General features: G+C 65.4%; 66 protein-coding genes (1 of these 66 cut by a window edge). 53 read left to right on the forward strand and 13 right to left on the reverse strand.

The genetic code is table 11. The annotated features are described in order from the left end of the window. Positions 1-46: 46 nt before the first annotated feature. Positions 47-274: a circumsporozoite protein gene (locus tag G570_RS04930; protein ID WP_342665221.1), complete on the reverse strand. Its 228-nt coding sequence runs from the start codon at positions 272-274 to the stop codon at positions 47-49. Between the two features lie 215 nt (positions 275-489). Between G570_RS04930 and G570_RS04935 the strand changes: the two genes are divergently transcribed. The 8 genes from G570_RS04935 to G570_RS04970 all read left to right on the forward strand — a co-directional run bounded on the left by G570_RS04935 (position 490) and on the right by G570_RS04970 (position 10,802). Beyond that, positions 490-1,446: an ArsR/SmtB family transcription factor gene (locus G570_RS04935; protein ID WP_037503833.1), complete on the forward strand. Its 957-nt coding sequence runs from the start codon at positions 490-492 to the stop codon at positions 1,444-1,446. After that, positions 1,443-2,345 carry a methylenetetrahydrofolate reductase [NAD(P)H] gene (gene metF / locus G570_RS04940; RefSeq protein ID WP_156930326.1) on the forward strand — a complete coding sequence of 301 codons (903 nt, stop codon included), beginning with the start codon at positions 1,443-1,445 and terminating at the stop codon, positions 2,343-2,345. The genes G570_RS04935 and metF overlap by 4 nt, the downstream gene beginning before the upstream one ends. Next, positions 2,342-3,376 carry a homocysteine S-methyltransferase family protein gene (locus tag G570_RS04945; protein WP_037499741.1) on the forward strand — a complete coding sequence of 345 codons (1,035 nt, stop codon included), beginning with the start codon at positions 2,342-2,344 and terminating at the stop codon, positions 3,374-3,376. The genes metF and G570_RS04945 overlap by 4 nt, the downstream gene beginning before the upstream one ends. Next, the gene (locus tag G570_RS04950) at positions 3,376-3,642 is read left to right on the forward strand and encodes an immunity protein Tsi6 family protein (protein ID WP_037499743.1); all 267 of its coding nucleotides are present in this window, start codon (positions 3,376-3,378) and stop codon (positions 3,640-3,642) included. The genes G570_RS04945 and G570_RS04950 overlap by 1 nt, the downstream gene beginning before the upstream one ends. Beyond that, on the forward strand, positions 3,639-6,239 hold the full coding sequence (gene metH / locus G570_RS04955) for a methionine synthase (protein ID WP_037499745.1): 2,601 nt from the start codon (positions 3,639-3,641) through the stop codon (positions 6,237-6,239). The genes G570_RS04950 and metH overlap by 4 nt, the downstream gene beginning before the upstream one ends. Positions 6,240-6,483: 244 nt before the next feature. Then, positions 6,484-8,226, forward strand: a complete 1,743-nt coding sequence (locus G570_RS04960; RefSeq protein ID WP_084607532.1) for a 3-deoxy-7-phosphoheptulonate synthase — start codon at positions 6,484-6,486, stop codon at positions 8,224-8,226. Then, on the forward strand, positions 8,190-8,759 hold the full coding sequence (locus G570_RS04965) for a prephenate dehydratase domain-containing protein (RefSeq protein WP_051504049.1): 570 nt from the start codon (positions 8,190-8,192) through the stop codon (positions 8,757-8,759). The genes G570_RS04960 and G570_RS04965 overlap by 37 nt, the downstream gene beginning before the upstream one ends. Before the next feature lie 51 nt (positions 8,760-8,810). Further along, positions 8,811-10,802, forward strand: coding sequence for a protein-disulfide reductase DsbD family protein (locus G570_RS04970; RefSeq protein ID WP_037503843.1), 1,992 nt, complete (start codon positions 8,811-8,813; stop codon positions 10,800-10,802). 3 nt (positions 10,803-10,805) lie between these two features. Here the strand turns inward: G570_RS04970 and G570_RS04975 are convergent, their stop codons facing one another. Then, positions 10,806-12,437, reverse strand: coding sequence for an amidohydrolase (locus G570_RS04975; protein WP_084607737.1), 1,632 nt, complete (start codon positions 12,435-12,437; stop codon positions 10,806-10,808). A gap of 54 nt (positions 12,438-12,491) precedes the next feature. Between G570_RS04975 and G570_RS04980 the strand changes: the two genes are divergently transcribed. The 3 genes from G570_RS04980 to G570_RS04990 all read left to right on the forward strand — a co-directional run bounded on the left by G570_RS04980 (position 12,492) and on the right by G570_RS04990 (position 15,561). Then, positions 12,492-13,712 (forward strand): threonine ammonia-lyase, encoded by a 1,221-nt coding sequence (locus G570_RS04980; RefSeq protein WP_037499749.1) that lies wholly within the window; start codon positions 12,492-12,494, stop codon positions 13,710-13,712. 131 nt (positions 13,713-13,843) lie between these two features. Next, complete coding sequence (locus G570_RS04985) at positions 13,844-14,644, forward strand: arginyltransferase (protein WP_051504050.1); 801 nt, start codon at positions 13,844-13,846, stop codon at positions 14,642-14,644. A gap of 56 nt (positions 14,645-14,700) precedes the next feature. Further along, positions 14,701-15,561, forward strand: a complete 861-nt coding sequence (locus G570_RS04990) for a sulfotransferase domain-containing protein (RefSeq protein WP_037499752.1) — start codon at positions 14,701-14,703, stop codon at positions 15,559-15,561. A 57-nt stretch (positions 15,562-15,618) separates the two neighbouring features. On the opposite strand, the gene ctrA is transcribed toward G570_RS04990, so the two are convergent. Next, a complete protein-coding gene (gene ctrA, locus G570_RS04995; RefSeq protein ID WP_037503850.1) occupies positions 15,619-16,326 on the reverse strand; it encodes a response regulator transcription factor CtrA in 708 nt (235 codons plus the stop codon). Positions 16,327-16,526: 200 nt separating this feature from the next. Between ctrA and G570_RS05000 the strand changes: the two genes are divergently transcribed. From G570_RS05000 to G570_RS05010, 3 genes are read left to right on the forward strand one after another with little or no spacing between them, the layout of a single operon-like run. Continuing rightward, positions 16,527-17,177: an RluA family pseudouridine synthase gene (locus G570_RS05000; RefSeq protein WP_037503853.1), complete on the forward strand. Its 651-nt coding sequence runs from the start codon at positions 16,527-16,529 to the stop codon at positions 17,175-17,177. Continuing rightward, entirely contained in the window at positions 17,167-17,568 is a 402-nt protein-coding gene (gene arfB / locus G570_RS05005; RefSeq protein WP_037499754.1) for an alternative ribosome rescue aminoacyl-tRNA hydrolase ArfB, read from the forward strand. The genes G570_RS05000 and arfB overlap by 11 nt, the downstream gene beginning before the upstream one ends. After that, positions 17,569-18,048 (forward strand): GAF domain-containing protein, encoded by a 480-nt coding sequence (locus G570_RS05010; RefSeq protein ID WP_037499756.1) that lies wholly within the window; start codon positions 17,569-17,571, stop codon positions 18,046-18,048. It abuts the gene before it with no gap. Here G570_RS05010 and G570_RS05015 read toward each other — a convergent pair. Together G570_RS05015 and G570_RS05020 are read right to left on the reverse strand one after the other, a co-directional pair. Continuing rightward, the gene (locus G570_RS05015; RefSeq protein ID WP_037499757.1) at positions 18,045-18,308 is read right to left on the reverse strand and encodes a hypothetical protein; all 264 of its coding nucleotides are present in this window, start codon (positions 18,306-18,308) and stop codon (positions 18,045-18,047) included. The two genes, G570_RS05010 and G570_RS05015, sit on opposite strands and share 4 nt — an antisense overlap. A gap of 19 nt (positions 18,309-18,327) precedes the next feature. Then, positions 18,328-18,786, reverse strand: a complete 459-nt coding sequence (locus tag G570_RS05020; RefSeq protein ID WP_037503854.1) for a universal stress protein — start codon at positions 18,784-18,786, stop codon at positions 18,328-18,330. A 130-nt stretch (positions 18,787-18,916) separates the two neighbouring features. On the opposite strand from G570_RS05020, the gene G570_RS05025 reads away from it, so the two are divergent. The 9 genes from G570_RS05025 to G570_RS05065 all read left to right on the forward strand — a co-directional run bounded on the left by G570_RS05025 (position 18,917) and on the right by G570_RS05065 (position 27,248). Further along, complete coding sequence (locus G570_RS05025; RefSeq protein WP_037499759.1) at positions 18,917-20,221, forward strand: pyruvate dehydrogenase complex dihydrolipoamide acetyltransferase; 1,305 nt, start codon at positions 18,917-18,919, stop codon at positions 20,219-20,221. Beyond that, entirely contained in the window at positions 20,191-20,673 is a 483-nt protein-coding gene (locus G570_RS05030) for a hypothetical protein (RefSeq protein WP_156930327.1), read from the forward strand. Before G570_RS05025 ends, G570_RS05030 begins: the two co-directional genes overlap by 31 nt. Next, positions 20,673-21,059 carry an acyl-CoA thioesterase gene (locus G570_RS05035; protein WP_037499763.1) on the forward strand — a complete coding sequence of 129 codons (387 nt, stop codon included), beginning with the start codon at positions 20,673-20,675 and terminating at the stop codon, positions 21,057-21,059. The genes G570_RS05030 and G570_RS05035 overlap by 1 nt, the downstream gene beginning before the upstream one ends. Continuing rightward, on the forward strand, positions 21,052-22,467 hold the full coding sequence (gene lpdA / locus G570_RS05040; RefSeq protein ID WP_037499765.1) for a dihydrolipoyl dehydrogenase: 1,416 nt from the start codon (positions 21,052-21,054) through the stop codon (positions 22,465-22,467). The genes G570_RS05035 and lpdA overlap by 8 nt, the downstream gene beginning before the upstream one ends. A gap of 94 nt (positions 22,468-22,561) precedes the next feature. Continuing rightward, positions 22,562-23,299 carry a hypothetical protein gene (locus G570_RS13135; RefSeq protein WP_156930328.1) on the forward strand — a complete coding sequence of 246 codons (738 nt, stop codon included), beginning with the start codon at positions 22,562-22,564 and terminating at the stop codon, positions 23,297-23,299. Between the two features lie 40 nt (positions 23,300-23,339). Next, positions 23,340-24,266, forward strand: a complete 927-nt coding sequence (locus G570_RS05050; RefSeq protein ID WP_037499767.1) for a cation diffusion facilitator family transporter — start codon at positions 23,340-23,342, stop codon at positions 24,264-24,266. Between the two features lie 35 nt (positions 24,267-24,301). Beyond that, entirely contained in the window at positions 24,302-25,234 is a 933-nt protein-coding gene (locus tag G570_RS05055; RefSeq protein WP_037499769.1) for an aminotransferase class IV, read from the forward strand. Beyond that, entirely contained in the window at positions 25,231-25,965 is a 735-nt protein-coding gene (locus G570_RS05060; RefSeq protein ID WP_037499770.1) for a sulfotransferase-like domain-containing protein, read from the forward strand. The genes G570_RS05055 and G570_RS05060 overlap by 4 nt, the downstream gene beginning before the upstream one ends. After that, positions 25,962-27,248 carry a Xaa-Pro dipeptidase gene (locus G570_RS05065; RefSeq protein ID WP_037499771.1) on the forward strand — a complete coding sequence of 429 codons (1,287 nt, stop codon included), beginning with the start codon at positions 25,962-25,964 and terminating at the stop codon, positions 27,246-27,248. Before G570_RS05060 ends, G570_RS05065 begins: the two co-directional genes overlap by 4 nt. 12 nt (positions 27,249-27,260) lie before the next feature. Here the strand turns inward: G570_RS05065 and G570_RS05070 are convergent, their stop codons facing one another. After that, positions 27,261-27,509 carry a hypothetical protein gene (locus G570_RS05070; protein WP_037499773.1) on the reverse strand — a complete coding sequence of 83 codons (249 nt, stop codon included), beginning with the start codon at positions 27,507-27,509 and terminating at the stop codon, positions 27,261-27,263. Between the two features lie 109 nt (positions 27,510-27,618). Here G570_RS05070 and G570_RS05075 point away from each other — a divergent pair, with 109 nt between their 5' ends. The 29 genes from G570_RS05075 (at position 27,619) to G570_RS05215 (ending at position 45,938) form a co-directional block, all read left to right on the forward strand. Continuing rightward, positions 27,619-28,554, forward strand: coding sequence for a hypothetical protein (locus G570_RS05075; RefSeq protein ID WP_037499775.1), 936 nt, complete (start codon positions 27,619-27,621; stop codon positions 28,552-28,554). 242 nt (positions 28,555-28,796) lie between these two features. Next, entirely contained in the window at positions 28,797-29,168 is a 372-nt protein-coding gene (gene rpsL / locus G570_RS05080) for a 30S ribosomal protein S12 (RefSeq protein ID WP_037499777.1), read from the forward strand. A gap of 62 nt (positions 29,169-29,230) precedes the next feature. Then, complete coding sequence (rpsG, locus tag G570_RS05085) at positions 29,231-29,701, forward strand: 30S ribosomal protein S7 (RefSeq protein WP_037499779.1); 471 nt, start codon at positions 29,231-29,233, stop codon at positions 29,699-29,701. A 69-nt stretch (positions 29,702-29,770) separates the two neighbouring features. After that, complete coding sequence (gene fusA, locus G570_RS05090; RefSeq protein ID WP_037499781.1) at positions 29,771-31,864, forward strand: elongation factor G; 2,094 nt, start codon at positions 29,771-29,773, stop codon at positions 31,862-31,864. Positions 31,865-31,939: 75 nt separating this feature from the next. Then, positions 31,940-33,130 carry an elongation factor Tu gene (tuf, locus tag G570_RS05095; RefSeq protein WP_037499783.1) on the forward strand — a complete coding sequence of 397 codons (1,191 nt, stop codon included), beginning with the start codon at positions 31,940-31,942 and terminating at the stop codon, positions 33,128-33,130. Positions 33,131-33,304: 174 nt separating this feature from the next. After that, positions 33,305-33,616: a 30S ribosomal protein S10 gene (gene rpsJ, locus G570_RS05100; RefSeq protein WP_028969184.1), complete on the forward strand. Its 312-nt coding sequence runs from the start codon at positions 33,305-33,307 to the stop codon at positions 33,614-33,616. A 288-nt stretch (positions 33,617-33,904) separates the two neighbouring features. After that, on the forward strand, positions 33,905-34,654 hold the full coding sequence (gene rplC, locus G570_RS05105; RefSeq protein ID WP_037499786.1) for a 50S ribosomal protein L3: 750 nt from the start codon (positions 33,905-33,907) through the stop codon (positions 34,652-34,654). Positions 34,655-34,657: 3 nt separating this feature from the next. Then, a complete protein-coding gene (rplD, locus tag G570_RS05110; RefSeq protein WP_037499788.1) occupies positions 34,658-35,287 on the forward strand; it encodes a 50S ribosomal protein L4 in 630 nt (209 codons plus the stop codon). Then, positions 35,280-35,597 carry a 50S ribosomal protein L23 gene (locus G570_RS05115; RefSeq protein WP_037499791.1) on the forward strand — a complete coding sequence of 106 codons (318 nt, stop codon included), beginning with the start codon at positions 35,280-35,282 and terminating at the stop codon, positions 35,595-35,597. Before rplD ends, G570_RS05115 begins: the two co-directional genes overlap by 8 nt. 3 nt (positions 35,598-35,600) lie before the next feature. Further along, the gene (rplB, locus tag G570_RS05120) at positions 35,601-36,437 is read left to right on the forward strand and encodes a 50S ribosomal protein L2 (RefSeq protein ID WP_037499793.1); all 837 of its coding nucleotides are present in this window, start codon (positions 35,601-35,603) and stop codon (positions 36,435-36,437) included. Between the two features lie 5 nt (positions 36,438-36,442). Continuing rightward, positions 36,443-36,718, forward strand: coding sequence for a 30S ribosomal protein S19 (gene rpsS, locus G570_RS05125; RefSeq protein ID WP_037499796.1), 276 nt, complete (start codon positions 36,443-36,445; stop codon positions 36,716-36,718). Next, positions 36,718-37,095: a 50S ribosomal protein L22 gene (rplV, locus tag G570_RS05130; RefSeq protein WP_037499798.1), complete on the forward strand. Its 378-nt coding sequence runs from the start codon at positions 36,718-36,720 to the stop codon at positions 37,093-37,095. The genes rpsS and rplV overlap by 1 nt, the downstream gene beginning before the upstream one ends. After that, positions 37,095-37,802 (forward strand): 30S ribosomal protein S3, encoded by a 708-nt coding sequence (gene rpsC / locus G570_RS05135; RefSeq protein ID WP_037499801.1) that lies wholly within the window; start codon positions 37,095-37,097, stop codon positions 37,800-37,802. Before rplV ends, rpsC begins: the two co-directional genes overlap by 1 nt. Before the next feature lie 12 nt (positions 37,803-37,814). Beyond that, positions 37,815-38,246: a 50S ribosomal protein L16 gene (rplP, locus tag G570_RS05140; RefSeq protein WP_037499803.1), complete on the forward strand. Its 432-nt coding sequence runs from the start codon at positions 37,815-37,817 to the stop codon at positions 38,244-38,246. 3 nt (positions 38,247-38,249) lie between these two features. Beyond that, positions 38,250-38,456 (forward strand): 50S ribosomal protein L29, encoded by a 207-nt coding sequence (gene rpmC, locus G570_RS05145; RefSeq protein WP_037499806.1) that lies wholly within the window; start codon positions 38,250-38,252, stop codon positions 38,454-38,456. Between the two features lie 12 nt (positions 38,457-38,468). After that, positions 38,469-38,738 carry a 30S ribosomal protein S17 gene (rpsQ, locus tag G570_RS05150; RefSeq protein WP_037499808.1) on the forward strand — a complete coding sequence of 90 codons (270 nt, stop codon included), beginning with the start codon at positions 38,469-38,471 and terminating at the stop codon, positions 38,736-38,738. Positions 38,739-38,769: 31 nt separating this feature from the next. Further along, positions 38,770-39,138 (forward strand): 50S ribosomal protein L14, encoded by a 369-nt coding sequence (gene rplN, locus G570_RS05155; RefSeq protein WP_037499811.1) that lies wholly within the window; start codon positions 38,770-38,772, stop codon positions 39,136-39,138. Continuing rightward, a complete protein-coding gene (rplX, locus tag G570_RS05160; RefSeq protein WP_037499814.1) occupies positions 39,138-39,458 on the forward strand; it encodes a 50S ribosomal protein L24 in 321 nt (106 codons plus the stop codon). Before rplN ends, rplX begins: the two co-directional genes overlap by 1 nt. Further along, positions 39,451-40,032: a 50S ribosomal protein L5 gene (rplE, locus tag G570_RS05165; protein ID WP_037499817.1), complete on the forward strand. Its 582-nt coding sequence runs from the start codon at positions 39,451-39,453 to the stop codon at positions 40,030-40,032. The genes rplX and rplE overlap by 8 nt, the downstream gene beginning before the upstream one ends. Positions 40,033-40,054: 22 nt before the next feature. Then, positions 40,055-40,360 carry a 30S ribosomal protein S14 gene (gene rpsN / locus G570_RS05170; RefSeq protein ID WP_037499820.1) on the forward strand — a complete coding sequence of 102 codons (306 nt, stop codon included), beginning with the start codon at positions 40,055-40,057 and terminating at the stop codon, positions 40,358-40,360. Positions 40,361-40,370: 10 nt separating this feature from the next. Then, the gene (rpsH, locus tag G570_RS05175) at positions 40,371-40,766 is read left to right on the forward strand and encodes a 30S ribosomal protein S8 (protein ID WP_037499823.1); all 396 of its coding nucleotides are present in this window, start codon (positions 40,371-40,373) and stop codon (positions 40,764-40,766) included. Beyond that, positions 40,766-41,302 carry a 50S ribosomal protein L6 gene (rplF, locus tag G570_RS05180; protein WP_037499827.1) on the forward strand — a complete coding sequence of 179 codons (537 nt, stop codon included), beginning with the start codon at positions 40,766-40,768 and terminating at the stop codon, positions 41,300-41,302. The genes rpsH and rplF overlap by 1 nt, the downstream gene beginning before the upstream one ends. A 3-nt stretch (positions 41,303-41,305) precedes the next feature. Further along, on the forward strand, positions 41,306-41,659 hold the full coding sequence (gene rplR / locus G570_RS05185; protein ID WP_037499830.1) for a 50S ribosomal protein L18: 354 nt from the start codon (positions 41,306-41,308) through the stop codon (positions 41,657-41,659). Next, positions 41,660-42,394, forward strand: coding sequence for a 30S ribosomal protein S5 (rpsE, locus tag G570_RS05190; RefSeq protein WP_037499832.1), 735 nt, complete (start codon positions 41,660-41,662; stop codon positions 42,392-42,394). Between the two features lie 5 nt (positions 42,395-42,399). Further along, entirely contained in the window at positions 42,400-42,576 is a 177-nt protein-coding gene (rpmD, locus tag G570_RS05195) for a 50S ribosomal protein L30 (protein ID WP_037499835.1), read from the forward strand. An 81-nt stretch (positions 42,577-42,657) separates the two neighbouring features. After that, positions 42,658-43,194 (forward strand): 50S ribosomal protein L15, encoded by a 537-nt coding sequence (gene rplO / locus G570_RS05200; RefSeq protein WP_051504521.1) that lies wholly within the window; start codon positions 42,658-42,660, stop codon positions 43,192-43,194. A 109-nt stretch (positions 43,195-43,303) separates the two neighbouring features. Further along, positions 43,304-44,674: a preprotein translocase subunit SecY gene (gene secY / locus G570_RS05205; protein ID WP_037499840.1), complete on the forward strand. Its 1,371-nt coding sequence runs from the start codon at positions 43,304-43,306 to the stop codon at positions 44,672-44,674. A 30-nt stretch (positions 44,675-44,704) separates the two neighbouring features. Next, positions 44,705-45,349, forward strand: a complete 645-nt coding sequence (locus G570_RS05210) for an adenylate kinase (protein WP_037499843.1) — start codon at positions 44,705-44,707, stop codon at positions 45,347-45,349. 46 nt (positions 45,350-45,395) lie between these two features. Then, positions 45,396-45,938, forward strand: coding sequence for an SRPBCC family protein (locus G570_RS05215; RefSeq protein ID WP_037499844.1), 543 nt, complete (start codon positions 45,396-45,398; stop codon positions 45,936-45,938). Here G570_RS05215 and G570_RS05220 read toward each other — a convergent pair. After that, positions 45,928-46,419 carry a dihydrofolate reductase gene (locus G570_RS05220; protein WP_037499845.1) on the reverse strand — a complete coding sequence of 164 codons (492 nt, stop codon included), beginning with the start codon at positions 46,417-46,419 and terminating at the stop codon, positions 45,928-45,930. The genes G570_RS05215 and G570_RS05220 overlap by 11 nt on opposite strands. A gap of 51 nt (positions 46,420-46,470) precedes the next feature. On the opposite strand from G570_RS05220, the gene G570_RS05225 reads away from it, so the two are divergent. Continuing rightward, positions 46,471-47,889, forward strand: a complete 1,419-nt coding sequence (locus G570_RS05225; RefSeq protein WP_051504053.1) for an FAD-binding oxidoreductase — start codon at positions 46,471-46,473, stop codon at positions 47,887-47,889. On the opposite strand, the gene G570_RS05230 is transcribed toward G570_RS05225, so the two are convergent. The 6 genes from G570_RS05230 to G570_RS05255 form a co-directional block, all read right to left on the reverse strand. Beyond that, positions 47,890-49,176 carry a nucleotide sugar dehydrogenase gene (locus tag G570_RS05230; protein ID WP_037499848.1) on the reverse strand — a complete coding sequence of 429 codons (1,287 nt, stop codon included), beginning with the start codon at positions 49,174-49,176 and terminating at the stop codon, positions 47,890-47,892. Between the two features lie 78 nt (positions 49,177-49,254). Beyond that, a complete protein-coding gene (gene trpA / locus G570_RS05235; RefSeq protein ID WP_037499851.1) occupies positions 49,255-50,055 on the reverse strand; it encodes a tryptophan synthase subunit alpha in 801 nt (266 codons plus the stop codon). Beyond that, positions 50,052-51,239, reverse strand: a complete 1,188-nt coding sequence (gene trpB / locus G570_RS05240; RefSeq protein ID WP_037499854.1) for a tryptophan synthase subunit beta — start codon at positions 51,237-51,239, stop codon at positions 50,052-50,054. Before trpB ends, trpA begins: the two co-directional genes overlap by 4 nt. Further along, positions 51,236-52,606: a bifunctional indole-3-glycerol-phosphate synthase TrpC/phosphoribosylanthranilate isomerase TrpF gene (gene trpCF, locus G570_RS05245; protein ID WP_037499857.1), complete on the reverse strand. Its 1,371-nt coding sequence runs from the start codon at positions 52,604-52,606 to the stop codon at positions 51,236-51,238. Before trpCF ends, trpB begins: the two co-directional genes overlap by 4 nt. After that, positions 52,599-53,663, reverse strand: coding sequence for an anthranilate phosphoribosyltransferase (gene trpD / locus G570_RS05250; RefSeq protein ID WP_218915873.1), 1,065 nt, complete (start codon positions 53,661-53,663; stop codon positions 52,599-52,601). The genes trpCF and trpD overlap by 8 nt, the downstream gene beginning before the upstream one ends. Positions 53,664-53,677: 14 nt before the next feature. Next, positions 53,678-54,087: the 3' portion of an anthranilate synthase component II gene (locus tag G570_RS05255; RefSeq protein WP_037499859.1), read on the reverse strand. The gene runs 205 nt beyond the window's last position; 410 of the gene's 615 nt are visible here — the last part of the coding sequence; its start codon lies off the right edge, out of view; the stop codon is at positions 53,678-53,680.

Here is a 54,087-nt window from a genome sequence, read left to right on the forward strand (position 1 = left end):
CGGACGGCCCTCTTTTTCCGCATCCCCGAAGGGAGCGGAAAGCGAATTACATCGCGTTGTCGGCAGCGTCAGCCGCGTTGTCGACCGCTTCAGCAGCGTTGTCGACCGCATTGCCGGCGGCGTCGAGCGCGTTGTCGACGCTTTCGCCCATGGCGTTGGCGTCGGCTTCGACGGCGTTTTCCACGCCGGCGTTTTCAACGGCGTTTTCAGTCTTCGATTCGCACGCGGCAAGGCCGAGCGCGAGGACCGCAACGGTCAGTGCAACCTTCTTCATGATCGTTCCATTCCTAGCTATTGGGCCCGACCCCCCTTGCGAGGGCCCGAGCCGGCTCGGCCTGCCACAAGGGTCAGGCCAGTGCGCGGGGATATAGAGCAAAAATCGGTCACGCAATCGTCATTTGTGTCAGTCGCCATTTTTTTGCCACGAAGTCGTCGCGCAGATTGACCGATATAAAGAGTTCTTTATATCGTTAAGCCGTGGTCGCAAATGTGCCTCTTTCGGGATTTTTCCACGCGCTTGCCGATCCCACGCGTCTGCGGATCATGGCGCTGTTGCGGGGAATGGAGCTTTCGGTGGGCGAATTGGCGCAGGTTCTGGGCCAAAGCCAGCCGCGCGTGTCGCGCCACGTCCGCATCCTGTCCGATTCGGGCCTGGTGGGGCGACGGAAGGAAGGCAGCTGGGTCTATCTGCAGCTGGCATCCGAAGAACGATCGCGGCCGGTGTTCGACCTGATCGATAAATGGTCCGCTGATCGCGAACGGGCGTTGTTCGAGGCCGATGCTTCGCGCCTCCACGCCGTTCGTGCAGAGCGCGCGGAGGCGGCACGCCGCTATTTCGAAGCCCATGCCGCGACCTGGGAGAGCATCCGCTCGCTTCATGTCGCCGATGTCGAGGTGGAGCAGGCGATCGAGCGACTGCTGGCGGACGAACCGATCGGCGCGCTGCTCGATATCGGCACCGGGACCGGGCGCATGCTGGAACTGTTCGCCCCGCGCGCCGATACGGCGATCGGAATCGATCGTTCTTCCGAGATGTTGCGGCTGGCCCGCGTCAAGCTGCAGGAAGCCGGCATCGATGGCGCAAGCCTTCGCCAGGGCGACATGTACGCGCTGCCGCTTGGCGACCGTAGCGTCGACAGCATCATCCTGCACCAGGTCCTGCATTATGCGCAGCAGCCGGGCGCGGCGATCGCCGAGGCGTCGCGCGTGCTGCGCGGCGGCGGCCGGCTGTTGGTCATCGATTTTGCGGCGCACGACCGTGAAGAACTGCGCGAACAGGATGCACACCTGCGGCTTGGCTTTGCCGACGAGGCGATGCGCGGCTGGTTCCAGGCTGCGGGCGTGACGCTGGACCGGACCGAACGTCTCGAGGGCGGCGAGCTGACCGTCATCATCTGGCGCGGCCGAAAGGCCGGAATGACCGAAACCGAAAGGAAGGCCGCGTGAACCGCGAGGCGCAACAGGCGCTGGCCGATCATTGTCCGCTGTTCGCCGAAGCGCGCGGCGACATTGCGGTGAGCTTCGAATTCTTCCCGCCCAAGAGCGAGGCGATGAATGAGACGCTGTGGCGCTCGATCGAAACGCTTGCGCCGCTGAAGCCGCGCTTCGTCAGCGTGACCTACGGCGCGGGCGGATCGACGCGCGAGCGTACCCACGCGACCGTCGCGCGGCTGGTCAAGGAGACCGATCTGACCCCCGCCGCGCATCTGACCTGCGTCGGGGCCAGCAAGGCCGAGGTGGATGAAATCGCGCAGGCCTATTGGGACGCGGGCGTGCGGCACATCGTCGCGCTGCGCGGCGACCCAAGCGAGCCGGGCGAGCCCTACGCCGCACATCCTGAGGGCTATGGCAACGCGGCAGAACTGGTTGCCGGGCTGAAGGCGCTCCACGATTTCGATATTTCGGTCGCTGCCTATCCCGAAGTCCATCCCGACGCCGACTGTCCGGACAGCGACATCGACAACCTCATCCGCAAGATCGATGCCGGCGCCAACCGGGCGATCACCCAATTCTTCTTTTCCGCCGACAGCTTTTTCCGCTTCCGCGACAAGGTCGCCGCGCGGGGCGTCGATATCGAGATCGTGCCGGGCATCCTGCCGGTCACCAACGTCGCACAGGTCCGCCGCTTCGCTGGCCAGTGCGGCGCGGCGATCCCGGGCTGGATGGACCATCTGTTCGAAGGGCTCGACGAACTGCCCGACGCGCGCAAGCTCGTCGCGGCGACCATCGCCGGTGAACTGTGCGGTCAGCTATACGCGGGCGGGGTACGCGAATTCCATTTCTACACGCTCAACCGGGCCGAACTGGCCTACGCCATTTGTCACATGCTGGGGGTGCGAGCATGAGCGCCGCCGACACGCTTCGCGCCGAGGCGGCGACCCGGATCCTGGTCAAGGATGGCGCCTATGGCACGCAGATCCAGTCGTTCGGCTTGGCCGAGGCCGACTATCGCGGCACCGCTGCGCTAAACCGCGACCAGAAGGGCAATAACGACCTACTCAACCTCACCAAGCCCGAGGTCGTTCGCGCGATATGCCAGCGGTTCGCGGACGCAGGTGCCGACATTCTTGCCACCAACACGTTCAACGCCAATCGCATCAGCATGGCCGATTATGGCGCGGAGCATCTGGTGCGCGATATCAACGTCGCCGCCGCCAAACTGACCCGCGCGGTCGCCGATGCCGACGGCAAGCGCCGCTGGGTGGCGGGCGCGATGGGGCCGACCAACAAGACGCTATCGCTGTCGCCCGACGTCAATGATCCCGGCTATCGCGAGGTCGATTTCGACGGCGTGAAGTCGGTCTATCGCGAACAGGTGGACGCGCTGGTCGAGGGCGGGGTCGATTTCATCCTGATCGAAACCGTGTTCGATACGCTCAATTGCAAGGCGGCGATCATGGCGGCGCTGGAAGCCGAGGGCGATCTGGGCCGCCCGATCCCGATCATGATCTCGATGACGCTGACCGACCTTTCGGGCCGCAACCTGTCGGGTCACACCGTCGAGGCCTTCTGGGCCAGCGTGCGTCATGCCCGTCCGCTCACCATCGGCCTCAACTGCAGCTTCGGTGCGGAACAGTTGCGGCCGCACCTCGCGGCGCTCAGCCGCCAGGCGGATACGCTGGTCATGGCCTATCCCAATGCCGGCCTGCCCAATGAGCTCGGCCAGTACGACGAGGCGGCCGAGGAAACCGCCGCGCAGGTGCGGGAATGGCTGGAGGAAGGGCTGGTCAACATCGTCGGCGGCTGCTGCGGCACGACGCCCGACCATATCGCCGCGATCGCCCGCGCCGTCGGCAACCGCGAACCGCGCGCCATTCCCGCGCCCCTTGGCAAGACGTTGCTCGCGGGCCTCGAACCGATGGTTGTTGCTGCCTGATGACCGATCGCGAAATTCTGCAACGGGCGTTGGATTACGTCGACGCGCGCCTCACGCACGAAGCACCTGCGGTGCGTGAATCCTTACGCGCACAACTTCAATATTTGTCGGATCGCTTAAGCGGGGCGAATGATGGCTCCAGGCTCGGCGAGATCATTTTGGGTGTTCAGGCAGCCAAGCAATTCGATGGGGATGTTGAGACGCAGGATATCCTGTTCGCCGCCGTGGAAGTCGCGAGCCGGTTGGCAAGGCAATTCGGTTCATGACCGGCGCTACCGGCGCCCGCTTCGTCAACATCGGCGAGCGGACCAATGTCACCGGGTCGGCCAAGTTCAAGAAGCTGATCCTCGCCGGCGATTATGACGCCGCGGTCGCGGTCGCGCTCGACCAGGTCGAGGCGGGCGCGCAGATCATTGACGTCAACATGGACGAGGCGCTGCTCGACGGCGAACTGGCCATGGCGACCTTCCTGAAACGCATTGCGGCCGAGCCGGACATCGCCCGCGTGCCGGTGATGATCGACAGCTCCAAGTGGAGCGTGATCGAGGCGGGGCTGAAGTGCGTTTCGGGCAAGCCGATCGTCAATTCGATCAGCCTGAAGGAAGGCGAGGAACCCTTCCTCGAGGCTGCGCGCAAGGTCCGCAGCTATGGCGCGGCGGTGGTCGTGATGGCGTTCGACGAGACGGGTCAGGCCGACACGGCGGCGCGCAAGGTCGAGATTTGCGAGCGGGCCTACAAGCTGCTCACCGCCAACGGCTTCCCGGCCGAAGACATCATCTTCGACCCCAACATCTTCGCGGTCGCGACGGGCATCGACGAGCATCGTCGCTACGCCATCGACTTCATCGAAGCGGTGACGGAAATCCGCAGGCGCTGCCCCGGCGTCCATATCTCTGGCGGCTTGTCGAACCTTTCCTTCAGCTTCCGCGGCAATGAGCCGGTGCGCCGGGCGATGCACAGCGTCTTCCTCTACCATGCGGTGCCGGCGGGCATGGACATGGGCATCGTCAACGCCGGCCAGCTCGACGTTTATGACGAGATCGACAAGGAGCTGCGCGAGGCCTGCGAGGACGTCATCCTCGACCGCCGCGACGATGCGACCGAGCGGCTGATCGCGCTCGCCGAACGCTTCCGCGGCACCGATGCGGCGGCCGAAAGGGCGGCGGCGGAATGGCGCGGCTGGCCGGTGCGCGAGCGCCTCAGCCATGCGCTGGTCAAGGGCATCGACGCCCATATCGTCGAGGATACCGAAGAAGCGCGCACGCTCCACGCCCGCCCGATCGAGGTCATCGAAGGGCCGCTGATGGCGGGGATGAACCTGGTCGGCGACCTGTTCGGGTCGGGCAAGATGTTCCTGCCGCAGGTGGTGAAGTCGGCGCGGGTGATGAAGAAGGCGGTCGCCCACCTGCTCCCCTATATCGAGGCGGAGAAGAAGGAGGGCGAGGATACGTCCAAGGGCCGGATCGTGATGGCCACGGTCAAGGGCGACGTCCATGACATCGGCAAGAACATCGTCGGCGTGGTCCTGCAATGCAACGGCTTCGAGGTGATCGACCTCGGCGTGATGGTGCCCTGGCCCAAGATCCTCGAGGCCGCCAACGAGAATGACGCGGCGATGATCGGCCTGTCGGGCCTTATCACGCCGTCGCTCGACGAGATGGTGACGGTCGCCGAGGAAATGGAGCGGTCGGGGATGCAGCGCCCACTGCTGATCGGCGGCGCGACCACCAGCCGCGCGCACACTGCGCTGCGCATCGCGCCGGTCTATTCGGGGCCGGTGCTGCACGTGCTCGACGCCAGCCGCGCCGTGGGCGTCGCAACCGCGCTGGTCAGCGATGGCGACAGCAAGCAGGACCTGATCGCCCGCACCGCCAACGATTATCGCGCCCTGCGCGAAAGTCGCGAGGGGCGGGGCAACAACGAACTGGCACCGCTGATCGAAGCCCGCGCCAACAGCTTTGTGCCAGAAGACCGCAGCCCTAGCCCGCGTCCGGCCAAGCCGGGCCTGCACGAATTCACGGACTGGCCGCTCGACGATCTGGTTGAGGCGATCGACTGGACGCCCTTCTTCCGCGCGTGGGAACTGGCGGGCAATTTCCCTGCCATTCTCGACGATGAGATCGTCGGCGAAAGCGCCCGTTCGCTCTACGCTGACGCGAAGTTGATGCTAGAAAAGATTGTCAGCGAGAAATGGTTGTCGGCGCGTGGAACGGTCGGCCTGTGGCCGGTCCGGCGCGAGGGCGACGACGCGGTCGTCCTCGACGAGAAGCGCACGCGGCTGCCCTTCCTGCGCCAGCAGGTGCGCAAGCGGGCGGGGCGGCCCAACATGTGCCTCGCCGATTTCATCGCGCCGCAGGAAGAGGATTGGCTGGGCGGCTTCGCCGTCGCGATCCATGGCATCGACCCACACCTCGAACAGTTCAAGGCGGCGCACGACGATTACAACGATATCTTGCTCAAGGCGCTCGCTGATCGTCTGGCCGAAGCCTTCGCCGAGCGGCTGCACCAGCATGTCCGCACCACGCTGTGGGGCTATGCGCACGACGAGGCTTTGACCAACGAGCAGCTGATCCGCGAAGAATATCGCGGCATCCGCCCGGCGCCGGGCTATCCGGCATGCCCGGACCATAGCCTGAAGCCGATCCTGTTCTCTCTACTGGGTGGCCAGCCGAGCGGGATCAGCCTGACGGAGAATTTCGCCATGTGGCCGACCTCGGCCGTTTCGGGCTTTTATTTCGCGCACCCCGAATCCAGCTATTTCGGGGTGGCGCGTGTCGGGCAGGACCAGCTGGAAGACTATGCCGAACGGCGCGGGGCGGACATCGACACTGTGGCGCGTTGGCTACGCCCCAACCTCGATTGATGCACTGCAACAAAGCGGGGTTGACCTTGTCGCAGATCGTGTCACCTTAACCCTCGGTCGCTGTTGACCGAGGAGCCTTGTCTCATGAGCGAAGCATTGCTGCATCACTGCCGCTTCACTCCGGCTGCCTCGTTCGCGCCGTTTATGGGCCGGTGCGCCTGAGGGCGTACCGGGTTTTCACTCCCTGATCCGACATTGTTAAGCGAAGCCGGCCCGTGTCCGCGCTCCGCGCCACAGGTGACCCATGCGACCCAATGCGATGCTTGCGCAGTTGCGCGATACGATCGACCAGATCGACAACCAGATTCTCGACCTTGTCGAGCAGCGTCTGACCCTTTGCCGTGAAATCGCCGCTGCGAAAGACGGCGGCAACGGCCTCAAACTTTGCCCTGACCGCCAGCGACAGGTGGTCGACCGGCTGACCGACCGGGCCAATGACGAAACCGCGCCCGCCGTGCCCCATATCTGGCGCGAAATCATGGCCCAGGCCGTGCAGGTGCAAACGCCGACGCGGATCCTGATCGTCGGCAAGGCGGACCGCGATCGGCGGCTGAACCTAGTGCGGCAGGCCTATGGGTCGGCTGCCCCGGTCGAATGGATCGATGACGAAGCCGATGCGCTGGCCATCGCTGCGGCGGACGATGCGATCGTGGTGCTGCCCGGCGCGATCGGCGCCGCGCTGCCCGCGGGGCTGAGCAGCTTCGACCAGCTGCGCGACGAACAAGGCGTCATCGTCGGCCGCCTGGTCGGGCGGATCGCCCAGCCGGCCGCGCCAAGTGTCGGCCGAACCCGGTCGTGGCGTCCGCACAGCTGGCGCAGCCGCCCCGCCGCCCAGCAGCCCTGTTACCCCAATATGCGAGAGCTCCACCGGGTCGAACGGCGGCTGGCGGCGCGCGCTCCGCTCGTCGAACTCAACGACATCGATGCGCTGCGATCGTCGCTGGCAGCAGTGGCGCGGGGCGAGGCGGTGCTCGTCCAGGGCGGCGACTGCGTGGAGACGCTGCGCGAATATTCGCCCGGGAAAATCCGGCTGACGGCTGACCTGCTGTTGCAGCTTGGCGCGCAGATTGGCGGTGCGGCGGACGTGCCGGCGGTCCATGTCGCGCGGCTGGCGGGCCAATATGCCAAGCCGCGCTCCAGCCAGACCGAAATCGTAGGGGGCATGGAAATCCCCGTTTATCGCGGCGACGGCATCAACGGCGAAGATGCGGACGCGGCCGCCCGCCTGCCCGATCCGCAACGGCTGCTGGCGGTTCATGACCAGGCGATCAATACCGTCCATCACCTGTGGGATGGAAGCGCGGCGGGCAGTGACCCCGTCTACATCAGCCACGAAGCCTTGCTGCTGAACGTCGAACAGGCCCTGACCCAATATGACGAGCGAAGCGGCCGTTGGTGGGCGGGAAGCGGCCACATGCTGTGGGTCGGCGAACGCACCCGTCAGCTCGATGGCGCGCATGTCGAATATGCGCGCGGAATCGCCAATCCGATCGGCCTCAAATGCGGTCCCAGCATGAGCGAGGACGAGCTGCTGCGGCTGGTCGAGGTGCTCGATCCGGCGAACGAGGCGGGCAGGCTGGTGCTTATCCCGCGCCACGGCCGCGATCGCATCGCCGACGGACTGCCGCGCCTGATGCGGGCCATGAAGCGTGAAGGGCGCAGCGCCGTCTGGTGTATCGACCCGATGCACGGCAACGGCCGCATCGCCGACGGCCGCAAGGTCCGGCTGGTCGAGGATATCGTCGCGGAAACGCTGGCCTTCCACGACATCGCCGCGGCCGAGGGCATCTGGGCGGGCGGGGTTCATCTCGAACTTACCGGGACCGACGTGATGGAATGCAGCGGCGGCGGTCGGCGCCGCTGGCTGGGTAGCCGCGCGCCCTACCTGTCCGGCTGCGACCCGCGGCTCAATCGCCAGCAGACCCTCGAATTGGGCGCGGCCATCGCCAATTGGCACGCACCGTCGGCCCGGCGACGGGCGGGATGATCGTCGCCTATCAGGGGGCGCCCGGCGCCTTCGGTCACCAGGCCGCCGGCAGCGTCGCCAATTTCGCGTCGCTGAAGGCGTTCCCAAGCTTCGCCGACGTCCTGGCGGCCGTCAAAAGAGGCGAGGCGCAGGCGGGCGTGCTGCCGGTCGTCAACAGCCGGGCCGGTCCGGTCGACGGGGTTGGCGAGCTGATCGACGACAGCGGCCTGCTCGTCCGGCAAACCATCGACCTGCCCATTCGCCTGCACCTCCTTGCGCGGCCGGGTGCGCGACTGGACGAGGTCGATACGGTGGTCAGCCACCCGATGGCGCTGCGGCAATGTGCGCGGCGGCTGGGCGAGCTGGGCGTCGCGCAGCGCGAGGCGTCGAATACCGCCGTGGCGGCACAGACGCTGGCGGACGAACGGACCGCGGTCCTTGCCTCCTCGCTGGCCGCGGAGCTTTACGGGCTCGCCATCCTCGAGGCCGACGTACAGGACGATCCCGACAATATGACGCGGTTCGCGGTCATGGTCGCGCCGACCCTCGATTAGCGCTGGCAGGCGCGCGGGTAACGCAATAGAGCAGCGCATCGAATGACGACGATGCGTTTCCTCCGGCAATTGCTGCTGATGCTGGCGATGTTCGCGCCATCGATCGCGCTCGCCCAGCTCCCCCGCCAGAATGCGATTCAGCCCGAACTGGTGCTGGAGGCCCGCGGCGTCCCGGGCGGCGAGGCCGAACTGGCGATCCTGATGCATACCACGCCGGGCTGGCACGGCTATTGGCTGAACCCCGGCGATGCCGGCCTGCCGATGAGTGTCGAGTGGACGCTGCCCAAGGGCTGGAGCGTCGGCGAGCTGCGCTATCCCGTGCCAGGGCGGCTGCTGGTCGCGGGCATCGAAAATTATGTCTACGAAAAGGACTATGCGGTCCTGACGCGCCTCAACATCCCGGCTGGCACGACGGGTAGCCAGATGGTTTCGGCCAAGCTGCGTTACCTGGCCTGCACCGACCGCGTCTGCGTGCCGGAGCAGGCCGATGTGTCGCTGAGCGTGCCGACCGGCGGGATGGTCACCCCGGACAGTCGCTTCAACGAATGGCGGCGGGCCCTGCCGCGGCCGTTGGCAAGCGAAGCGCATTTCCGGAAGAAGGGCGACCGCATCGAGATTGCGGTGCCGCTGCCGGCCAGCGTCACCATCGGCCAGCCCTATTTCTTCCCGTCGACCGACGGTCCGATCGATTATGGTGCCGAGCAGCAATATCGCCGCGACGGCGACCTGCTGATCGCCAGCCTGAAACAGCGCAAGGGCGATCCGGCCGAGCTGAAGGGCGTGCTGGCGCTGGGCGATGGCCGCGGCCTCGACATCCACGCCGTGCCCGGGCCGGTGCCGGACGGCGGCAGCGCGGTCGGGGCGATCGACGGAAATGCCATTTTCTACGCCATTCTCGGCGCGCTGGTCGGCGGGATGCTGCTCAACCTGATGCCGTGCGTCTTCCCGATCCTTGCCCTGAAGGCGTTGCACCTGGCGCGCTCTGGCGGTGACGAGGCCGCGGCGCGCAAGGATGCGCTGGCCTATGCGGCGGGTGCGGTGGTCGGGACCGGCCTGCTCGGTGCGTTGCTGCTGGCGATCCGCGCCGGGGGCAGCGCGGCGGGCTGGGCGTTCCAGCTGCAGGACCCGCGCACCATCATCGTCCTGCTGCTTCTGGCGGTCGCGATCACGCTCAACCTGCTGAGGGTCTACGAACTGCCGGTGATGGCGGGCGAGGCCAATCCGCGCGGCAGCTTCGGCACCGGTGCGCTTGCCGCCTTCGTCGCGACGCCGTGCGCCGGACCGTTCCTGGGCGCGGCGCTGGGGACGGCGTTGCTGCTGCCCGCCGCAGGCTCGGTGCTGGTGTTCGCGGCGCTCGGGCTTGGCATTGCACTTCCCTTCGTCGCGGTGGCCTTTGTCCCGCCATTGCGGAACCGCCTGCCCAGCCCGGGCGCGTGGATGGCGCGGCTGCAGCGGTTCCTGGCGATCCCGATGGCCGCGACCGCTGCGGGATGCTTGTGGCTGCTGTATCGGCTGGGCGGGGTTCCGGCGGCGGCGGCAGGGGTGGGCGCGGTCGTGCTGCTGGGCGTCCTGCTGTGGTGGTACGGTCGTCGCCAGCATGGCGAGGCCGGCGGCTGGCTGGTGGTGGCGGCAACGCTGGCGCTGGCGGGCACCGCCGCCGCGCTCGTTCCGCAGGCGCAGCGCGGCGAGGCGCAGGTACCGCTGGGCGCAACCGCCTGGTCGGACGATGCCCTGTCGAAGGCCCGCGCGTCGGGCAAGCCGGTCTTCCTCTACTTCACCGCCGACTGGTGCCTGAGTTGCAAGGCCAATGAGGCGGCGGCGATTGAGCGCGAAGCTACGCGCGAGGCGTTCGACAAGGCCGGGGTGATCGTGATGGTCGGGGACTGGACCAATGGCGATCCTGCCATCACCCGCTTCCTCGAAACCCGGGGTCGGGCCGGGGTGCCGCTGTACCTGTGGTACGAGCCGGGCAAGGAGCCCGAGGAATTGCCCCAGATCCTCACCCCCTCGATGCTGGCGACGCGGGCTGAGCGCGCCCGCTAAGCCCTATTCCGCTCCCCAGGCTTTTTCCCCGCCGACCCAGGTTTCGAGTACCTTGGTTGCGGCGAGCGACTGCGGGTCGACCTTTGTCGGATCGCGGTCGACGACGATGAAGTCGGCTTGGCAACCGACGTCGAGGCAGCCCAGCGTCCGCTCCGCGAAGCCCGCATAGGCCGCACCGCGGGTGAAGCCGTGGAGCGCGCGGCCGAGGCTGACCTTTTCCTGCGGGCGCCATCCGCCGGGCGGCCGTCCGGCGGGGTCCTGCCGGCTGATCGCGGCGCTGAGGCCGGGGAAGGGGTTGGGGCTTTCGACCGGGAAGTCGCTGCCGAAGGCCAGCGGGATTCCGAGCCGTTCGACCGTGTGCCACGCATAGGCGCCGCCCAGCCGCTTCTGCCCGAGCCGAGCTTCGGCCATCATCATGTCGCTGGTCTGGTGGGTGGGCTGCATCGACGCGATGATGCCGGCCGGTTTGAGGCGACGGATGTCGGCCGGGTCGACGATCTGGAAATGCTCGATCCGGCCGCGGCGCCTGGCGCCGAACTCAGTGGCGATCGCTTCGTAGGTCGAGATGACCTGCGCATTGGCCTTGTCGCCGATGGCGTGGATGGCGAGCTGGCCACCAGCAGCGCTGACCTCACGCGCGTCGGCAAGCATCTGCGCATCGGTGTAGAAATGCAGGCCGCTGGTGTCCGGCTTGTCGTGGTAGGGCGCTTTCAGCCACGCGCCGCGCGAGCCCAGCGCGCCGTCGGCGTAGAGCTTGGTTCCGACCAGCCGCAGTCGTTCGCCATACATCCAGCCCGTCGCCTTGCCCCCGTTGATGCCCCGCCAGCCGGGCAGCGCGCTGGCGTAGCTGAAGATGCGGACCTTCAGCCCGCCCTTTTCGCCGAGGCGGCGGAAGGTCGCCCAATCGTCCATCGTCGAGCCCATGTCGGCAGCACCGACCAACCCGACGCGCAGCATCAGTTTCTGCGCTTCGGCCAGCGCGCGGTCGCGGGTCGCTTCGTCGGGCTGAGGCACCTTGTCGGCGATCAGCGCGGTGGCGGCGTCGACGAACAGGCCGTTCTCGATCCGTCCGCCTGCCGGGGCTGCGGTGGCGGCGGTGACGCCCGCCGCGCGCATCGCCGCGCTGTTGGCGACGACGGCGTGACCGTCGACCCGCTCCAGCATCACCGGCCGGTCGCCGACCACCGCGTCGAGGTCGGCGGCGGTCGGGAAGGCCTTCGTCGGCCACAATTCCTGGTTCCAGCCGCGACCAAGGATCCAGCCGGTGCCGGGATTAGCGTCGGCATAGGCCTTGAGCCGCGCCTTCAGGTCGTCGAGCGACGTCGTGCCGACGAGGTCGAGCTGGATCGCCGAAAAGCCGAGCCCCATGACATGGCCATGGGCGTCGATCAGGCCCGGCAGAACGGTCCTGCCGCCCGCATCGACCACCTTCGTATCGCCGCCCAGCTTCAGCATTTCGCCATGAAGCAGGCGCTTCACCTTGCCGTCGTCGCCGACCAGAATGCCGGTGAACCGTTCGAGCTTGCCCTTTGCATCGACCGTTACGCCGTTGGCATTGGTCACCAGCGTATCGGCAAGGGCCGGGGTGGCGGCGGTGGCAAGGAGGGCGGCGAGGGCGAGGCGCATCTTTGTCATGCGGCCCGGCATAGCATTGTTTGGACCGCGCGGAAGAGCTAGGCCCTCAAGCCCATGAGCATCACGCGTCCCACCGTCGACGACATCCGCGCCGCCGCCAAGGCGATCGAAGGCGCCGTCATCCGCACCCCGATCCACCATTGTCGCACGCTGTCCGAGATCATCGGCACCGACCTTTGGCTGAAGTTCGAGAATTTGCAGTTCACCGCCGCCTACAAGGAACGCGGCGCGCTCAACAAATTGCTGCAGCTTAGCGCGGAAGAACGGGCCCGCGGCGTGGTCGCGGCGTCGGCAGGAAACCATGCGCAGGCGGTCGCCTATCACGGCCGGCGGCTCGGCATCCCGGTGACCATCGTCATGCCGGAATCGACGCCGACCATCAAAGTGACCCAGACGGAAGGGCATGGCGCGACCGTGGTGCTGTTCGGCGAGCGCTTCGACGACGCCTACGCCCACGCCCGCGAGCTTGAGCGGGAGAAGGGTTATGTCTTCGTCCATCCGTTCGACGACCCTGCGATCGCGGCCGGGGCGGGGACGATCGGGCTGGAAATGCTGGAGGAGGTGCCCGAGCTTGACGTGCTGGTCGTCCCGATCGGCGGCGGCGGCCTGATCAGCGGCATCGCGACCGCGGCCAAGGCGATCAAGCCCGACATCGAAATCGTCGGGATCGAGGCCGAGCTCTACCCGTCGATGAAGAATGTCGTCGAAGGCGGGCACGGCAAGATCGGTGGCGACACGCTGGCCGAAGGCATCGCGGTCAAGGAACCGGGGATGATGACCCGCGCGATCATCGCCGACCTCGTCGATCGCATCGACCTGGTCAGCGAAAAGGACATCGAACATGCCGTCGCGCTGCTGGTCGGCATCGAAAAAACGGTGGTCGAGGGGGCAGGGGCGGCGGGCGTCGCGGCGCTGCTCGCCAATCCGGAACGCTACAAGGGCAAGAAGGTCGGCACCATCCTGTGCGGCGGCAATATCGACACGCACCTGCTGGCCAATGTGCTAGTGCGCGAACTGGTCCGCTGCGGCCGCATCGCGCGGCTTCGCATCCACGCGCAGGACCGTCCTGGCGCGCTGGCGGCGATCACCCGCAAATTCTACGAGTGCGGGGTCAACATCATCGAGACCAACCACCATCGCATCTTCACCCGCCTGCCGGCCAAGGACACGATTATCGAGGTCGAATGCGAAGCGCGCGATGCCGAAGCGATCGACGGACTGGTCAGGCGGCTGGAGGAAGCCGGCTTCCACGTCGACCGCGCCGAACTGGACTGATTTGCGGCGCAAAGCGTCCACAAGCGGGACAGGCGCAGCGTTAACCCTCTTTTTGCGGACCCATCCCCTTTTCAACAGCGTTTCGGTAGCGCATTAATACTTCCGTAACCATGTGAAAGGCCGTCGGGGTTTTGAGCGCACCGTTTCGCTTTCCGAAGTTCTTCGTGACGAACCCGTCGCCTTGCCCCTACTTGCCCGGCAAGGTCGAACGGAAGGTCTTCACGGAGCTGAACGGCAGCAACGCGTCCGAACTCAACGAGGCACTGGGCCGTATCGGTTTTCGCCGCTCGCAATCGGTCGCCTACCGCCCAAGCTGCGTCGACTGCAGCGCCTGCGTGTCGGTCCGCGTGGTGACCAAGGATTTCGCGCCTAGCGCGACCCAGCGAAAGCTCATTCGCCGCCATGCCGACCTCGAAGTCAGCGCATGCCGCCCGTGGAGCACCGAAGAGCAATATGCGCTGTTGCGGCAATATCTGGCGGCGCGACATCCCGGCGGCGGGATGGCCGAAATGGACGAAAGCGATTTTGCCGACATGATCGAGCAGACGCCCGTCCGCACCTATGTCATCGAATATCGCGAACCCTCGGTCGACGGCAAACCCGGACGGCTCGTCGGCGCATGCCTTAGCGACCAACAGGCCGACGGCCTGTCGATGATCTACAGCTTTTACGATGTCGGCGAGGGCGCGCGCAAAGGGCTCGGCACCTACATCATCCTCGACCATATCGTTCGCGCCGCGCGCGCGGGCCTGCCGTACGTCTACCTCGGCTATTGGGTCGAAGGGTCGGACCGCATGGCCTATAAGGCCGGCTTCAGGCCGATGGAACGCCTCGGCCGCGATGGCTGGCGGCCGATGGAGCAGCATCACGGCAAGGAAGAAGTGGCGGTTGCGCTCCCCAGCCGGTCGCGGCGCAAGCTGGTCGACGCCTGACGTTTTAAACACCGCTCTGCGTTGACCGACCGCGCGCCACGCGTCATGGCGCAGCGATGGCGTTCAGCAACATTTTCGTCCACGTGCCCCTCGCGGCCAACCTCTATTCGCGACTGCGCGGCGCCAAGCGCGACTGGTCGGACCGGCGCAAGCTGAAAGCGGCAGAGGTCGTCATCGTGTCCTTTCCCAAGTCGGGCCGTACCTATGTGCGCACGATGCTGGCCCGCCTGTTCAAGGCCGAACATGGCATCGACGACCGCCATGTCCTCAAATTCTCCGAATTGCGCGGCACGCCGCCGGCGGTGCCCAAGCTGCTGTTTACCCACGACGGCGATGCGATGCGGACCGCTGCCGAGATCAAGGTCGATGCCGCGCTCTACGCCGGCAAGAAGGTCGCGTTGCTCGTACGCCACCCCGCCGACACGGTCATTTCGCGCTATCATCACCTGCGCGACCGCAGCGAGGACCCGGCGCGGCAACTGCTCGCCCGCCAGCCGCTGGAGGAATTCGTGTGGACCGAACAGGGCGGCGTGCCCGCCATCGTCGAATATATGAACCAGTGGGGCGCGATCTGTCGCCAGCGCGGCGATATCCATCTCGTGCGATATGAAGATGTGCTGGCCGATCCCGAACGGCAAATCCAGGCGCTAGCGCGGTTCGTCGGCCTGGAGGCGTCCGACGCGACGGTCGCCGACGCGGTTTCGTTCGGCAAGATCGACAATCTGAAGCAGCGCGAACGCGAAGGCTATTTCGACTCTTCGCGCTTCGGCGCCGGCCGGAGCGGCGGCGAAGACAGCTTTAAGGTCAGGTCCGGCAAGGCCGGCGGCTATCGCGCCAAACTGTCGGCGGACAATGTCGAACGGATCGACCGCTACGTCGCCGACCACCTCGATCCGATGTTCGGATATCACGGGTAAACGGAAACGGCGGAGCATCGCTGCCCCGCCGTTCGGTTACCCCCGGGTGAAGTTGGGTCAGGCGGCGACTTCGGTCGCGCCCGTATCGCCGTCGGCATCGCGCAGCACATAGCCGCGGCCCCAGACGGTTTCGATGTAGTTTTCGCCGCCGCAGGCCAGCGCCAGTTTCTTGCGCAGCTTGCAGATGAAAACGTCGATGATCTTCAGTTCCGGCTCGTCCATCCCGCCATACAGGTGGTTGAGGAACATTTCCTTGGTCAGCGTCGTGCCCTTGCGGAGCGAGAGGAGCTCCAGCATCGCATATTCCTTGCCGGTCAGGTGCACGCGGGCGCCGTCGACTTCGACCGTCTTGGCGTCGAGGTTTACCGCCAGCTTGCCGGTGCGGATGACCGACTGGCTGTGGCCCTTCGAACGGCGGACGATGGCGTGGATACGGGCGACCAGTTCGTCGCGGTGGAACGGCTTGGTGACATAATCGTCGGCGCCGAAGCCAAGCGCGCGGACCTTGCTGTCCATTTCGCCGATGCCAGACAGGATCAGGACCGGCGTCGACACCTTGGCGGTGCGCAGCTTCTTCAGGACGTCATAGCCGTGCATGTCCGGCAGGTTGAGGTCGAGAAGGATGATGTCGTAATCGTAGAGCTTTCCGAGATCGAGGCCTTCTTCCCCGAGATCGGTGGTATAGACGTTGAAGCCTTCGGTGCCGAGCATCAGTTCGATGCTCTTGGCGATCGTCGCTTCATCTTCGATCAGCAGAACCCGCATATCTGTCATCCCCACTTAGGCCGCCGACCCGATCGCGTTTCCCGAATGGTTTCGCGCTCTTAACGACGTCTAATCGTCCATTAACCATGCAGCTTCTCGCTTCAAAAGGTTAATGTTGCGTAAAGGTTGGTAAATGCGCGGAATCGTTGCATCGCTGCATCAGTTTGCTTTTGCTGCTGAGAGGCCGCATGGGGCGCGACATGACGCTTGAAGACCGCATCATCTACATCGACGGCGACCTCATCGCGATCGACAAGCCCGCCGGACTGCCGGTCGACGCGCCCAGGCGCGGCGGCGACAGCATCGAAGAGCGGATCGACGAATTGAAGCTAGGCTTCAAGCGGCCGCCGACCGCGATGCACCGCCTGGACCAGGACACGTCGGGCTGCCTTTTGTTCGCGCGCAACCCGCGGGCGCGGGCGGAAATCCAGCAGGCGTTCGAACGCGGCGCGATCGAGAAGCGCTACCTCGCGGTTCTGGGCGGCGAGGTCGACGGCGAGGAGGGGCTGATCGATCTGCCGCTCGAGAAAGTGTCGAGCGCCGAGGCCGGGTGGCGGATGGTCGGCGATTCCAAGGGCAAGCCGGCGCAGACGCGCTGGCGCAAGATCAAGGTGCACGAGGGCAAGACGCTGGTCGAGTTCAAGCCGCTGACCGGGCGCACCCATCAGATCCGCGTCCATGCGCGCGAAGGGCTGGGCCATGGCATCATGGGCGACCGGGTTTACGGTTATCCGGGCGGGGCGATGCTGCTGCATGCCGCGGGGCTGGTGGTGCCGCGCGTGAAGGGCGATCCGCTGAGCCTCGAAGCGCCGTTGCCCGACCATTTCCCGGACTGGACCCGTGAGCTTTGAGATTCCGGAAGACGCGCTGAGCGAGAAGTTTCTCGCCGCGACCGGGCCGGGCGGGCAGAACGTCAACAAGGTCGCGACCGCCTGCCAGCTGCGCGTCGATGTTTTCAAGCTGGGTCTGAGCCCTCAGGCCTATGCTAAGCTGAAGGTCATTGCGGGTAACAAGATGACGACCGGCGGCGAACTGGTCATCACCGCGCGCCGCTATCGCACGCAGGAGGCCAATCGCGACGATGCGCGGGCGCGCCTTGCGCAGATGATTGCCGACGCCCATGTGGTGCAGGCGAAACGCCGCCCGACCAAGCCGAGCAAGGCCGCCAAGGCGCGGCGAGTGGACGCGAAAAAGGGCCGCAGCGCGGTGAAGGCCGGGCGCGGGAAAGTGAGCTGGGATTAGATGTACGACTTCAGGATCGACGCGGGCGACAAGGCCGCCATGTATGACGAAATGGCCGCCGCGCTCGAAGCGCTGGTCGCGGGCGAGCCCGACGGTATCGCCAACATGGCCAATGCCGCCGCGCTGATCTGGGAAACGCTGCCCGACCTCAACTGGGCCGGCTTCTATCGCAACGTTGGTGGCGAGCTGGTGCTTGGGCCGTTCCAGGGCCGCGCGGCCTGCATCCGAATTCCGTTCGGGAAGGGCGTCTGCGGCGCAGCGGCGGCGAGCCTCGAGACCCAGTTGGTCGAGGACGTCCACGCCTTCCCCGGACACATCGCCTGCGATGCGGCGTCCAACAGCGAAGTGGTGGTGCCGATCGTGCGCGATGGCCAGCTGCTGGCGGTGCTCGATCTCGACAGCCCGAAGACCGCGCGCTTCACGAAGGAAGACGCCGAAGGCTGCGAGAAGCTCGCCGCCATCCTTTCGCGGGCGATCTAGCCGTTCTGCGCTCGCGGTCGCACTCGTCCGAGGATCCAGTACCCTAGCTTTTGCACGCCAGCGAAAATTGCGGCGAACAGCAAGTTCAACACTGCCGCGACCAGCAATGCGCCCGCGCCGTGAACGTACTGGCCGTTCCACGTCACCGTATTCGATCCCGCAAAGCCCGCAATGCCGACCAGCACGCAGAATGGGGCGAGCCCAGCCGCCAAGCTGGCGAAACATTGGTTGTAGGTCGGCATATTATTCGTGTCGGCCATTCCACCCCCTGAATATCGCTCAGCTCAGCTTTTCGAGATCGTCGTCGCTCAGCCCGCCCGGGATGATCATCACCGGGCACGGCAGCTTGCCCGCGTCATGGCCGGTAAAATCGTCGACCAGCGGGCCCGGATTGCCGGACGGTGCGGCACCCAGCACCAGCGCCGCGATATCGTCGCGCGTGCCGACGTAACCGCGCACCGCCGTCACAGGCTCGCCCTGCTTGACGACGATCTGCGGCATGATGCCGGCAGCGTCGAAAATTTCGCCGACCGACGCCGCGACGATCGCTTCGATCCGCAAGCGCTGCTCTTCCTCGATCGCCGCCTGGACGCCGCCCCACTGGACGAAGTCCTGCGGTTCGACAACCGCCAGCACTTCGACCGACCCACTGGTCTTCGAAGCGCGCCGCGCGGCGAAGCGCAGCGCCACCCGCGCTTCCGGGCTGTCGTCGATCACCACCAGATAGGTGCGTGCCATGATGAATGTCCCCTCTTGCCGCGGACGCTGCGTCAAGCGGCGCTTTCTGGCAAGCATTTCCCGCTTTGGCCTTGACCGCAAAGGGTGTTTGGCCTTTGAGACCGACGACTCTATTCAGGTTGGAAGCTCCATGGCCCTCGAACTCAAAATGCCCGCTTTGTCGCCGACGATGGAAGAGGGCACGCTCGCCAAATGGCTGGTCAAGGAAGGCGACACCGTGTCGTCGGGCGATATCCTGGCCGAGATCGAGACCGACAAGGCGACGATGGAATTCGAAGCCGTCGACGAAGGAACCGTGCTGAAGATCCTTGTCGCCGAAGGCACCGACGGGGTGAAGGTCGGCACGCCGATTGCGATGATCGGCGAGGAAGGCGAGACGGCGAGCGCTCCGGCTGCCGTACCTGCAGCTAAGGCCGAACCGAAGCCCGAGCCTGAAGTGGCCAAGGCCGCCGACCCCGCGCCGCCCGCCAAGGGTGGTGGCGAAACGCCGCCGGCGCCGGCTGCGCCGGCCAAGGCGTCGGATGGCGACCGCATCAAGGCGTCGCCGCTCGCGCGCCGCCTCGCCGAGGCGCAGGGCATCGACCTGTCGACTTTGAGCGGCAGCGGGCCCAATGGCCGCATCGTGCGTGCGGACCTTGGTTCGGCCGCGGGTGGCAAGGCGGCTGGCGGTGCGGCTGCCGCTCCGCAGGCAGCGGCCAGCGCGCCGGCACTGACCCCGCAGGTCGCGGCGGTCGATCCGGGCGATATCCCGCACGAAGTCGTCAAGCTTTCGAACATGCGCAAGACGATCGCGCGCCGCCTGTCGGAATCGAAGCAGCAGATCCCGCACATCTACCTCACCGTCGACATCAACCTCGACCGCCTGCTCAAGCTGCGCGGCGAGCTCAACGACGGCCTCAAGAACCGCGGCGTGAAGCTCAGCGTCAACGACATGCTGATCAAGGCGCTGGCGCTGTCGCTGATCGAAGTGCCGGAATGCAACGTCAGCTTCGGCGGCGACCAGTTGATCAAATATAGCCGCGCCGACATTTCGGTCGCGGTCAGCATTCCCAACGGCCTCATCACGCCGATCGTCGCCGGTGCGAACGACAAGACGCTGTCGAAGATTTCGACCGAAATGGGCGAGCTCGCGGGCCGCGCGAAGGAAGGCAAACTGGCGCCGCACGAATATCAGGGCGGGACCGCCAGCCTGTCGAACATGGGCATGTTCGGGATCAAGCAGTTCGAAGCGGTCATCAATCCGCCGCAGGCGATGATCATGGCCATCGGCGCGGGAGAAAAGCGTCCGTTCGTCGTCAACGACAGCCTGCAGATCGCGTCGATCATGTCGGCGACCGGCAGCTTCGACCACCGCGCCATCGACGGGGCCGACGGCGCGCGCCTGATGAAGGCGTTCCGCGAACTGTGCGAAAGCCCGATGGGGCTGGTGGCCTGACGATGCGGATCGCGGGTCTGGCCGGCTTGCTGCTGGCCATTTCCTCGACGGCCTCGCTCGCCGAATTCGAGCCTGGTTCGCTGGTGCCTTCCAAGCCCGGCGCAGTGATCGACGGCTGGACCGTCGACAACACCGGCATGGACAACAACAATGAATTCTACGTCGTGCTGAAAAAGGGCACGGCCTACCGGCTGGCTTGGATCGACCCGCTCGGCAACGTCGCGCAGGGCACGGTCGACCAGGTCGCGTTGCTGGCGGTCCAACCGACGGTGCGCCTGAAGGGCGAGGTCGGCGTGGCGGGCCCGGATTGTTCGAAGGGCAGCGAGCAACCGATTTTCGCTTTCTACAAGGCGGCGACTGGCAGTGCGCGCGGCTATTTCATCGAGAATGAGAAGATCGTGATGAAGCGCTGGAAGACCAAGCGTGCATTCTGCCAGAACACGGGCAGCTGATGGCGGAGCGCATCCCCCTGATCCGCGTCACCGCCATGCCGACCGACACCAACCCCTATGGCGGGGTGTTCGGCGGCTGGCTGATGAGCCAGATGGCGCTGGCGGCGGGGTCGCTCGCCTCGCGCACCGCCAAGGGCAAATGCGTCGTCGTCGCGGCGACAGACCTCAATTTCACTGGCGCGCCGTCGGTGGGTGACGAAATCTCGGTCTATGCCCATATCGCGCGGCAGGGCCGCAGCAGCATAACCATCAAGGCCGAGGCCGAAGCGCGCGAGCGCGACGGCGAGCGGACATTCGACATTGCGGCGGGGGTCTTCACCTTCGTCGCGCTGGACCAGAACGACAGGCCGCGGGCAATCGCGGCGGAGGAAGTGACCCATGGCTGACGCAACCTATGACCTCATCGTCCTCGGCAGTGGACCCGGCGGCTATGTCGCGGCGATCCGCGCCGCGCAGCTCGGCCTCAAGGTGGCGATCGTCGAACGCGAACTGCTCGGCGGCATCTGCCTCAACTGGGGCTGCATCCCGACCAAGGCGTTGCTGCGCTCGGCCGAAGTGTTCCACAACATGAAGCACGCCGCCGCCTATGGCCTGAAAGCGGAGAAGATCGAGGCCGATCTCGACGCGGTGGTGAAGCGCAGCCGCGGCGTCGCCAAGCAGCTCAATCAGGGCGTCACGCACCTGATGAAAAAGAACAAGATCACCGTGCACATGGGCACCGGTTTCCTGACCGCGCCGGGCAAGATCGATGTCACCAGCGAAAAGGGCAAGGAAAGCCTCACCGCCAAGCATATCATCGTCGCCACCGGCGCGCGGGCCCGCGACCTGCCGTTCGCGCCTGCCGACGGCAAGCGCATCTGGACCTATCGCCATGCCATGGTGCCGGCCGAAATGCCGACCGAATTGCTGGTCATCGGGTCGGGCGCGATCGGGATCGAGTTCGCCTCCTTCTACAACGACATGGGCGCCAAGGTGACCGTGGTCGAAATGATGGACCGCATCGTGCCGGTCGAGGACGCCGATGTCTCGGCCTTCCTCGAAAAGTCGCTGACCAAGCAGGGCCTGACGATCATGACCGGTGCCGGGATCGAAGGGCTGACGAGCGATGCCAAGGGCGTCACCGCCAAGATCAAAGGCAAGGATGGCAAGATTGCCGAGCAGAAGTTCAGCCATGCCATCGTCGCCATCGGCATCGTCCCCAACACCGAAAATATCGGGCTGGAACCGCTCGGCGTGAAAATGGAGCGCGGGATCATCGCCACCGACGGCCTGATGCGCACCAACGTGCCCGGCATCTGGGCGATCGGCGACGTGACCCCCGGCCCGTGGCTGGCGCACAAGGCGAGCCACGAAGGCGTCATCGCGGCCGAAGCGATCGCGCAGGCGCTCGGCAACAAGGATGTCCATCCCCACGCGATGGACAAGTCGAATATCCCGGGCTGCACCTACTGCCACCCGCAGGTCGCCAGCGTCGGCCTGACCGAGGCCAAGGCCAAAGAAGCGGGATACTCCGTCAAGGCTGGCACCTTCCCCTTTATTGGCAACGGCAAGGCGATCGCGCTGGGCGAGGCCGAAGGCTTCATCAAGACGGTGTTCGACGCCAAGACCGGCGAGCTTCTGGGCGCGCACATGGTCGGCGCGGAAGTCACCGAGCTGATCCAGGGCTACACCATCGGAAAGCAGGCCGAGCTGGTCGAGCAGGACTTCATGCAGACCGTTTTCCCGCACCCGACATTGAGCGAAATGATGCACGAAAGCGTGCTGGGCGCCTACGGACGCGCACTGCACATTTGATGTTAACCTGTTGATTAATGAAGTTTCTGTGCGAATAGTCCGATCCTCGGCCTTTCCGTTGTAGAGGAATGGCCATCGTTCGAGGGAGGATCGCATGAACCGAGTTCGACTAGCGTTTGCCGCAGCCTTGATGATCCCGCTGTCCGCACCTTTGTGGGCGCAGGCGGTGGTGCCAGTCCGCTTTCCGGCGGGACAAACCGGCACCGTCGTGACCGACCGCATCGTCGGTCGGCAGTTCAAGGATTATCGAGTCAATCTTCGCGCTGGCCAGATGCTCAGCGTCAATATGGCGACTGTCCGCGGCGCTCCCTATTTCAACGTCATTGAGCCTGGTGCGGGCGATGTGGCTGTCTTTGTCGGGTCGACCAGCGGTTCGAATTTTGAAATCCGAACCCGCATGAGCGGCGGATACACGGTTCGCGTTTATCAGATGCGGGCCGACGAACGTCGCGGCGCGATCGCGGCCTATCGTCTGTCGATCCGTGCTACCGGCGGCGCGGCGGCGCACCCGACCGCTCCGGCCCATCATCCCGCCGACGCCTTGGTCGCAGGCACGCCCTATCACGCGACGTCGATCATCCGCTGTCGGGCTTCTGCCGGCGCCGCGATGGGCCAATGCAAGGCGGGGGTGATCCGCCGTCCGGGTTCGGCCACGGTCCATCTCGACACGCCGGATGGCGGTGAACGAACCATCAACTTCCGCGACGGTCGCGCCGTATCGAGCGACGCGTCGGTGGCGATCCGTGTCACGCGGCAGGGCGACACCAGCGTCATCCGCATTGGCCAGTATGAATATTACGAAATCCCCGACGCGCTGCCGTTCGGCGGTTGACGCTGGACAGCCCCGCCGATGCCGCTAGGCATTGGCGGGGATGAGCCAGCAAGGACACGACAACCGAACCCTTTGGATCGCCTTCGCGGCGAATCTTGGCATTGCCGTGTCGAAGTTCGTCGCGGCGGCGATTACCGGATCCTCGGCAATGCTGACCGAGGGCGTCCACAGCGTCGTCGATTCGTCTAACCAACTGCTGCTGCTTTGGGGGCGAAAGGCATCGCGCCGCCCGCCCGACAAGCTCCACCCCTTCGGCTATGGCCGCGAACTTTATTTCTGGAGCTTCGTCGTCGCCGTGCTGGTGTTCGCGCTCGGCGCCGGCGTCTCGGTCTACGAAGGCATCGTGCATATTTCGAACCCCGAACCCGCAGTGTCGCCGATCATCGCGTTCGGGGTGCTCGGCATCGCCTTCCTGCTCGAAGGCGGGTCGACGGTCAGCGCGTTCAAGGATTTTCGCGCTGCCAAGGGACAACTCGGCTGGCTCCAGGCGGTACAGCGTTCGAAGGACCCGCCCGGCTTCATCGTCCTGCTCGAAAATGGCGCGGCGATGTTCGGCATCGTCGTCGCGGCGATCGGGCTCGGCATTTCCCTCGTCACCGGCGATCCGCGCTTCGACGGCGCGGCGTCGGTCGTCATCGGCCTGATCCTGGGCGTCACTGCTTTCCTGCTGGCCTATGAATCGAAGGCGCTGCTGATCGGCGAGGCGGCGGACCCGGAGATGGTCGATGCGCTGCGCGAGATGATCGAGCAGCGGCCCGGCGTTACCGCGGTCGGCGAAGTGCTGACCGTCCACTCTTCGCCCGACCAAGTGACCGCGATGGTGTCGGTCGATTTCGACGACGGCCAGTCGGCGCGCGACGTCGAACAACTGGTCTGGTCGATCGAGCGCGAGGCGGCGAACCGCTTCCCGTTGATCAAGCGCCTGTACCTCCGCCCCCGCGGCCACCCGCACGGCCTCGACGAATAGCTAGACTTCGCGCGGCGGCGCGCTAGCGTCGGGTCGTGACCCACGCCACCGGCACCCACCATTTCGTCCCGGACCCGCGCAACGCGGATGTGCTGATCGACATCAATGGAACGCACGTGCCGCGCCCGCAGGCGACGGTCAGCGTGTTCGACAGCGGTTTCATGCTGGGGGACGGGGTGTGGGAAGGGGTGCGCGTTCATCGCGGCAAGATCGCCTTCCTCGATCGACATCTCGACCGGCTGTGGCGCGGGGCCAAGGCGATCGCGATGGATGTCGGGATCACACGCAAGGAAATGGTGCGGCGACTCTATGCCGTGCTCGATGCCAACAAGATGGATGGCGACGGGGTTCACATTCGCCTGATGGTGACGCGCGGGATTCGTTCGACCCCTTACCAGGACCCGCGCGTGGTGATCTCGCCGGCGACCATCGTCATCATCCCCGAATGGAAGGCGCCGACGCCAGAAACGGCGACGCGCCTGCTGAAGCTGTTTACCGTCCACGTCCGCCGCGGCTATCCCGATGTGCAGGACCCCAAGCTCAATTCGCATTCGAAGCTCAACTGCATCACCGCCTGCATCCAGGCGGCGGAGGCGGGGGCGGACGAGGCGTTGATGCTCGACCCGCACGGTTTCGTCGCGACCTGCAATTCGGCGCATTTCTTCATCGTCCGCGGCGGCGAAATCTGGACGTCGAGCGGCGATTACTGCCTCGACGGGATCACCCGCGGGATGGTGATCGAGATTGCGCGCGAGGCGGGCATCCCGGTGTTCGAGCGCAACTTCAGCCTGACCGACGTCTATGGTGCGGACGAAGCGTTCACGACGGGCACCTTTGCCGGGGTGGCGCCGGTTGGCACGATCGACGGACGCCTGATCTCTTCGACGCGCGGGCCGATGGTCGAGCGGTTGCAGCAGCTCTATCTGGCGCGGCTGGAGCGCGACGTGGCGGAAGCCGACCGCCCTTGACCATCCGCATCGCCATGTGGTCCGGGCCGCGCAACCTGTCGACCGCGATGATGCGCAGCTTCGGAAGCCGCGCCGACACGGTGGTCAGCGACGAGCCCTTCTACGGCGCGTACCTCCGCACCACCGGCGACCCCCAGCCGATGGCCGACGAGGTGATGGCCTCGATGGATACCGACTGGCGGTCGGTGGCCGAGGCGATGGCTGGCCCACCGCCGGGCGATGCGCCGATCTGGTACCAGAAGCATATGGCGCATCATATGGAAGGCCCGGTGGGCCTTGGCGACATGCCCGGACTGACCAACTCCTTCCTGATCCGCGATCCAGCGCGGGTCGTCGCCAGCTACGCTGCCAAGCGGGTGAAGGTGCGGCCCGACCACCTCGGCACCGCGCGCCAGGTCGACTATTTCGAGCGCGAGGCCGACCGGCTGGGCAAGGCACCGCCGGTGATCGACAGCGCCGATGTGCTGCGCGATCCGGAAGGCACGCTGTCGCGCTTGTGCGAGGCACTCGGCATCCCGTTCGACCGCGCCATGCTGCGCTGGGAGCCGGGATACCGGCCGAGCGACGGCATCTGGGCGACGCACTGGTACGATTCGGTGATCGCATCGACCGGTTTCGGCCCGCCCGACGAGCGGCCGGTCGACCTCGATGACGAAGCCAAGGCAGTGGCCGATGCCTGCCGCGCCGACTATGAACATCTGTCCCGATTTGCCCTGAGGAGAACCGCATGACCGCTCGCCTGCTTGTTGCCGCCGTGTCGGCGATCGCCCTTGCCGCGCCGGCGATGGCGGAAAAGGTGGTGGTCACCGCGGACCGCTACCTCGACGTCCAGACCGGAAAATATGTCGAGCATCCGGCGATCTTCATCGGCGACGATGGACACATCACCTCGATCGCCGATGCGCGGACCGTCCGGTGGGGCGCCGACGTCCGGCAGATCGACCTTGGCGGCAAGACGCTCGTCCCCGGCCTGATCGACATGCACACGCACCTTGGGCCGGCCGACATCGGCGGCTATCGCTTCCTCGAATATACCGACAGCTTCTGGCCGATCGCGGCGGTGGGCACGGCACGCCAGATGCTTGACGGCGGGTTCACCACCATCCGCGTGGTGGGGTCGAGCGATTGGGAGGACGTCGGGCTGAAGCAGGCGATCGACAACGGCTATGCGGTCGGTCCGCGCATCGTCCCGGCTGGCCATGCGCTGGGCGCGACCGGCGGGCATTGCGACGACACCTATCTGCCGCCCAGCCTGCAGAAAAAGGGCAAGGAAGAAGGGATCGGCGACAGCCCCGAAGAGCTGAAATATCAGGTTCGCCGCCAGCGCAAGTTCGGGGCGGAGGTGATCAAGGTCTGCGCCACCGGCGGCGTCTTTTCGCGCGGCGACACGCCGGGCCAGCAGCAGCTGACGGTCGAAGAGCTTAAGGCGATCGCCGATGAAGCCCATATGCAGGGGCTGCGCGTCGCGGCCCACGCCCATGGCGCCAGCGGCATCCGCGCCGCGATCGAAGGCGGTATCGACACGATCGAACATGCCAGCCTGGTCGACGACGAAGGCATCCGCATGGCGCTGGCGCGCAAGCGCCCGGTCTGGTTTTCGATGGATATCAAGAACACCGACTACACCCAGGCCGAGGGCAGGAAGAACGGCGAGCTTGAGGAGAATATCCGCAAGGACCGCGAGATCGGGCAAATCCAGCGCGACAATTTCCGCAAGGCGACGAGGGCGGGCGTGCGCATGGTGTTCGGGTCGGACGCGGGGGTGATGCCGCACTGGATGGTGGGGCAGCAGTTCGCGACGATGGTCGAATATGGGATGACGCCGCTGCAGGCGATCCAGGCCGCGACCCGCAATGCCGCCGAAGCCCTGGGCCGCGACGATGTCGGCGTCATCGCCGTGGGACGGTATGGCGACCTCGTCGCGGTGACCGGCGATCCGACCGCCAACGTCCGCCTGCTCGAAAAACCGGACGCGGTAGTGAAGGGCGGCGCGCTGGTCGACAAGGCGCGCTAACGGCGCAGCGCGTCAGGCGATGACGCGCACGCCTTCCTTGGCCCATTCGCGGTCGACGTCGACGTCCCAGTCGGCCCATTGCTTGCGCGTGTGGCATTGTACGCGCTCGATCCGGGTGCCGGTCACCGCTTCGACCTTCAGGCAGTAGAGCGCCTGCTCGCTCGCCGGGGGCGCCCCCGCGTCAGTCGTCGGGGCGGGTTTCGACGCAGCGGCCGCGGTCGCCACGATCAGGGTTGCGGCAAGGACGATATTCCAGCGCATGTGCCAGCTCCTTCGCAGTCAGGGTGATGCGACTATAGCTGACGATTGTTCTGGTTGCGAGCAGAGCCGGTCGTTCGTCGAAATCACACCGCCATCGGCATTGCGGCGGATGACCCGCATCGCGGTACGGTATATACTGGCGACCATGCGGAACCGGGCATCTCTTTCCATCGCGCCGCTGGCGATCTGCCTGGCGATGCCGGCTTATGCCCAGGCCGATCCGGAGCCCGATTCGTCCAACGCGATCACCGTCGAGGGCAAACGCCAGACCATCGACCGTCAGGTCAAGGAAATGGCAAAGTCGATCGGCGAGCGGCCGCGGGCGGGAAAGCCGCTGGCCAAATTCTACGGCGAGCTGTGCATGGCGGTCTACGGCCTGCGCCGCGACGTCGCACTCGACTTCATCGACCGCGTCAATGCCAATGCGCAGCAGCTTGGCATCAAGGTCGGCGGCAAGGGCTGCACCGTCAACAGCTTCGTCGGCTTCGCCCGCGACAGCCGCTCGGCGCTTGGAGAGCTCAAGAGGAGCCATAGCTGGCTGTTCGACCAGCTGTACCGCTACGAGCAGAAACGCATCGGGCTTGGCAGCGGCGCGGTCCAAGCGTGGCATATCACGGAAGAAGTCGGCGAAAACGGACGGGCGATGGGTGTCGGACGCGACGACGCGATGCGAGAATTCAAGGTCAACACCGGTTATCGGGCGACGCGGCAGGGGCAGGCGATCCGCATCGAGCTTTCGGGCTCCATCGTCCTCATCGACAATCGCGTCGTGCCTGGCAAGACCGTGCAGCAGCTGGCCGACTATGCGTCGATGCGGATTTTCGCCTCGATCCGCGACCTCGACGAAGCCCCGGCCGGGTCGGTGGACACGATCCTGTCGCTGTTCGCCGACGATGCGCCGCCGCCCGGGCTGACGACCTTCGACCGGGCCTATCTCAATGGCCTCTACCGCCTGCCGGAATCGGCACAGAGCGGGGCCATCGGCGATGCGACGCGCGCGGCCTTCTGGCGTGAAAGGGACCAGCCGCAGGCTGACGGACAGTAGCGGCCTGTCAGGATCGGCTGCAGCCCGAATAGGGGTCGCGGAAAAGTTGACGCAAGGCGCGCCAACCCGTAAGGGGCCGCTCGTCCGAGACGGCAGCGATTCTCGCCTCGTGCCGGACAAGAGCTGAACATTGCTCAGGCGAACGCGAAGGCCGGTGACCCAAGGGTCGTCCGGATTTCGCGCTTTTGCCTTGGGCAAAAGTAACCGCCGGGGGCTTCCCGGCAAGGAAAGGTGAAGGCTTCATGCCGACGATTAACCAGCTGATCCGCAAGGGTCGCGACCCGCAGAAGGCCAAGTCGAAGGTCCCTGCGATGGAACAGAACCCGCAAAAGCGCGGCGTTTGCACTCGCGTTTACACCACCACCCCGAAGAAGCCGAACTCGGCGCTTCGCAAGGTTGCCAAGGTCCGCCTGACCAACCAGCGCGAAGTCATTTCGTACATTCCGGGTGAAGGCCACAACCTGCAGGAGCACTCGGTTGTGCTCATCCGCGGCGGCCGTGTGCGCGACCTTCCGGGCGTGCGTTACCACGTGCTGCGCGGCGTCCTCGACACGCAGGGCGTGAAGGACCGCAAGCAGTCCCGTTCGAAGTACGGCGCCAAGCGTCCGAAGTAAGCTGGTTTCGTCGGTCGCGCCGCGAGAACACGCGAAGCGCGCCGCTCTGAAAGGAATAGAATATGTCCCGTCGTCGTCGCCCAGAAAAGCGCGTCATCCTGCCGGATCCCAAGTTCGGCGATATCGTCCTGTCGAAGTTCATGAACAACATCATGCTCGACGGTAAGAAGTCGGTCGCGGAATCGATCGTCTACACCGCCCTCGACAATGTCGAAGCGCGCCTGAAGAAGGACCCGCTCGCGGTGTTCCACGAAGCGCTCGCCAACGTGAAGCCGGGTATCGAAGTCCGCAGCCGCCGCGTCGGCGGTGCGACCTACCAGGTCCCGGTCGAAGTCCGCGACGTCCGCGCCCAGGCGCTGGCCATCCGCTGGCTGATCTCGGCCGCTCGCGCTCGCAGCGAAAAGACCATGGCCGGCCGTCTGTCGGGCGAACTGATGGACGCCTCGCAGAACCGCGGCAACGCGGTGAAGAAGCGCGAAGACACGCACCGCATGGCGGAAGCGAACCGCGCCTTCTCGCACTACCGCTGGTAAAAAACGTCACTATATTCAGGGGGATCGGCACTGGGCCGGTCCTCCTACAGACTTAAGGAAGCTCCTGACATGGCCCGCAGCCATCCGCTCGAACGTTACCGCAACATCGGTATCATGGCGCACATCGACGCCGGCAAGACCACGACCACCGAGCGTATTCTTTATTACACCGGTAAGTCGTACAAGATCGGCGAAGTCCACGAAGGCTCGGCCACCATGGACTGGATGGAGCAGGAGCAGGAGCGCGGCATCACCATCACGTCGGCCGCGACGACCACGTTCTGGCAGGCCGAAGACGGCAAGGGTCCGGAACACCGGATCAACATCATCGACACCCCCGGCCACGTCGACTTCACCATCGAAGTCGAACGCTCGTTGCGCGTGCTCGACGGTGCGGTTGCGGTGTTCGACGGCGTTGCCGGCGTTGAGCCGCAGTCGGAGACCGTGTGGCGCCAGGCCGACAAGTATGGCGTTCCGCGGATGTGCTTCATCAACAAGCTCGACCGCACCGGCGCCGACTTCTATTACTGCGTCCAGTCGATCATCGACCGCCTCGGCGCGACCCCGCTCGTCATGTACCTCCCGATCGGCGCGGAAAGCGACCTCAAGGGCGTCGTCGACCTCGTCAACAACCGCGGCATCGTGTGGCAGGACGAAAGCCTGGGCGCGAAGTTCGACTATGTCGACATCCCCGCGGACATGGCCGACAAGGCCGCCGAATATCGCGAAAAGCTGATCGAACTCGCCGTCGAACAGGACGACGATGTCATGACCGCGTACCTCGAAGGCCAGGAGCCCGACGTCGCGACGATCAAGAAGCTGATCCGCAAGGGCACGCTCGCCCAGGCGTTCGTTCCGGTCACCTGCGGTTCGGCGTTCAAGAACAAGGGCGTCCAGCCGCTGCTCGACGCCGTCGTCGATTACATGCCGAGCCCGCTCGACATTCCGCCGATCAAGGGCGTCATCCCCGGCACCGACAAGGAAGACAGCCGTCCGTCGAGCGACGACGAGCCCTTCGCGGCGCTGGCCTTCAAGATCATGAACGACCCGTTCGTCGGCTCGCTCACCTTCTGCCGCATCTATTCGGGCAAGCTCAGCAAGGGCTCGGTCCTGAACTCGGTCAAGGACAAGAAGGAAAAGATCGGCCGTATGCTCCTTATGCATGCGAACAGCCGTGAAGACATCGAAGAAGCCTCGGCCGGCGACATCGTCGCCATCGCGGGCCTCAAGGAAACCACGACCGGCGACACGCTGTGCGCCGAAAAGGCCCCGATCATCCTGGAACGCATGGAATTCCCGGATCCGGTTATCGAATTGTCGGTGGAACCGAAGACCAAGGCCGACCAGGAACGCATGGGCATCGCGCTCAACCGCCTGGCTGCCGAAGATCCCTCGTTCCGCGTGTCGACCGATCATGAATCGGGCCAGACCATCATCAAGGGCATGGGCGAACTGCACCTCGACATTCTCGTCGATCGCATGAAGCGCGAGTTCAAGGTGGAAGCGAACGTCGGTGCGCCGCAGGTGGCCTACCGTGAATCGCTGGCGAAGCCGGTCGAGCTGACCTACACCCACAAGAAGCAGTCGGGTGGTTCGGGTCAGTTCGGTGAAGTCAAGATTGCGGTCGCTCCTGGCGAACGCGGCAGCGGCATCAACTTCATCGACGAGATCAAGGGCGGCAACATTCCGCGCGAATATATCCCGTCGGTCGAAAAGGGCATGCGCGAAACCGCCGAAACCGGCTCGCTGATCGGCTTCCCGATCATCGACTTCGACATCCGCCTGCTCGACGGTAAGTACCACGACGTCGACTCGTCGGCGCTGGCGTTCGAAATCGCCGGTCGCGGCGCGATGCGCGAAGCGGCCCAGAAGGCCGGTATCAAGCTGCTCGAGCCGGTGATGAAGGTGGAAGTCGTCACCCCTGAAGAATTCATGGGCGACGTTATCGGCGACCTGAACAGCCGCCGTGGCCAGATCCAGGGTACCGACAGCCGTGGTAATGCACAGGTCGTCGAAGCCATGGTCCCGCTGGCGAACATGTTCGGCTATGTGAACCAGCTGCGCTCGTTCACCCAGGGCCGCGCGCAGTACACCATGCAGTTCTCGCACTATGAAGAAGTGCCGCAGAACGTCGCTGACGAAGTGAAGGCGAAGCTGGCGTAACCGGAAAAACAAGGCTAAGGGCGCGTCCGCGAGGGCGGACGCAAGCCCGAGAATCAAGAGAAGAAGAGGCGTAAAATGGCGAAGGCAAAGTTTGAGCGGAACAAGCCGCACTGCAACATTGGCACCATCGGTCACGTCGACCACGGCAAGACCTCGCTGACCGCAGCGATCACCAAGGTCCTGGCCGAGGAAGGCCTGTCGCAGAAGGTCGACTTCGAAAACATCGACAAGGCGCCGGAAGAGCGCGAGCGCGGCATCACCATCTCGACCGCCCACGTCGAGTATGAAACCAAGGCGCGTCACTATGCGCACGTCGACTGCCCGGGTCACGCCGACTACGTCAAGAACATGATCACCGGTGCCGCCCAGATGGACGGCGCGATCCTGGTCGTGTCGGCCGCCGACGGTCCGATGCCGCAGACCAAGGAGCACATCCTGCTCGCGAAGCAGGTCGGCGTTCCGACCATGGTCGTCTTCCTCAACAAAGTCGACCAGGTTGACGATCCCGAACTGCTCGAACTCGTCGAGCTGGAAATCCGTGAAGAACTGTCGAAGCGCGAATTCGACGGCGACAACATTCCGATCGTCGCGGGTTCGGCTCTGGCCGCCCTCGAAGATTCGAACAAGGAAATCGGTCACGACGCGATCCTGAAGCTCATGGACGCCGTCGACACCTGGATCCCGCAGCCGGAACGCCCGCTCGACAAGCCGTTCCTGATGCCGATCGAAGACGTGTTCTCGATCTCGGGTCGTGGCACCGTCGTGACCGGCCGCGTCGAAACCGGCGTCATCAAGGTTGGTGAAGAAGTCGAAATCGTCGGCATCAAGGACACCAAGAAGACCGTCGTCACCGGCGTCGAAATGTTCCGCAAGCTGCTCGACCAGGGTGAAGCCGGCGACAACATCGGTGCGCTGATCCGCGGCGTCGGCCGTGAAGAAGTCGAACGTGGCCAGGTCCTCGCCAAGCCGGGTTCGATCACCCCGCACACCGAGTTCAAGGCGAACGTCTACGTCCTGTCGAAGGACGAAGGCGGCCGTCACACCCCGTTCTTCGCGAACTACCGTCCGCAGTTCTACTTCCGCACGACCGACGTGACGGGTGAAGTACAGCTGCCGGAAGGCACCGAAATGGTCATGCCGGGCGACAACGTCTCGCTGGGCGTGAAGCTGATCGCTCCGATCGCCATGGACGAAGGTCTGCGCTTCGCGATCCGCGAAGGCGGCCGTACCGTCGGCGCAGGGGTTGTCGGCACCATCGTTAAGTAATATAGGGCGCGGGCCGCGCGATTCTCTCGGGAATTGCGCGGCCCTCGCTTTACGAGTTTTTTGGGTAAGCCGGCGTTCAGGCCGAAAGGTCTAGAGGCAGCCGACTTGCTCGTTTTTGTTTGTCCGATCCGCGTGAGCGGTGACGACTTGGCTCTTTCGCATCGGTAAGTGGACATGGAAACGCAGAACATCCGGATTCGTCTCAAGGCTTTTGACCATCGTGTGCTCGATCAGGCCACCGGGGACATCGCCGACACCGCTCGCCGGACGGGTGCTCTCATTCGCGGCCCCATTCCGCTGCCGACGCGCATCGAGAAGTTCACCGTCAACCGTTCGCCGCACGTCGACAAGAAGTCGCGCGAACAGTTCGAGGTCCGCACCTACAAGCGCCTGCTGGACATCGTTCAGCCGACCCCGCAGACGGTCGACGCGCTGATGAAGCTCGACCTCGCAGCAGGGGTGGACGTAGAGATCAAGCTGGCCTAAGGGGCTGGCACCGCAGCGGTTCTGGAGATTCGCTGCACCGACCTTCGGGTCAAAGTTTCGGTCCCAACGGCAACGGGACCTGTCCTTTAAGGACTGATCGCCGCGCTCATGCGTCGCGGCATCGGATCAAGGGATACCGCGGAGCGCCTTCACGGGCACTCCGGCCTGCGTCCCCCGCATCCCGCCTTACAGCGGGAATGGCCCAAGCGGGGGCACGCATCACATTTCGGGCCGGCACGCCCCAAGCCGTCGCAAGGCGGGGAGGGGCCTCTGTTGGGAGTGTAGATCATGCGCACTGGCGTGATCGCTAAGAAAATGGGGATGACCCGCATCTTCCAGGCGGACGGACGGCATGTGCCGGTCACCGTTCTGCAGCTGGAAGACGTCCAGGTCGTCGCCCGCCGCGAACAAGACAAGGACGGCTACACCGCCGTCGCTCTGGGTGCAGGCACTGCGAAGGCGAAGAATGTCGCCAAGCCGCAGCGCGCCGCCTTCGGCAAGGCCGAAGTCGAGCCCAAGGCCAAGGTGGTTGAATTCCGCGTCGCCGAGGATGCTCTCCTCGACGTCGGCGCGACCATCACCGCCGATCACTTCGTTGCCGGCCAGCTGGTCGATATCCAGGGCGTGACCCAGGGTAAGGGCTTTGCCGGCGCCATGAAGCGCTGGGGCTTCGGTGGTCTTCGCGCTACCCACGGCGTCTCCGTCTCGCACCGTTCGCACGGTTCGACCGGTAACCGCCAGGATCCGGGCCGCGTCTTCAAGAACAAGAAGATGGCCGGTCACATGGGCGCCCGCAACCGCACCCAGCAGAACCTCGAAATCGTGCGCACCGACGCCGAGCGCGGCCTGCTGTTCGTCAAGGGCTCGGTGCCCGGCTCGAAGGGTGGCTGGCTGACCGTCCAGGACGCCGTCAAGCTGCCGCGCCACGCGGACGCTCCTTATCCGGCCGGTCTCAAGACCGCCGGCAACAACAACGCTTCGGAAGAGCCGCAGGTCGAAACGACCGCGCCGGCCACCGACGAAAGCACGGAAGGCTAAGCGATGAAGGTCAAGGTTCAGACCCTCGACGCCAAGGCTGGCGGCGACATCCAGCTCGACGAAACCGTGTTCGGTGTCGAGCCGCGCGCCGACATCCTGCACCGCGTCGTCACCTGGCAGCTCATCAACCGTCGCGCCCCGGCGCGTGCGGCTCGCGAGCGCAGCGACGTTGCCCGCACCGGCAAGAAGTTCGGTCGCCAGAAGGGCGGCGGTACGGCTCGTCACGGCGATCGCCGCGCACCGATCTTCATCGGCGGCGGTAAGGCGCACGGCCCGCGTGCCCGCGTCTTCACCTCGAGCCTCAACAAGAAGGTTCGCGCGCTCGGTCTCAAGATGGCGCTCTCGGCGAAGGCCAAGGGTGGCAATCTGATCGTGCTCGAAGACCTCGACATGGGCAAGGAAGCCAAGACCAAGGCGCTTCAGGCCAAGCTGGGCAAGCTCGGCTTCGGCAAGACCGCGCTGGTCATCGATGGTGACGCGCTCAACGTCGGTTTCGCCCGCGCTTCGTCGAACCTGGAAGGTCTCAACCTTCTGCCGGCGATCGGTGCGAACGTTTACGACATCATGCGCCACGAGACGCTGGTCCTGACCCGCGCCGCGGTTGAAAAGCTGGAGGCCCGGTTCAATGGCTAAGAAGCCTGCCACTCAGGCGGTTGAAAACCGTCACTACGACGTGCTGGTCGCCCCGCACATCACCGAAAAGACGACCATGGCGTCGGAATTCAATGCGGTGGTGTTCAAGGTTGCCGGTACGGCGTCGAAGCCGCAGATCAAGGCCGCGGTCGAAGCGATCTATGGCGTCACCGTCAAGAACGTGAACACGCTGGTCGCCAAGGGCAAGACCAAGCGCTGGAAGGGTGCTCCCTACAAGCGTTCGGACGTCAAGAAAGCGATCGTCACGCTGGCCGAAGGCCAGTCGATCGACATCACGAGCGGGATCTAACCGATGGCACTCAAGCAATATAAGCCGACGAGCCCGGCCCGCCGTGGCCTGGTCCTCGTCGACAAGTCGTCGCTCTGGAAGGGCAAGCCCGTCAAGGCGCTGACCGAAGGCAAGCGCAAGACCGGTGGCCGTAACAACAAGGGCCATGTGACCTCGCGCGGTATCGCCGGCGGTCACAAGCAGAAGTACCGGATCATCGACTTCAAGCGTCGCACCTGGGACGTGACCGGCACGGTCGAACGTCTCGAGTATGACCCGAACCGTTCGGCGTTCATCGCGCTCATCACCTACGAAGGTGGCGAACAGGCCTACATCATCGCGCCGCAGCGTCTCGCTCCGGGCGACAAGGTCGTCGCCGGCAAGAAGGTCGACGTGAAGCCGGGCAATGCGATGGAAATCGGTCAGATGCCGGTCGGCACGATCGTCCACAACGTGGAAATGAAGCCGGGCAAAGGCGGCCAGATCGCTCGCGCCGCCGGCACCTACGTCCAGGTTGTCGGTCGCGACAAGGGCATGGTGATCGTTCGCCTGAACTCGGGCGAGCAGCGCTACATCCGCTCCGACTGCATGGCCACCGTCGGCGCCGTGTCGAACCCCGACAACGGCAACCAGACGCTGGCCAAGGCCGGTCGCAATCGCTGGCTCGGCCGTCGTCCGCTCACCCGCGGCGTCGCCAAGAACCCGGTCGACCACCCGCACGGCGGTGGTGAAGGCCGCACCTCGGGCGGCCGTCACCCGGTCACCCCGTGGGGCAAGCCGACCAAGGGCGCCCGCACTCGTCACAACAAGGCAACGGACAAGTTCATCATCCGTAGCCGTCACGCCAAGAAGAAGGGCTAATCGAGATGGCTCGTTCCGTTTGGAAAGGTCCGTTCGTCGAGCTGTCGCTGCTGAAGAAGGCGGAAGCCGCTCAGGAAGCCGGTGGCCGCGCGCCGATCAAGACCTGGTCGCGCCGCTCGACCATCCTGCCGCAGTTCGTCGGCCTGACCTTCAATGTCTACAACGGCCGCAAGTTCGTGCCGGTGTCGGTCAACGAAGAAATGGTCGGCATGAAGCTTGGTGAATTTGCGCCGACGCGCTTCTTCCCGGGCCACGCCGCCGACAAGAAGGGTAAGCGCTAATGAGCAAGCCTAAGAGCCCCCGCAAGGTCGGCGAAAAGGAAGCGCTGGCGACCGGAACCATGATCCGTGGTTCGGCCCGCAAGCTCAACCTGGTTGCCGGTCTGATCCGCGGCCGCAAGGTCGAAGAGGCCCTGAACATCCTCAAGTTCAGCCCGAAGGGCATGAGCGAAGATGTCTACAAGGTCCTCGCCTCGGCCGTCGCCAATGCCGAAAACAACCACAACCTCGACGTCGACAGCCTGGTCGTCGCCGAAGCGTCGGTCGGCAAGTCGATCACCATGAAGCGTTTCGCGACCCGCGCCCGCGGCCGCTCGACCCGTATCGAGAAGCCGTTCAGCCGCCTTCGCGTCGTCGTTCGCGAGCAGGAAGAAGCGTAATGGGTCAGAAGTCGTCTCCCGTCGGTCTGCGCCTGCAGATCAACCGCACCTGGGACAGCCGCTGGTTCGCTGAAGGCCAGGACTATGGCAAGCAGCTGCTCGAGGATCTCAAGATCCGCCAGTTCATCATCAAGTCGCTGCCGCAGGCCGCGATTTCGAAGGTGGTCATCGAGCGTCCGGCCAAGCTGTGCCGCGTGTCGATCTATGCCGCCCGCCCGGGCGTCATCATCGGCAAGAAGGGTTCGGACATCGAAAAGCTGAAGAAGCAGCTGGCCAAGATGACCGGCGCTGATGTCAGCCTCAACATCGTCGAAATCCGCAAGCCGGAAATCGACGCTCGCCTCGTCGCTCAGGGCGTGGCCGACCAGCTGGAGCGCCGCGTGGCGTTCCGCCGCGCCATGAAGCGTGCGGTGCAGTCGGCTCTCCGTCTTGGTGCGGAAGGCATTCGTATCACCTGCTCGGGCCGTCTGGGTGGCGCGGAAATCGCGCGCACCGAATGGTACCGCGAGGGTCGCGTTCCGCTGCACACGCTGCGTGGTAACGTCGATTACGCCGAAGCGCAGGCGCACACCGCTTACGGTGTCTGCGGCGTGAAGGTGTGGGTCTTCAAGGGCGAAATCCTTGGTCATGACCCGCTCGCGCAGGATCGTTTGATGATGGAAGCGCAGACCTCGGGCGTTCGCCCGATGCGCGACGATCGCCGCTAAGGAACACTTGAGATGCTGCAACCGAAACGCACCAAGTTCCGCAAGGCCTTCAAGGGTCGCATCCACGGCAATGCCAAGGGTGGCACGGAGCTCAACTTCGGCGCCTTTGGCCTCAAGGCCATGGAGCCGGAGCGGATCACCGCCCGCCAGATCGAAGCGGCCCGCCGCGCGATCACCCGCCACATCCGCCGTCAGGGCCGTTTGTGGATCCGCATTTTCCCGGACGTGCCCGTCTCGTCGAAGCCGGCCGAAGTCCGCATGGGCTCGGGTAAGGGTTCGCCGGAATTCTGGGTCGCCCGCGTGAAGCCGGGTCGTATCCTGTTCGAGCTGGACGGCGTTCCCGGCCCGCTCGCCAAGACCGCCTTCGAACGCGCCGCTGAAAAGCTGCCGATCAAGGTCAAGGTCGTCGCCCGCCTGGGTGAAACGCTGGTTGAAGAGGACTAAGTCATGGCCAAGAAAGACGATCTGAAGGTCAAGACCGACGACCAGCTCGCTACGCAGCTCTCCGAGCTGAAGCGCGAGCAGTTCAACCTGCGCTTCCAGGCTGCCACCAACCAGCTCGAGAAGCCGAGCCGCGTGCGCGAAGTTCGTCGCACGATCGCCCGGATCAAGACGCTGCAGACCGCTCGCACCAGCGACGCGGCCAAGGCGTAAGGAGTATTTGAGATGCCGAAGCGCGTCCTCACTGGCACCGTGGTGTCGGACAAGGGTGACAAGACGGTTGTGGTCCGTGTCGAACGTCGGGTGAAGCACCCGCTGTACGGCAAGATCATCAAGCTGTCGAAGAAGTATCACGCTCATGACGCGGACAACCAGTTCCGTGAAGGTGAGCAGGTTCGCATTCAGGAATGCGCGCCGATTTCGAAGAAGAAGAGCTGGACGGTTGTCGAGCGCATCGGTGCTGCCCCCGCGGCAGTCGCCGAAGCCGACGCTTAACAGCGCTGTTGGGTAAGAAGGGACTACTGCCATGATCCAAATGCAGTCGAACCTCGACGTTGCCGACAACAGCGGCGCGAAGCGTGTCCAGTGCATCAAGGTACTGGGCGGCTCCAAGCGCCGCACTGCCGGCGTCGGCGACATCATCGTCGTCAGCGTCAAGGAAGCCGCTCCGCGCGGCCGCGTGAAGAAGGGTGACGTTCACCGTGCGGTGATCGTTCGTACCGCCAAGGACATTCGTCGTCCGGACGGTACGGTCATCCGTTTCGACACCAATGCGGCCGTGCTGGTGAACAAGAACGAAGAACCGATCGGCACCCGTATTTTCGGCCCGGTGGTTCGTGAGCTGCGCGCGAAGAAGCACATGAAGATCATCTCGCTCGCGCCGGAGGTGCTGTAATGTCGGCCGCCAAGATCAAGAAGGGTGACAAGGTCATCGTCCTGTCCGGCAAGGACAAGGGCAAGACCGGCGACGTCGCCAAGGTCCTGGTCAAGGACTCCAAGGTTGTCGTGTCGGGCGTGAACATCGCGACCCGCCACAAGAAGCCGAACCAGCTCCAGCAGGGCGGTCTCGAGCGTACCGAAGCGCCGCTGCACATCTCGAACGTCGCGCTTGTCGACCCGAAGGATGGCAAGGCGACCCGCGTCCGCTTCGAAACCTCGAAGGACGGCAAGAAGGTTCGCGTTTCGGCGCGCACCGGGGAGAAGATCGATGGCTGACGCGAAGAAGTACACTCCGCGCCTCAAGAAGGACTATGACGAGCGCATCGCCAAGGCGATGACCGAAAAGTTCGGCTACAAGAACTCGCTTGAAGTTCCGAAGCTGGAAAAGATCGTCATCAACATGGGCGTTGGTGAAGCGACCCAGGACAAGAAGAAGGTCGAACAGGCCGCTGCCGAAATGGAAAAGATCGCTGGCCAGAAGCCGGTGATCACCAAGGCGAAGAAGTCGATCGCGCAGTTCAAGCTGCGTGAAGGCATGCCGATCGGTTGCAAGGTCACGCTCCGTCGTGAACGCATGTTCGAATTCCTCGACCGCTTGGTGACCATTGCGTTGCCGCGCGTTCGCGACTTCCGTGGCCTCAACCCGAAGTCGTTCGACGGCCGTGGCAACTATGCCATGGGCCTGAAGGAACAGATCGTGTTCCCGGAAATCAACTATGACCAGATCGACAAGGTCCGGGGCATGGACATCATCATCACCACGACCGCGAAGACGGACGAAGAAGCGCGCGAACTGCTGCGTCTCTTCAACTTCCCGTTCCCGGCCGAGGCCCAGAAGGAAGCCGCGTAAGCGGCGTTGGAGAACTTAAGTCATGGCGAAACTGAGTTCCGTGAACAAGAACGAGCGTCGCAAGAAGCTCGTCGAAAAGACCCAGGCCAAGCGCGAAAAGCTGCTGGCCAAGGCAAACGATAAGTCGCTCGACGAAACCGAGCGCCTGATCGCGCGCCTCAAGATGGCGGAGCTGCCGCGCAACGGCAATCCGACCCGTATTCGCAACCGTTGTGAGCTGACCGGCCGTTCGCGCGGCTACTATCGCAAGTTCCGCCTGTCGCGGATCATGCTTCGGGAATTGGGCAATAAGGGCCTGATCCCGGGTCTCACGAAGTCGAGCTGGTAAGGGCACGCATATGCCGATGACCGATCCCCTGGGTGATATGCTCACCCGCATCCGCAATGGCCAGCAGGCGCGCAAGGATTCGATCCTGACGCCGGCTTCGAAGCTGCGTGCCCACGTCCTCGACGTGCTCCAGCGCGAAGGCTATATCCGCGGTTATTCCGAAGAAGAGCTTGCCGGCCAGAAGGGCCTGCGCATCGAGCTCAAATATTTTGAAGGCCAGCCGGCGATCCAGCATCTGGTTCGCGTGTCGAAGCCGGGCCGTCGAGTCTATTCGGGCTCGAAGGAACTCCCGCGCATTCGCAACGGCCTCGGCATCACCATCGTCTCGACGCCGCGCGGCGTTCTCAGCGACACTGAGGCCCGCGACCAGAACGTCGGCGGCGAAGTGCTGGCGGAGGTGTTCTAATGAGCCGCATTGGTAAAAAGCCGGTCGCGATCCCGTCGGGCGTCACCGCCACGATCGAGGGCTCGACCCTGACCGTGAAGGGTCCGAAGGGCACCCTCAGCATGGCGCTGATGGATGACCTCGTTTCCTACAAGGTCGAAGACGGCCAGATCAGCGTGCAGCCGATCGTTCCCGCGCAGCGCAACCGCGCCGCTTGGGGCATGCAGCGCACCAACGTCCAGAACCTGGTCACCGGCGTGACCGAGGGCTTCTCGAAGGTCCTCGAAATCACCGGCGTCGGCTACCGCGCTCAGGCCCAGGGCAAGACCCTGAAGCTGCAGCTCGGCTACAGCCACGACGTGAACGTCACGGTGCCCGAAGGTCTTGAGGTCAAGACCCCGGACAACACCACCGTCGAAATCAGCGGCATCGATCGCCAGAAGGTTGGCCAGCTGGCCGCCGAGATCCGCCGTTGGCGCAAGCCGGAGCCCTACAAGGGCAAGGGTATCAAGTATCGCGGCGAGTATATCTTCCGCAAAGAAGGCAAGAAGAAGTAAGCCATGGCGAAACTCTCTCTCTTCGATCGCCGCAAGCGCCGTGTCCGCACCGCGCTTCGTGCGCGCGCTGCCGGCAAGCCCCGCCTGTCGGTTCACCGTTCGGGCAAGCACATCTATGCCCAGGTCATCGACGATGCCGCCGGCAAGACGCTGGCCGCCGCTTCGACCCTGGACAAGGACGTGAAGGCCAAGACCGGCGCGACCTCCGAGGCCGCTGCGGCTGTTGGCAAGGCGCTTGCCGCCAAGGCCAAGAAGGCCGGCGTGTCGGCCGTCGTGTTCGACCGCGGTGGCTTCCTTTTCCATGGCCGCGTCAAGGCGCTGGCCGATGCTGCCCGCGAAGGCGGACTGGAGTTCTAAATGGCTGAGAACGAAACCCCGCAGGTGGAAGAGACCACCGCAGCTCCGGCCGAGAACGCCGAAGTCCAGGCAGACGCCGGTCAGACCGAAGGTCGCGGTCCGCGCGGCCGTGGTCGTGGCGGCCGTGACGGCGGCCGTGGCGGACGTGACGGTGGCCGTGGCCGCCGCGACGATCGCCGTGGCAACCGCGAAGAAGAAGGCGAAGAGCTGATCGAGAAGCTGGTTCACATCAACCGCGTCTCGAAGACCGTCAAGGGCGGTAAGCGCTTCGGTTTCGCCGCGCTGGTCGTGGTTGGCGACGGCAAGGGCCGCGCCGGCTTCGGTCACGGCAAGGCTCGCGAAGTGCCGGAAGCCATTTCGAAGGCGACCGCGGCGGCCAAGAAGGCCATGATCCGCGTTCCGCTGAAGGATGGCCGTACGCTTCACCATGACGGCAAGGGCCACTTCGGCGCCGGCAAGGTGACCGTTCGTACCGCCCCGTCGGGTACCGGCATCATCGCCGGCGGTCCGATGCGCGCCGTGTTCGAAAGCCTTGGCGTCCATGACGTGGTCACCAAGTCGGTCGGCACCTCGAACCCGTACAACATGATCCGCGCGACGTTCGAAGCGCTCAAGGATCAGACCAGCCCGCGCTCGGTCGCCCAGCGCCGTGGCAAGAAGGTCGCTGACCTTCTCGGCCGTGGTGGCATGGACAAGGCCGAAGCCGAAGCGACCGCCGACGCGGTCACGGAGTAATCATCATGGCGAAGATTAAGATCACGCAGACCGGTTCGCCGATCCGCCGCCACAAGACCCAGCGGGCGACCCTCGTCGGCCTGGGCCTCAACAAGATGCACCGCACGGTTGAGGTCGAAGCCACGCCGGAAGTGCTCGGCCAGGTGCGCAAGGTCGCGCACCTGCTCAAGGTCGAAGACTAATCAACTGAGTATTGAGGCCGGGGACGCAGCGCGTTCCCGGCTTCATGCGCGACAAAAGCGAAAGCGAGTGCACACATGACCATCAAGATCAACGAACTCCGCGACAACGACGGCGCCCGCAAGGGTCGCGTTCGCGTCGGCCGTGGTATCGGTTCGGGCGTCGGCAAGACCGCCGGCCGCGGCCAGAAGGGCCAGAAGAGCCGTTCAGGCGTTTCCATCAAGGGCTTCGAAGGCGGCCAGATGCCGCTGCACATGCGCCTGCCGAAGCGCGGCTTCAACAACATCTTCGCCAAGGATTATGCCGAGGTGAACCTGGGCGCGATCCAGAAGATGATCGACGCCAAGAAGCTCGACACCAAGGGCGTGCTCGACCATGACGCGCTGAAGGCCGCTGGCCTGGCCCGCGGTGGCAAGGACGGCGTCCGCCTGCTCGGCAAGGGTGAGCTCAAGACCAAGGTCAGCTTCAAGGTCGCCGGCGCGTCGAAGGGCGCGATCGAAGCGGTCGAAAAGGCCGGTGGCAAGGTCGAGATCCTCGAAAAGAAGGATCCGGCTGCGCTGGCCGCTGCCAAGAAGGGCAAGACCCGCGACGCCAAGCTGGCCGCCAAGGCCGCGAAGTAAGCTACGGCTTTTCGCGCCAAGGGGGCTTCGCAACAGGCTTCCAGTGACTATATCGGGCGGCGGGGGGCTAAACAGCCCGTCGCCGCCTGTTACTTTCTAGGGAATATCGATGGCATCCGCAGCCGAACAACTGGCTTCCAACATTTCGCTGGCAAGCTTCACCAAGGCGACCGAGCTGAAGAAGCGGCTCTGGTTCACCCTTGGTGCCCTCATCCTGTTCCGCCTGCTGTCCCACGTTCCCATCCCGGGCATCGATCCGCGCGCGCTGGCCAACCTGTTCCAGACGCAGCAGGGCGGCGTGCTCGACTTCTTCAACACCTTCTCGGGCGGCAGCCTGTCGCGCATGTCGATCATTGCGCTCGGCGTCATGCCCTACATCACGGCCTCGATCGTCGTTCAGCTGGCCGGTTCGCTCTACGAGCCGTGGAAGCAGCTGAAGAAGGAAGGTGAGACCGGCCGCAAGAAGCTGAACCAGTACACCCGTTACCTGACGGTGCTCCTGACCACGGTGCAGGGCTATTTCATCGCCCGCGGGCTTGAAGGCCTTGCCGCCACGCAGGGCATTGCCGCAGTGGTCGAACCGGGCATGCTATTCCGGGTGACCGCGACCATCAGCCTCGTCGGCGGCACGCTGTTCCTGATGTGGATCGGCGAACAGATCACCAGCCGCGGCATCGGCAACGGCGTCTCGCTGATCATCATGGCCGGCATCGTCGCCTCGCTGCCGCTGCACCTTGCGCAGCTGTTCGAAGGCGGCCGCAGCGGCACCATGGATCCGCTGCTCGTGTTCGGCATCGTCATCGGCGTCATCGCGCTGGTGCTGTTCATCTGCTTCATGGAGCGCGCCCAGCGCCGCGTCCTGATCCAGTATCCCAAGCGCGCCACCGCGCGCGGCATGATGCAGCAGGACCGCAGCCACCTTCCGCTCAAGCTCAACACCGCCGGCGTCATCCCGCCGATCTTCGCCTCGTCGCTGCTGCTGATGCCGCTGACGGTGCTGCAGTTCGCGGGTGGCAATTCGGCCAATCCGGGTGCGGGCGGCAGCGAATGGCTGATCACCATCAGCACCTACCTGCGTCACGGCGCGCCGCTCTACCTCGCGCTCTACGCGTTCGGCATCATCTTCTTCTGCTTCTTCTACACCGCGGTGCAGTTCAATTCGGAAGAAACGGCCGAAAACCTCAAGCGCCATGGCGGCTTCATTCCGGGCGTCCGTCCGGGCAAGGCGACCGAGGAATATTTCGATTCGCTGCTGAACCGCATCACCGTCATCGGTGCGGCCTATCTCACCACCATCTGCCTCATCCCGGAAATCGCGCTGAGCCAGGCGGGCGTGCCTTTCTACCTTGGTGGCACCAGCCTGCTGATCGTCGTCAACGTGACGATGGATACGGTCAGCCAGATCCAGAGCCACTTGATCGCGCACCAATATGGCGATTTGATCAAGAAGGCGAAGTTGAAGGGCGGCCGCCGCGGCTAAGCGGCGCCACCGACCGGGGGAGTAAGACACGTGGACATCATCCTTCTGGGCCCTCCGGGGGCAGGCAAGGGCACCCAGGCGCAGCGGCTCGTCGAGACGCGCGGGATGGTGCAACTGTCGACCGGCGACATGCTGCGCGAAGCGGTCGCCAAGGGCACCCCGACGGGCCTCAAGGCCAAGGCGATCATGGCCGCCGGCGAACTCGTCAGCGACGCAATCGTGTCGGCCCTGATCAGCGAACGGCTCGACGCCTCCAGCGACAAGGGCGCCATCTTCGACGGCTTTCCGCGTACCGGTCATCAGGCGGCGGCGCTGGAGATCCTGCTCGACGAACGGGGACGCAAGCTCGACCATGTGATCGAACTGGTGGTCGACGAAGAAGCGCTGGTCGAACGCATCACCGGCCGCTTCACCTGCGCCAACTGCGGCGCGGGCTACCACGACAAGTTCAAGCTGCCCAAGGTCGAGGGCACCTGCGACGTTTGCGGCAGCCACGACTTCAAGCGCCGCCCGGACGACAACGAACAGACCGTCCGCACCCGCATGGCCGAATATCGGGCCAAGACCGCACCGATCCTTCCCGTCTACGAGGAAAAGGGGCTGGTCCGCCGGGTCGATGGCATGGGTACGGTCGACGAAGTCGCAGCGGCGATCGACGCGATCCTCGACAGCTAGGTCGAATTGACGCACTCTCGTCCCGCTCGTTGTTGAGGGGAACCGGATGCGTATTTCAGCCTCGATCCTGTGCATGGCACCAATGCTGGCCGCCGCGCCGGCAACCGCCGCGGTTCTGTCCGCCGGCGATCATGGCTTCGAGGTGCAGCACAGCGTCAACCTCGTCGTCCCGCCGGCCGAGGCCTATTCCGCCTTCGCCCAGATCGGCGGATGGTGGGACAACCAGCACAGCTATTCGGGCGAGGCCAAGCGGCTGACGCTCAACCTTCGTCCCGGCGGTTGCTTTTGCGAAACGCTCGATGACGGGGGCGGTGTCGAACACATGCGCGTCGCCTATGTCCAACCGGGCGAGCGCGTGGTGCTGACCGGCAGCCTGGGTCCGATGCTTTACGAGGCGACGTCCGGTGTGATGGACGTCAAGTTCGAACGCATCGCCGGCGGCACCAAGGTCAGCCTGTCGTACCGGGTTGCCGGTTTCGCCAAGGGCGGCGCGGCGGCCATGGCGCCGGTCGTCGACCAGGTGCTCGGAACGCAGATGAAGCGCTACCGCAGCTTCGCCGCGGCGGGCGGGGAAAAGCCTAAGCTCTGACCAGCGTGACCGTTCGCCAGCCCGGGACCGTGCCGCTCGGCAGGTGATCCTCACTGGCGATTTCGCGCCATTGCTCGCTGGAGCGTAGGTCGGGCATCGTAACGTCGCCCTCGACCTCGGCGAGCACCTCGGTCAGCTCGATCCTGTCGGCAATGGGTTCGAACAGCTGGAACACCGCCGCGCCGCCGATGACCGAGATCGGATCGTTCCCAGCCCTCGCGATCGCGCTGTTGAGGTCGTGAACTACCTCGACCCCTTCCGCCGCCCAGTCGCGATCGCGGGTCATCACGATGTGGCGACGGCCCGGCAAGATGCCCGGCAGGCTGTCGAACGTCTTGCGCCCCATGATCATCGCGCTGCCCATGGTCAGCGCCTTGAAGCGTTTCAGGTCGCCGGGAATATGCCAGGGCAGGTCATTGTCCTTGCCGATGACGCCGTTGATGGCGCGCGCCAGCACGATGGTGATGGGGGGACGGTTCATGTCTCCCTCCTACGCTTGCGGGGCGGGGTCGGGCAAGCGTAGGGGTGGGGCATGACGCCCGCGCAGCAGCAACTGGTCGATACCATCCGGGACCGCTTGGGCGACAAGAGCGTCGTGACCGACGCTGACGACCTTGCCCCGTGGCTGACCGACTGGCGGGGGCGCTGGAATGGCGACGCGCCGGCCATGCTTCAGCCCGCGTCGACCGACGAGGTGGCGGCGATGGTCGAGCTTGCCGCGGAGCTGGGTGTTCCGCTGGTGCCGCAGGGTGGCAACACGTCGATGGTGGGCGGCGCTACCCCTCCGGCGGACGGATCGGCCGTCATCCTGTCGACGCGGCGGATGAACCGCATCCGCTCGATCGACGTCGCGAGCCAAAGCTGCGTCGCCGAAGCCGGCGTGATCCTGCAGACGCTGCACGAGGCGGTGGAGCGCGAAGGGCTGCGCTTCCCGCTCACGCTCGGCTCGCGGGGCAGCGCAACGATCGGCGGCCTGACGTCGACCAATGCCGGGGGGACGCAGGTGCTGCGCTTCGGCCCGATGCGCGCGCTGGTGCAGGGGATAGAGGCGGTGCTTCCGGACGGCACCATCCACCACGGACTCACCGGTCTCAAGAAGGACAATCGCGGCAGCAGCATCGACCAGCTGCTGGTCGCGGCCGAAGGGACGCTGGGGATTATCACTGCGGTCCGGTTGAAGCTCGTTCCTGCCATCCGCTCGCGCGCGGTGGCGTGGCTCGGCGTCGCCAGCCCGCAGGCCGCGCTTGATGTGTTGCGCGCGTTGGAAGCCGAGACGGGCCAGGTAGAGGGCTTCGAAATCCTGCCGCGGGAGTCGCTCGAGGCCGCGCTCGCACAAATCCCCGGACTGCGCCGCCCGCTGGAAGGCGAGCACGACTGGCATGTGCTGGTCGAAGCAGTCGCGCACGATGCAGCGGACGAGGAACCTGAAGCGCTACTTGCTCGGCTGCTGGCGCCGTTGATGGAGCGGGGTTCGGTCGAGGATGCGACCATCTCCAACTCCGACGCGCAGGCTGATGCGTTCTGGCACATTCGCGACAGCCTGTCGGAAGCGGAGAAGAAGCAGTTCGGTCCCGCTACCCAGCACGATATCAGCGTGCCCGTCGACGACATGCCGCGCTTCATGGGTGAGGCGGCGCGCGCGGTCGAGGCCGCATTCCCGGGAACTCACGCTTCGGGCTTCGGCCATCTTGGCGACGGAAATGTCCACTTCCACGTCCGCGCCGGATCGCGCGGCGGGTCGGACTGGCTGGCGCGCGAAGGGGAGGCGGTGACCCGCTTCGTCCACGACCTCGTCGTCGCGGCGGGCGGGTCGATCAGCGCCGAACATGGTATCGGCCAGATGAAACGCGACGAGCTTGCGCGCCTGTCGCCCGAGCGGGTCGCGACGCTAAGAGCACTGAAGGCCGCGCTCGACCCCAAGGGCCTGTTCAACCCCGGCAAGCTGGTCTGATCAAAGGCTCCAGATCGTCAGGTCGTCGCGCACCGCGGCGGGATCCAGCCTGGCGCGGACATCGACGATGACCCCGCCTTTCGCCACCATCGCCGAATAGGCCGCGGCGTCCCACGGTTCATAGTCGCGGTGCGGCACCGCGACGATCAGCGCGTGGAGGTCGGCGAACGCGTCCAGCGAGGTGAGCGAAACGCCATATTCGCGGGCCAGCGCCGCCGCGTCGGCCAGCGGATCGTGGATCAGCGGCTCGATCCCGAACGACTGCAATTCGCGGACGATGTCGATGACCTTGCTGTTGCGGATGTCGGGGACATTTTCCTTGAAGGTGAATCCGAGGATGCCGACCCGCATGTCCTTGAGCGGCAGCGGCAGGCGGGCGAGCAGCTTGGTGGTTTTTTGCGCGATATGGGCACCCATGCCGTCGTTGATGCGGCGGCCCGACAGGATGACTTCGGGGCGATAACCAAGCTCTTCGGCCTTGGCCGTAAGATAATAGGGATCGACCCCGATGCAGTGGCCGCCGACCAGGCCGGGATGGAAGTTGAGGAAATTCCACTTGGTCCCCGCCGCGGCCAGCACGTCGGCGGTGCGGATATCCATCAGGTCGCAGATTTTGGAAACTTCATTCATCAGCGCGATGTTGAGGTCGCGCTGGCTGTTTTCGATGACCTTGGCGGCTTCGGCGACCTTGATGGAGGGGGCGCGGTGGATGCCCGCTTCGATGATCGAGCCGTAGAGGTTGGCGAGCGCATCGAGCGTCGCGGCGTCTTGCCCGGCGACCACCTTGACGATCTTCTCCAGCGGCCGCGCCTTGTCGCCGGGGTTGATGCGTTCGGGGCTGTAGCCGAGCGTGAAGTCGCGGCCCGCCACCAACCCGGACGCCCGCTCCAGCGCTGGGCCGCAAATCTCTTCGGTCACGCCCGGGTAGACCGTGCTTTCGAACACGATGATTGCGCCCTTGGGCATGATCGCGCCGACCGTTTCGCAAGCCCCCAGCAGCGCACGGAAATCGGGTCGATTGGCCTGGTCAATCGGGGTCGGAACGGTGACGATGAAGATGTTGGCATCGGCCAGATCGCCGCGATCGGCGGTCAGGCCCAGCGAACTGGACAACAACGCGGCAGCATCGACCTCGCCAGTCGCATCGTCACCCCTTTTGAGCGAAGCGACGCGGCGCTCGTCGATGTCGAACCCCACCACGTGATGGTGCCGCGCAAGGACGACGCTAAGCGGCAGCCCGACATAACCCAGGCCGATGACGGCAACCTTCCGGTCCTTGCTGCTCACGCGCGATCACACTCCTTGTTACCGCACCTGCTTGGGGCAGCGGACCCGCTCGGCGCAAGCGCCAACTTGGCGGTCGGCTCAGGCCTCGACCGGCGCCAGTCGCGTCGCGGCCTTCATCGCGCTTGCGAAATCGGCCAGCGCATCGGGTCCCTCGCGGTGGAGCAGGTCGACGATGGCCGAACCGCAAACGGCGCCCGCCGCGCCTTCGCGAACCGCGGCGGCGACGCTGAGCGGCGAGGAAATGCCGAAGCCGAGGATCGGCGGCGGCGCCTCGGCGGCAGCAAGTTCTTCGAACAGGCCGCGATGGTCGAAATTCTGCGTGTCGCGGCCGGTGACCCCGGCGCGAGCGACGCAATAGGTGAAGCCCGACGACAAATCGGCGATGCGGCGCAGCGTTTCCTTTGGCGTGTTGGTCGCGGCGATCATCACCCAGTCGAGCCCGGCGGCCTTCGCGGCGTCGGCATAGGGCGCGGCCTCGACGCTGGGGATGTCGGCGACCAGCAGGCTGTCCGCGCCCGCCGCCGCCAGGTCGCGCACAAAGTCATCGAACCCGCGGGCGATGGCGATATTGGCGTAGGTGAGGATGCCGATCGGGACGTCGGGGTGACGGGCGCGGATTCGGGAGATCAGGTCGAGGCAGTCGGCGGTCCGCACCCCTGCCGCAAGTGCACGCTGCGCGGCGGCCTGGATGATCGATCCGTCGGCGACGGGATCGCTGAAGGGGATGCCGAGCTCGAGGAAGTCGACCCCGCCCGCGACCAGCGCATCGGCGGCGGCGAGCGATCCCTCAAAACTCGGGTCGCCGAGCGTCAGGAAGCCGCCGAACGCGCCTTCCCCGGCGGCGCGGCAGCGCTCGAACATGGCGGCGTAGCGGCTCATGCGGCGGCCCTCGCAAGGCGTCCACCCAAGACATGCTGCGCTTGCACCATATCCTTGTCGCCGCGCCCTGACAGGTTGACCAACAGCACGCGGTCCTTTCCGTCTTCGGCCAGCTTCATGGCGTATGACAAAGCGTGGCAGCTTTCGAACGCGCCGACGATGCCTTCACCCCGCGCCAGCGCCACGAAAGCATCGAGCGCCTCGGTGTCGGTCGCCCCAACATAGGTCGCGCGGCCGATGTCCTTGAGGTGCGAATGCTCGGGTCCGACGGCGGGATAATCGAGTCCTGCCGACACAGACCAAGTATCGTCGACCTGTCCGTCCTCGTCCTGCAGCAGCAGCGTTTCCGCGCCGTGGAGGATGCCGGGCCGACCTTTAAGGATCGTCGCGCCATGCTCGCGGCCCGACAGGCCCTTGCCCGCCGCTTCGACGCCGATCAGTTCGACGTCCTTATCCGCGACGAAATCGCTAAAGATGCCCATGGCGTTGGATCCACCGCCGACGCAGGCGATGACCGCGTCGGGCAGGCGGCCTTCGATGTCGAGGATCTGCTCGCGCGCTTCCTTGCCGATCACACGCTGGAACTCGCGCACCATCAGCGGGAAGGGGTGCGGCCCGGCGACGGTGCCGAGCAGGTAATGCGTGTCGGCGAAGCTCGCGGTCCAGTCGCGCAGCGCCTCATTGACGGCGTCCTTCAGCGTCCGCCCGCCGCTGGTGACGGGGACAACTTCGGCGCCCATCAATTCCATGCGGAACACGTTGAGCTGCTGCCGTTCGACATCGTCGGCGCCCATGTAGATGCGGGTCTTGAGGCCGAACAGTGCCCCGGCCAGCGCGGTCGCGACGCCATGCTGGCCCGCGCCGGTTTCGGCGATCAGGCGCGGCTTGCCCATGCGCTTGGCCAGAAGTGCCTGCGCCAGCACCTGGTTGGTCTTGTGCGCCCCGCCGTGGAGCAAATCCTCGCGCTTCAGGTAGATGCGCGTTCCGCCCTTCGACAGGTTGCGGCAGCGGGTCAGCGGCGTGGGGCGTCCGGCATAGGTCGACAGCAAGTCGGCCAGTTCGGCATTAAACGCCGGGTCCTGCTGCGCGTCGAGAAAGGCAGCCTCAAGCTGTTCCAGCGCCGGCACTAGGATTTCCGGCACAAAGGCGCCGCCGAAGCGCCCGAACCGTCCAGACTGTCTCACTTGTCACCTCTCGTCTTGGGGCGCAGCGCCGCAAACAGCGCGCGCACCTTGGTTTCATCCTTGATCCCCGGAGCCGCTTCGACACGCGACGACACGTCGATCGCGTAAGCGCCAAGCTGCGCTGCCTCGGCGGCATTGTCCGGACCGATTCCACCCGCAACGATGGAAGCGGACAAATTGGCCACGCCCTTTAAAACATCCCAGTCGAACGTCGATCCGGTGCCGCCGCTGGCACCTTTAACCGCCGTATCGAACAGGGTGCGGTCGGCTGCCCGGGCCTGGTCCACGGACTTTCCGTCCACACCCCGCACGGCCCAGATTTCGGTGCCGTGGTGGAGCAATTCCCGCAAGCCTTGAATGTCCCTTTCGCTTTCGCGGCCATGCATTTGGACGGCGTCGAGACCGATGTCGTTGGCGACGGCTGCGACGGTGTCGACCGGCGCATCCCGAAACACACCGACGGCCTTCAGCCCTTGCCGGTGCGCATGATCGGCAAGCAACCTCGCCTGCGCCGCGTCCACCTCGCGCGGCGTGCCCGGGACCATGATGAGGCCAGCGTGGGTCGCGCCCGCGGCCGCGGCAAGCGCGACATCCTCGGCCCGCGTCAGGCCGCATAGCTTGACCCGCCCGAAGACCAGCGCACGCGCCGCCTCGGCGATATCGTCCGCCGCCATCAGCGACGACCCGACCAGGAAAGCGTCGACGATCGGCGCCAATCGCTCGACATCGCGCCGCGCCGCGATCCCGGATTCGGAAATCAGAAGCACATGATCGGGCACCACCGCGGCCAGCCGTTCGGTCACCGCCAGGTCGGTCTTCAAGGTCTTGAGGTCGCGATTGTTGATGCCGACGATCTCCGCGCCAAGTTCCAGCGCGCGGGCCAGCTCGGCCTCGTCATGGACCTCGACGATGGCGTCCATCGCCAATCGCCGCGCGGCAGCCAGCACCTGGGCCGCGGTGCGGTCGTCGAGGACCGACATCATCACCAGCACGGCGTCGGCGCCGGCGGCGCGCGCCTCGCTCACCTGATTGGCGTCGACCACGAAATCCTTGGCCAGGATCGGTCCGTCGAACCGCTCGCGTACGAAGCGCAGGTCGTCGAGCGAGCCGCCGAAGTCGGCGCCGTCGGTCAAGACGCTAATCGCGTCGGCGATCGGGGCATAGGCGGTGACGGCCTGTTCGACGCTGTGCTTACCCCGGTGGCCTGACGGCGATTTGCGTTTCACCTCCATGATGAAGCGGGCACCGGGCCGGGCCAGCGCGGCCTTGAGCGATCGGGTCGTCGGAACCGCCGGGACCGGGTCCGGCAGCCGCTCGGCCACCTCCAGCCGCTTGCGCTCGACGATGCGGGCGAGGACGTCAGCCATTGCTCGCCTCGATATAGGCGTCGAGCACCCGGCCCGCCGCCCCGCTGGCCAGCGCATCGCGGGCAAGATCGGCGGCGGCGGCAAGGTCGTCGGCGATGCCGGCGGTCATGAGCAGCGCGGCGGTGTTGAGGGTCACGATGTCGCGCTCGGCCGCGCTCCCGCCACCATCGAGCAAGGCGCGGAGGCGGGCGGCATTTTCGGACGCGTCGCCGCCGGTGATGACGTCGATCGGGGCGCGGGCCAGCCCCGCGTCCTCGGGCGTGATCTCAATGTCGCTGAGCGTGCCATGGTCGAGCCGGACTGCCTTGGTCGGGCCATGCAGCGCGACCTCGTCCAGTCCGTCGCCATGCACGACCAGCGCGCGCTCGACCCCCATCGCGTCGAGCACCCTGGCGATGTGGCGCAGCTTGGCCGGATCGGCGACGCCGAGCAGCTGCACCCGCGGCCGCGCGGGGTTCACGCAGGGGCCGAGCATGTTCATCACCGTCCGCACCGCTAGCTGGCGGCGAACCGGCGCAGCGTGCTTCATCCCCGGGTGGTAGGCGGGCGCGAACAGGAAGCAGAAGCCGGTGTCATCGAGCAGCTGGCGCGCCTTTGCCGCATCGACGTCGATCTTCGCGCCCAGCGCTTCGAGCACGTCGGCCGATCCGCACTGGCTGCTGACCGAGCGGTTGCCATGCTTGGCGACCGGAAGCCCGCAGGCCGCGGCGACGAAGGCGGTGGCGGTCGACACGTTGATCAGCCCCGACCCGTCGCCCCCGGTGCCGCAGCAGTCGGCATAGAGATAGTCGGGCCGGTCGAACGGCTGGGCCGCGTTGGCCAGCGCCTTGGCCGCGCCGATCATCTCGTCGGCGGTCTCACCCTTCATCCGCAGCGCGACCAGCATCCCACCGATCTCGCCCGGCTCGAGCTTGCCCAGCACCAGCCGTTCGAACAGGTGCAGCGATTCCTCGATCGCCAGGTCGTGTCCGTCGAGCAAGCGCGGCATCGGGTTGGGCACCGGGCCGAGATCGGGCGGCAGCGTCTGGCTAGGCGTGGCGGTCGTCGTTTCAAGCATCGAACATTCTTTCATCAGGCGGCGGCAAGTGCGGCGGCGAAGTGGGTCTGGCGCTCGCGCGCCCAGTTCAGCATCGCCGCCACCAGTCGATCGCCCTTGGGCGTCAGGATGGATTCGGGGTGGAATTGCAGGCCTAGCTGGCCGGCATCGTCGTCGCGGATCGCCATCGCCATGCCTTCCAGTTCGGCATCGACGGTCAGCCGCGGTGGCAGGTCGGCAACCGGCGTGCATAGCGAATGATAGCGGCCGATGGTCAAGGGGTTCGGCAACCCTTCGAACGGGCCGCTTCCCTGATGGTCGAGGGCCGAACATTTGCCATGAAAAGGCTCGGCGGCGCGTTTAACGGTACCGCCCGCTTCGGCGACGATCGCCTGATGGCCAAGGCAGATGCCGACCAGTGGCACCAGTCCCTTGGCAAGGCGGA

It is taken from the genome of Sphingomonas jaspsi DSM 18422, from assembly GCF_000585415.1.
Taxonomy (GTDB): domain Bacteria; phylum Pseudomonadota; class Alphaproteobacteria; order Sphingomonadales; family Sphingomonadaceae; genus Sphingomicrobium; species Sphingomicrobium jaspsi.

Bases quoted from the DNA above. Each gene is read 5' to 3' on its own strand.
- G570_RS05070 (WP_037499773.1), bottom strand. From the start codon at position 27,509: ATGCGCTGGAATATCGTCCTTGCCGCAACCCTGATCGTGGCGACCGCG.
- trpA (WP_037499851.1), bottom strand. From the start codon at position 50,055: ATGAGCCGCTACGCCGCCATGTTCGAGCGCTGCCGCGCCGCCGGGGAA.
- secY (WP_037499840.1), top strand. From the start codon at position 43,304: ATGGCATCCGCAGCCGAACAACTGGCTTCCAACATTTCGCTGGCAAGC.
- rpsC (WP_037499801.1), top strand. From the start codon at position 37,095: ATGGGTCAGAAGTCGTCTCCCGTCGGTCTGCGCCTGCAGATCAACCGC.
- rpmC (WP_037499806.1), top strand. From the start codon at position 38,250: ATGGCCAAGAAAGACGATCTGAAGGTCAAGACCGACGACCAGCTCGCT.
- rplC (WP_037499786.1), top strand. From the start codon at position 33,905: ATGCGCACTGGCGTGATCGCTAAGAAAATGGGGATGACCCGCATCTTC.
- rpmD (WP_037499835.1), top strand. From the start codon at position 42,400: ATGGCGAAGATTAAGATCACGCAGACCGGTTCGCCGATCCGCCGCCAC.
- rpsS (WP_037499796.1), top strand. From the start codon at position 36,443: ATGGCTCGTTCCGTTTGGAAAGGTCCGTTCGTCGAGCTGTCGCTGCTG.
- G570_RS04960 (WP_084607532.1), top strand. From the start codon at position 6,484: ATGCGACCCAATGCGATGCTTGCGCAGTTGCGCGATACGATCGACCAG.
- rplV (WP_037499798.1), top strand. From the start codon at position 36,718: ATGAGCAAGCCTAAGAGCCCCCGCAAGGTCGGCGAAAAGGAAGCGCTG.
- ctrA (WP_037503850.1), bottom strand. From the start codon at position 16,326: ATGCGGGTTCTGCTGATCGAAGATGAAGCGACGATCGCCAAGAGCATC.
- rpsN (WP_037499820.1), top strand. From the start codon at position 40,055: ATGGCGAAACTGAGTTCCGTGAACAAGAACGAGCGTCGCAAGAAGCTC.
- G570_RS05010 (WP_037499756.1), top strand. From the start codon at position 17,569: ATGTACGACTTCAGGATCGACGCGGGCGACAAGGCCGCCATGTATGAC.
- rpsQ (WP_037499808.1), top strand. From the start codon at position 38,469: ATGCCGAAGCGCGTCCTCACTGGCACCGTGGTGTCGGACAAGGGTGAC.
- metH (WP_037499745.1), top strand. From the start codon at position 3,639: ATGACCGGCGCTACCGGCGCCCGCTTCGTCAACATCGGCGAGCGGACC.
- G570_RS04990 (WP_037499752.1), top strand. From the start codon at position 14,701: ATGGCGTTCAGCAACATTTTCGTCCACGTGCCCCTCGCGGCCAACCTC.
- G570_RS04950 (WP_037499743.1), top strand. From the start codon at position 3,376: ATGACCGATCGCGAAATTCTGCAACGGGCGTTGGATTACGTCGACGCG.
- trpCF (WP_037499857.1), bottom strand. From the start codon at position 52,606: ATGGCTGACGTCCTCGCCCGCATCGTCGAGCGCAAGCGGCTGGAGGTG.
- rplR (WP_037499830.1), top strand. From the start codon at position 41,306: ATGGCGAAACTCTCTCTCTTCGATCGCCGCAAGCGCCGTGTCCGCACC.
- trpD (WP_218915873.1), bottom strand. From the start codon at position 53,663: ATGCTTGAAACGACGACCGCCACGCCTAGCCAGACGCTGCCGCCCGAT.
- G570_RS05050 (WP_037499767.1), top strand. From the start codon at position 23,340: ATGAGCCAGCAAGGACACGACAACCGAACCCTTTGGATCGCCTTCGCG.
- G570_RS13135 (WP_156930328.1), top strand. From the start codon at position 22,562: ATGAACCGAGTTCGACTAGCGTTTGCCGCAGCCTTGATGATCCCGCTG.
- G570_RS05215 (WP_037499844.1), top strand. From the start codon at position 45,396: ATGCGTATTTCAGCCTCGATCCTGTGCATGGCACCAATGCTGGCCGCC.
- rpsG (WP_037499779.1), top strand. From the start codon at position 29,231: ATGTCCCGTCGTCGTCGCCCAGAAAAGCGCGTCATCCTGCCGGATCCC.
- G570_RS04970 (WP_037503843.1), top strand. From the start codon at position 8,811: ATGCGTTTCCTCCGGCAATTGCTGCTGATGCTGGCGATGTTCGCGCCA.
- G570_RS04975 (WP_084607737.1), bottom strand. From the start codon at position 12,437: ATGACAAAGATGCGCCTCGCCCTCGCCGCCCTCCTTGCCACCGCCGCC.
- G570_RS05015 (WP_037499757.1), bottom strand. From the start codon at position 18,308: ATGGCCGACACGAATAATATGCCGACCTACAACCAATGTTTCGCCAGC.
- G570_RS04980 (WP_037499749.1), top strand. From the start codon at position 12,492: ATGAGCATCACGCGTCCCACCGTCGACGACATCCGCGCCGCCGCCAAG.
- rplD (WP_037499788.1), top strand. From the start codon at position 34,658: ATGAAGGTCAAGGTTCAGACCCTCGACGCCAAGGCTGGCGGCGACATC.
- rpsH (WP_037499823.1), top strand. From the start codon at position 40,371: ATGCCGATGACCGATCCCCTGGGTGATATGCTCACCCGCATCCGCAAT.
- G570_RS04930 (WP_342665221.1), bottom strand. From the start codon at position 274: ATGAAGAAGGTTGCACTGACCGTTGCGGTCCTCGCGCTCGGCCTTGCC.
- G570_RS05000 (WP_037503853.1), top strand. From the start codon at position 16,527: ATGACGCTTGAAGACCGCATCATCTACATCGACGGCGACCTCATCGCG.
- rplE (WP_037499817.1), top strand. From the start codon at position 39,451: ATGGCTGACGCGAAGAAGTACACTCCGCGCCTCAAGAAGGACTATGAC.
- rplB (WP_037499793.1), top strand. From the start codon at position 35,601: ATGGCACTCAAGCAATATAAGCCGACGAGCCCGGCCCGCCGTGGCCTG.
- rplP (WP_037499803.1), top strand. From the start codon at position 37,815: ATGCTGCAACCGAAACGCACCAAGTTCCGCAAGGCCTTCAAGGGTCGC.
- G570_RS04945 (WP_037499741.1), top strand. From the start codon at position 2,342: ATGAGCGCCGCCGACACGCTTCGCGCCGAGGCGGCGACCCGGATCCTG.
- G570_RS05220 (WP_037499845.1), bottom strand. From the start codon at position 46,419: ATGAACCGTCCCCCCATCACCATCGTGCTGGCGCGCGCCATCAACGGC.
- rplN (WP_037499811.1), top strand. From the start codon at position 38,770: ATGATCCAAATGCAGTCGAACCTCGACGTTGCCGACAACAGCGGCGCG.
- rpsL (WP_037499777.1), top strand. From the start codon at position 28,797: ATGCCGACGATTAACCAGCTGATCCGCAAGGGTCGCGACCCGCAGAAG.
- G570_RS05065 (WP_037499771.1), top strand. From the start codon at position 25,962: ATGACCGCTCGCCTGCTTGTTGCCGCCGTGTCGGCGATCGCCCTTGCC.
- G570_RS05035 (WP_037499763.1), top strand. From the start codon at position 20,673: ATGGCGGAGCGCATCCCCCTGATCCGCGTCACCGCCATGCCGACCGAC.
- tuf (WP_037499783.1), top strand. From the start codon at position 31,940: ATGGCGAAGGCAAAGTTTGAGCGGAACAAGCCGCACTGCAACATTGGC.
- G570_RS05020 (WP_037503854.1), bottom strand. From the start codon at position 18,786: ATGGCACGCACCTATCTGGTGGTGATCGACGACAGCCCGGAAGCGCGG.
- rplF (WP_037499827.1), top strand. From the start codon at position 40,766: ATGAGCCGCATTGGTAAAAAGCCGGTCGCGATCCCGTCGGGCGTCACC.
- rpsJ (WP_028969184.1), top strand. From the start codon at position 33,305: ATGGAAACGCAGAACATCCGGATTCGTCTCAAGGCTTTTGACCATCGT.
- lpdA (WP_037499765.1), top strand. From the start codon at position 21,052: ATGGCTGACGCAACCTATGACCTCATCGTCCTCGGCAGTGGACCCGGC.
- G570_RS05025 (WP_037499759.1), top strand. From the start codon at position 18,917: ATGGCCCTCGAACTCAAAATGCCCGCTTTGTCGCCGACGATGGAAGAG.
- G570_RS05115 (WP_037499791.1), top strand. From the start codon at position 35,280: ATGGCTAAGAAGCCTGCCACTCAGGCGGTTGAAAACCGTCACTACGAC.
- G570_RS05225 (WP_051504053.1), top strand. From the start codon at position 46,471: ATGACGCCCGCGCAGCAGCAACTGGTCGATACCATCCGGGACCGCTTG.
- G570_RS05075 (WP_037499775.1), top strand. From the start codon at position 27,619: ATGACCCGCATCGCGGTACGGTATATACTGGCGACCATGCGGAACCGG.
- fusA (WP_037499781.1), top strand. From the start codon at position 29,771: ATGGCCCGCAGCCATCCGCTCGAACGTTACCGCAACATCGGTATCATG.
- rpsE (WP_037499832.1), top strand. From the start codon at position 41,660: ATGGCTGAGAACGAAACCCCGCAGGTGGAAGAGACCACCGCAGCTCCG.
- rplX (WP_037499814.1), top strand. From the start codon at position 39,138: ATGTCGGCCGCCAAGATCAAGAAGGGTGACAAGGTCATCGTCCTGTCC.